The sequence below is a fragment of the Microbacterium sp. LWO14-1.2 genome (assembly GCF_038397715.1).
Classification (GTDB): Bacteria; Actinomycetota; Actinomycetes; order Actinomycetales; family Microbacteriaceae; genus Microbacterium.
This window is the reverse complement of record NZ_CP151633.1, coordinates 1,677,821-1,732,047: the sequence shown is the minus strand read 5'-3', so window position 1 is coordinate 1,732,047 and position 54,227 is coordinate 1,677,821. Positions and strand designations below refer to the sequence as shown.

Below are 54,227 nucleotides of genomic sequence, written 5' to 3'. Positions count from 1 at the left end.
GCATACCGCCGGAGTACGTGCCGACCTTGCGGCTCCCGGCATCCGTCAGTCGGAACGTGGCCAGCAGGTCGTCGGCGACCTTCCCCGGGTCGGGCAGGTGTCGGAGCTTCGCGACGAGGGCGAGATTCTCGCGCCCGGTGAGGATCTCGTCGACGGCGGCGAACTGCCCGGTGAGGCTGATGGACTCGCGCACCCGCAGCGGCTCGCCGGAGACGTCGAATCCCCGCACGGCGGCTGCGCCGGCATCCGCTCGCAGCAGCGTCGACAGAATGCGCACCATCGTGGTCTTGCCGGCGCCGTTCGAGCCGAGGAGGGCGAAGATCGACCCCTTCTCGACCTCGAAGGAGACGCCGCGCAGTACGTGCAGGTCGCGGTACGACTTCTCGATGCCGCGGACGGCGATGGCGGGCGTGGTCATGATCGACTCTCCTTCTTCTTGGCGTCGTCGACGGCCTCGACGAGGCGCGCGCGCTCCTTGTCGACCCACTGCGAGCCGCCGTACGCCTCGGCGTAGCTCTCGGCGTACTCGACGGGGTCGTCTCCGACGATGTCGGCAATGGGGGTTCCGTCGACGGCTGCGCGCTCCCACAGGTCGGCGAGGTCGAGGAAGATCCGCACGAGGGTGTCGCCGTCGGTGATCCCGCCGTAGTACATCGTGTAGCGGTGCTGGGCGTTGGCGACGGTGCGGTAGGGCTCGGGCAGGGCGTCGATGCGCCTCTTCGCATCGCGGTACTGCTTCTTCTGCTCGAGCGATCCGGTGATGAATTCGAGCCACTTGGCGGCCATGTCAGTTCTCCTTGTCGGTGGTGCTGTTCGTCGTATTCGTGCTGTTCGTGCTGCGCGCGGTGGTGCTGTTCAGCTGGTCGATGCGCTGGGCGAGGAAGGTCCAGGTCGACCAGAACTCGTCGAGCTCGTGGGTGCCTGCGGGGTTGAGGGAGTACACCTTGCGAGGCGGTCCCTTCTCGCTCGGCACCTTCTCGACGTCGACGAGCTTCTTCTGCTCGATGCGCACGAGGAGCGCGTAGATCGTGCCCTCGGCGATGTCGGTGAATCCGTGATCGCGCAGTCGTGCGGTGATCTCGTATCCGTAGGCCGGCTGCTCGGCGAGGAGGGCCAGGACGATGCCCTCCAGAGTGCCCTTGAGCATCTCGGTCATCTGCTTGCCCATCGGCTCTCCTTTCTGTGATCCGGTACTCAGTGTTACTGGCTACCGGTACAAAGTAACACTGAGTACCGGTACCTAGCAACACCGAATACCGAAGTTCTTCGGGAGGCGCGCGGGGGCTGGGGAGGCGCGGATGCAGTAGCGTCGCTCCCGTGTCCTACGATCTGAACGTTTACGGTTCGCGCCGTCTATCCGGCGAAGCGCTTGCATCGCTGATCGAGTCGATGTCTGGTCTTCGTCCAGTCGTGGACACATCGAACGGCGACGTCACGGCGGTCTCTGATCGGCTGGGGATCAGGCACTTGTTCACGATCGATGGCCCTTTCGCCGTCGAGCCCGAGGACGTCGCGGGGCTCGCGATAGAGGCCACCCCGTCGACCGTTCTCTACTCGTTCATCGCGATAGGGACCCTGGAGGAGGCCACCACCGCGGCGCAGGGCGTTGCATCGCGGCTTGCGGTCGCGACGGGCGGGGTCGTCGTCGATCCCCAACTCGAGGACTCCCCGATCGCCCGGGCGCCCCGGGAGCGGCCTCCGAAACCACACCTTCACATGAGTTGGTATCGCAGGCGAGACGGATCTCCGGATATGGCGGAGCACTATCTCGCGGCGGCCCGAGAGCATTTTCCTCCGGCCGTTCCGGCTCGGTTCGGAACGCATGAGCCTATGCAGGGCAAGTTCCCGCGCGACGACGATGAGGCCTTCGCTGAGCTGGCGCGCAGGGAGCCGCTCTCCTCGATCATCTTCTCCGGCCCGGGGATGTCGGGCCGCATCTCCGACTGGACCGATGATTTTGTGGCGCGTGTCCAGAAGATCCACCTGCGCATCGATCCCAGCGGGTTGAGCCGCGCGCGCAGTGCGGCGATCACGACGTTCTTCCAGGAGGTGGCGCGCAGAGCCTCCTGCGATTTCGCTGCGGTGAAACTCAGCGTCTCCGGCATCCCCCTCGACGTGATGTCACGAGGATGTTGGGCGGGGATGCCGTCGGAGCCGGTGTGGATGAGCTGGTACTCGACGCAGAACGCCGAACTGATCCGACCGTTCCTCACCGCAGGCGACATCTCCGAGTACCCCGAGGGCATCCTGCATCGGTGGAGCGAGACGCCCACGCTCTCGACAGACCTGCCCTCGCTGATCGGCCGGACCCCGTGGGTCTCCCCTGACCTTCTGGCCACCTGGGATCCCGAGACCGGCGACCTCGTCGACGTGGCTGCGCGGATGCCGGAGTCGCTCCGCCCCCTCGACCCGGAGTCCCCGAAGGCGCACGCGATAGCAGCGCGGATCGCCGCGAACCGCGCAAAGGAGCAACGCGTCTGACCGTGATCGAGACCCATCACGCGCGTCGAAACCCACCCGGAACGACGTCGCTGCGGGTGGGTCTCGACGCGGGAGGTGGGTCTCGGTGCAGAAAGGGAGGGAACAGGAGGGGGATGCGGTCAGAGCCAGCGCTTGTACTTGAAGACCCCGTACAGCCCGACCGCGAAGGCCGCCATCGCGCCGATCGCCATCGGGTACCCGAAGGTCCACTGCAGTTCCGGCATCCCCTCGAAGTTCATCCCGTAGACGGTGCCGACGAGGGTCGGGGCGAAGATGATCGCCGCCCACGACGAGATCTTCTTGATCTCGTCGTTCTGCGCCAGCCCGGCCTCCGACTGCCGTCGCGCGACGAGCGCCGACTGCACGGTGAGCGCGTTCTCGAGGATCGCGCGGAACGAGTCGATCTTCTCCTGCACGCGGATGACGTGGTCGAGCACGTCGCGCAGCGACCGCTGCAGCTCCTCATCGATGCGGTACTTGTCCGATCCTCGACGCAGCCACTGCAGCATCCCGGCCAGCGGGTGCACGGCGCGCTGGAAACCGATGACCTCGCGTGACAGCTCGTAGATGCGGCGGGAGAGGGCGTCGTCGTCGCTGTCGCCGAACAGCTGGTCCTCGATCTCGTCGATGTCGTTCTCGAGTCCGGCGACGATCGGCTCGTACTCGTCGACGACCTCGTCGAGGATCGCGTACAGCACGGCCTCGGGCCCCATCGCGAGCAGCTCGGGGTTCGCCTCCATGCGCCGCCGCACGGCGGCGAGGTTCGGCGACTCGGCGTGCCGGATGGTCACGACGAAGTCGGGTCCGATGAACAGGTGCAGTTCGCCGAACTCGATCGACTCCTCCTTGTCGCGGTATCGGGCCGGACGCAGCACGGCGAACAGGGTGTCGCCGTAGCGCTCGACCTTCGAGCGCTGGTGCCCGGAGAGCGCATCCTCGACCGCGAGCGGATGCAGGTCGAACTCGCGCGCGACCGATTCGACCTCCTGCGGGCTCGGGCGGTACAGCCCGATCCAGGCGATGCCGCCGAGCGCGCCGAGGGTGCGCGACGTGTCGTCGAGGTTGTGCAGGGTCTCCACGCGACGTCCGTGGACGTACACGCCGTTGTCGATGAGGGCCATGATGCGGCCTCCGTTCTCGCAGGCGCTCGCCGCGAAGGGTCGGCGGCGTGCGCAGGAATCGTCAGGGGCGGATGACGCCGCCGACGCTGCGGAGGACGTGCGCGGGCGCGGAGCGGATGCTCAACGCGCGAGCGCAGGGAGTCGCGACGCAGCGGTGGCGGCGTCGTAACTATCACCGGACATCGCCATCACCGCCTTTCGGACTCCTCGGGGGTCGGACGCGAGCGCGTCCGGCGAGCCATGTTACTCCACCTTCCCGACGAGCCGGGCCGCGGGGGCCGGGCCGCGGGGGCCGGGCCGCGGGCGCCGGGCCGATGGGCCCGGCCCCCGCCGGGCGCCGGGCCGATGGGCCCGGCCCCCGCGGGGCCGATCAGCCCAGGGCGACGACCTGCCCACCCGAGGCGGCGGAGGCCTGCGCGGCCTTCACGATCTCGACGGTGCGGATGCCGACGCCGGCGTCGGGCTGCGGCTGCCGCCCCTCGCGCACGGCGGCGACGAACTCGTCGAGCAGCAGCGCGTCGAGATCGGCGCCCACCGGCGTCCACGTCTCGCCGCTCGCATCGTGCCCGGCGACGCCCTTCGCGAACGGGCTCACCGTGACGGTGCCGCGCTCGGCGACGACCTGCAGCGTCACTCCGCCCCACGTCGGCGAGCTCATCGGCCAGCTCCACGAGCAGTCGATCGTCGCGATCACACCGCTCGGGTAGCCGATCGTCACCAGCCCGCCCGTCTCGACCGCGAGGTCGCGCTGCGCGTGCAGGATGCCGTTCGACACGGCCCTGACCGACGACGCCCGCTCGCCGAGCAGCTCGTCGAGCAGGTCGGCGCAGTGCACCACGTGATCGACGAGCGCGCCGCCGCCCGCGAGGTCCGGATCGGTGAACCAGGCGCGGTCTCCCGGCAGCTTGCCGTTGTTGACGCCGGTGACGGAGAGGATGCGGCCCAGTCGTCCCGCGCGCAGCTCGGCGAGGGCGTCGCGCACGACGGGGGAGAACCGCACGGGGTACGCGACCATGAGCATCACACCCGCCTCGTCGCACGCGCGCTGCATCGCGACCGCGTCGTCGACGGTCGTGGCGAGCGGCTTCTCGCACAGCACGTGCGCACCGGCGCTCGCCGCCCGTTCGACGAGTTCACGGTGCCGCGAGTTCTCGGCCGCGATCACGACGGCATCCGGCTTCCACGCGAATGCGGCGTCGTAGTCGTCGACGTAGGAGACACCGAGCTCGGTGGCGAGGTCGGCGCCGCGCAGCGCATCGTCGGGGGCCGTGGCGCCGTCGGGATCGGTGGCGATGAGCTCGATCCCCGGCATCGTCTGCAGCGCGTGCACGTAGCTGAGGGCGTGCGTGTGGGCGAACGAGAGCACGGCGATGCGCAGCGGAGCGGTCAACGGACGACCTCCTCGGACGAGACGACGGCGACCGGGGCGCCGGACGCGATCGACGCCATCGCCGCTTCCGCCACGGCCACCGCGCGGATGCCGTCGGCGGGGTCCACCCGCGCGTCCCTGTGCTCGCGCACGGCGGCGACGAAGTCGGCGATCTCGGCGTAGTACGGGCTCTCCTGCGGCGACATCGGCGGCAGGTAGTCGGTCGCGGTGTCGTCGAGCACGGCATCCGTGCGCTGGGTGCGGTCCTCGGCGCTGTCGTACCGCAGGCGCCCGTCGGACCCGGCGACCTCGACGCTCGTGCGGAACGGCATGCCGGGGAGCCCCCAGCTCGCGTGCACGTGGCTGATCACACCGCTGCGGTGCGTGAGCACGACGTGCGACGACACGGGCACCGGCACCCGATCGTCGACCGTCGGCGGGTTCTGCACCGCGTAGACGGTGTCGACGGGGCCGGCGAACCACAGCGCCTGGTCGAGGTCGTGGATCATGAGGTCGCGGATGACGCCTCCGCCCGCCCGCTCCGAGAAGAACCAGTGCGACTGGGGTGCGGACCCGGTGCGGCTGAACCTCTGCACGGCGATCTCGCCGATGCGGCCGGCGTCGACGGCATCCTTGATCGCCGCGTACTCGGCCATGTACCGCACGACGTGGGCGGGGAACAGCCGCACGCCCGCCTCCTCGGCGGCGGCTGCGACCTGCGCGGCGGCTTCGGCCGTCGCGGCCAGCGGCTTCTCGCAGATCACGTCGCGTCCTCGGGCGATCGCGCGCAGCGCGAAGTCGGCGTGCGTGCTGCTGGGCGTGACGATGTCGACGATGTCGACCAGGTCGATGAGCGCGTCGACGTCGGCGACGACCTCGAAGCCGTATTCGGCGGCGATCTCCTCCGCCCCGTCGAGCGAGGTCACGTATCCGCGGGCGCCGAGGGCCCGCCAGGCGTCGGCGTGGACGCGCGAGATGCCTCCGGCGCCGATGAGTCCGACCGTCAGCGTGCTCACTGCTTCTCCTCTGCGGGGTGGGTCGCCGACTCGGGGGTCAGCGGGGTGATGGGCGGCACCGGCATGTCGTCGATGCCGTAGATGCTCGCGGCGTGACGGCGGAAAGCGTGCACGACGGCGCCGTGAGCGGCGGCTTCGGCGCCCAGCCGCGCTTCGGCCACGGGCACTTGGAACGGGAGTCCGAGATGGCCGGGCAGGGCGGCGCGAAGTGGGTCGAGCAGCTGCTCGTGCGCGGCCGACAGCCCGCCGCCGATCACGATCATGGCCGGATCGACGGTCATGATGAGGGTCGCTATGCCGTGGGCGAGCTCGTCGATGAAGGCGTCCAGCTCGTGCTGCGCGTCGGCGTCGCCCGAGCGGGCGAGGGCGAAGACCTCGGCAGCGGATCCCGCGGTGCGCCACGTGATCTGACCCGTCTCGGTGTTCAGCCCGCGGAACGCGAGGCGCCCGATGTCGCCGGCGGCGTTGTGGATGCCGCGACGCGGCCGACCGCCCAGGATGAGCCCCATCGAGATGCGGTTGCCCACCGACAGGTAGACGACGTCGTCGACGAGCTGGGCGACGCCGAGGTGGTGTTCGGCGACCGCGGCGAGACGCACGCCGTTGTCGACGGATACGGGGCAGCCGAAGGCCTGGTGCAGCTGCGCGCCGATGTCGACGCCCGACCACTCGGGGATCACGACCGACATCACGACGCGGCCCGCGTCGTCGACGAGACCGGGGAGCGAGACTCCGATCGCGCGCACCCGCGATGCCGGCACGGAGGCGGCGGCGAGCGTCCGGCGGACGTCGTCGATCACGGCGGCGAGCTTGGCGGCGCCGTCGCTCTGCGCGGCGACCCCGGCGAAGGCCTGCTGGGCGATCACGCGGCCGGTGAGGTCGGCGAGGATGACGCGCACGCTGGCCACGCCGATGTCGATGCCGACGACCGTGCCGGCTGCCGCGTGGAAGGAGTAGTGGCGCGCGGGGCGTCCGGCACCGGCCGACGGTGCGGCCGAGCCCTCGACGATGAGCCCTGACTCGCTGAGGGTGGCGACCGCGTTCTCGACGGAGGTGCGGGAGACCTCGAGCGAGCGTGCGATCTCGTTCACCGTGGCGGCGCCCGCGTCTCGCAGGTGCTGCGCCGAGCGGGCGACGATCGACAGCGGGGTCGGCACGACCATGTGCGGCCTCCTTCTCGTCGTCGCGGGGTGCGATCAAAATAGCACACCGCATTCTCAAATCAAGATCAGTCGTTTTCCTCCCGGAAACACGCCTGTAACAACAGCTTGAGAAGTTGTACTTGACTAATTATCCCAACCCGATGTCATAATAAACCGTACTCAGCACGGTATGAGCAAAGGAGCACCATGCGCGTCAGCAAGTTCACCGGCGTCGCCGCGGGCATCGCGGCCGCCACCCTGTTGGCCGGATGTTCGGCCGGCGGAGGCACCACCGCAGAGGGCGAGCAGGACATCACTGTCTGGCTGTACCCGGTCATCGCCGACGAGGCGGCTCACAAGGAGTTCTGGGACTCCACGATCGCCGACTTCGAGAAGGAGAACGAGGGGATCAACGTCTCCTACGAGATCTTCCCGTGGGCGAACCGCGACGAGGCGCTGCAGACGGCCATCGCCGCGGGCAAGGGTCCGGACGTCGTCTACCTGATCCCCGATCAGCTCGCCGCGTACCAGAAGTCGATCGCACCGCTGAACGATCTGCTCAGCGAGCAGCGCCAGGACGATCTGCTCCCGAACGTCAAGGACTCCGTCACGATCGACGGCGACATCCTCGGCGCTCCCATCCTCACGAGCGCGCAGCCGCTCATCTGCAACGCCGCCGCGTTCGAGGCGGCCGGCGTCACCGAGTACCCCGAGACGTGGGACGACATCGTCGACATCGCTCCGATGTTCACGGCGGCCGACATGTACGTGCTGAACTACCCCGCCTCGGCCGAGAACACCCTCAACCTCACCTTCTACCCGCTGCTGTGGCAGGCGGGCGGCGCGGTCTACACCGACGAGGGCGAGGTCGGGTTCGACAGCAAGGCGGGCGAGGAGGCACTGACCTTCATCACCGACCTCGCCGAGGCCGGCGCGCTCGACCCCGAGGCGCTCACCACCAACGTCCCGCTCGAGCAGACCGCGATCGCCCAGGGCAAGGTCGCCTGCACCTGGAACAACGGCGTGACCGAGGTCGCACCGTTCTGGGGCGAGGAGAACGTCAAGGTGCTCGCACCGCTCACCGACGAGGAGTCGGTGGCGTACGGAACGGTCGGCTCGCTCTCGGTGCTCAAGGGCTCCAAGGCGCAGGATGCCGCGGCAGCCTTCGCCGAGTACGCGACGAGCGCCGAGGTCGTCGAGCCGTACCTGACAGCGGCCGGCTACTTCTCGGCCCTCAGCACCACGGAGCCGCTGTACGCCGACGACCCGCTGCTCGGCGAGGTCGAGAAGTACGTCCCCGACACGACGGTCGGCGAGCTGAACGCCAGCTCCCGCGCGCTGATGGGCGTGCTCGCGCCCGAGATCCAGGCGGCGCTGCTCGGCCAGAAGTCGCCGGCCGATGCGCTGAAGGATGCCGCGAGCGCGGCCGCCCCGCTCATCAAGTAGCCCCCATCGGGGGTGCGCGGCGATCGCCGTGCACCCCCGTCCCCCTTCCATCACCGAGGTGAGGTCTCCTGATGACGACGGCAACCATCGCGAAGCGACCACCGGGTCGGGTGGCGCGGGTCCTGGCCAGGCGCGAGGCGCGCGTGGCGTTCCTGTTCGTGCTGCCCGCGTTCCTGCTCTTCATCGCGTTCCGTTTCGGTCCGAGCATCGCCGGCGTCGCGTTGAGCTTCTTCGACTACGACATCTCCGGCGAGGTGGCGTGGCGGGGTCTCGATCACTTCCAGCGTCTCGTCGCCGATCCGCTGTTCTGGCGGGCGATGGGCACCACTCTCATCTACACGGTGTTCGCGGTGCCGATCTCGTTGGCGCTGTCGACGATCATGGCGCTCGGCGTGCGGCGCGCGTTCCGCGGCGCACGGTTCTTCCGCTCGATCTTCTTCCTGCCGGTCATCACCTCGCTCGTGCTCGCCGGGAGCATCTTCGTCTGGATCTTCTCGAGCAACGGCCCCTGGTCGCAGCTCATGGCTCCGCTGGGACTCGGCGGTTCGTGGCTCGGCAGCACCGTGCTCGTCATCCCCGCGATCGTCGTCGTGGGCGTCTGGTCGCGGTTCGGCTACGGCATGATGATCGTCATCGCCGCGCTGCAGGACGTGCCCCGGGAACTCGAGGAGGCCGCGCTGGTCGACGGCGCGAACGCGTGGAACCGCTTCCGGTACATCGTGTTCCCGTACCTGCGCCCCACCTTCTTCTTCCTCGCGGTGATCGAGACGACCGCGGCCTTCCAGGTCTTCGACGTCATCTACGTCATGACCCAGGGCGGCCCCGCGAACGCCAGCTACTCGCTCGTCTACCTGCTGTACGACCAGGGCTTCCGGTACTTCGACTACGGCTATGCGGCCGCGGTCGGCGTCGCCCTGTTCATCATGACCCTCGCGGTCGCCCTCATCCAGCGCCTCGTGATCGGAAAGCAGAAATGACCGCCCTGATCCAGCCGCCCACGCAGACGCCGGTCTCGGCGCCTCCGAAGAAGCCGGCCGCCCCGCGCCGCCACCGGTCGTTCCGTGCCCTCGAACCGACCCGCATGGGTGTGGTCGTGCGGTGGATCTGGCTGAGCATCGCCGGCATCCTGAGCTTCTTCCCCTTCTACGCGATGGTCGTGCTGAGCCTCAAGCCGGGGCTGGTCGTCGAGCTCCCCGGCTCGCTGCTGCCGTGGACCGACATCTCGTTCGAGTCGTACGAGCAGGTGCTCGGCGGCCAGAACATCCTCGGCTGGCTGTGGAACACGGTCGTCTACTCCCTCGTGTCGGTCGTGGCCGTGCTCTTCCTCTCGGCGATGGCCGGATACGCCTTCGCCAAGAAGCGGTTCGCCGGCAAGGAGGTGATGTTCTGGTCGTTCCTCGCGATGGTGATGGTGCCGTTCCACGTCACCCTCATCCCGACCTTCATCCTCATGGCGAACCTGGGCGGCATCGACACCTACTGGGGCCTCATCCTGCCGACGCTCGCCAATGCGCAGGCCGTGTTCCTCATGCGGCAGTTCATCCAGGGGCTGCCCGACGAGCTCTTCGAGGCCGCCCGCATCGACGGCGCGGGCGAGTTCCGGATCTTCCTGCGCATCGTGCTGCCGTTGTGCAAGCCGATCCTCGCGACCCTCGGCATCTTCGTGTTCCTCTGGCACTGGAACGACTTCCTGTGGCCGCTCATCATCGCGAAGTCCAACTCGATGTTCACGCTCACCGTCGGCATCTCGTCTCTGCAGCAGCAGAACGTGCCGCTGAGCACCATGCTCGCCGGATCCGTCGTCGCGCTGCTGCCCATCTTCCTCGCCTACCTCATCGCCCAGAGGTACGTGCAGGAGGGCGTCACCGGCACGGGCATCAAGGGCTGAGAAGAAAGGGAATCACCACGTGACTCAGCACGCATTCACCTCGGAGGCGCACCTCGAGGAGGTCCTCTCGACACCCTCCGACGCGCTCATCGCCGATCTGGCCCAGGGCTCGGGCGACCTCGTCATCCTCGGCGCAGGCGGCAAGATGGGTCCGACCCTCGCGATGCTCGCGCGTCGGGGCATGGACGCCGCAGGGCGGGAGAAGGATGCCGTCTACGCGGTGTCGCGGTTCGGCGACGGCGAGATCCGCGACCGCCTCGACGCCGCGGGCGTCACCGTCGTGCCGTTCGACCTCATCGAGAACGACGACTTCAGCGGCCTCCCCGACGCCCCGAACGTCGTGTTCATGGTGGGGGCCAAGTTCGGGGCGGCGACCAATGCGTCGTGGGCGTGGGAGGTCAACGCCGCTCTGCCCGACCGCGTCGCCCGGCGCTACCGCGACAGCGCCATCTCGGTGCTCTCGACCGGCAACGTGTATCCGTTCGTGCCCGCCGCGTCCGGCGGTGCCTCCGAGCAGCTGACGCCGGCGCCGATCGGCGAGTACGCGCAGTCGTGCCTCGGGCGCGAACGCGTCTTCGAGTTCGGCGCGCAGGAGCGCGGCACCCGGGTGGCGATCATCCGACTCAACTACGCGATCGACCTGCGCTACGGGGTGCTCGCCGACATCGGCAGCGCCGTGCATGCGGGTCAGCCCGTGTCTCTCGCGACGGCGAACGTCAACGTGGTGTGGCAGGGGTATGCGAACGAGGTCGTGCTGCGCAGCCTCGTGCACGCCTCGACCGACCCGTTCACCATCAACCTGACCGGTCCCGAGCTGCTGAGCGTCGAGTCGATCGCCCGGCGCTTCGGCGAGCTGTTCGAGCGCGAGGTGACGCTCGTCGACGAGCCGCAGCCGACCGCGCTCCTCAGCGACGCCCGCCGCTGCATGGCGCTGTTCGGCTACCCCTCCGTCGCCGCCGAGACGCTGATCGGTCTGCAGGCCGAGTGGATCACCGCCGGCCTTCCGATGATCGCCAAGCCCACGAAGTGGGCCGTGCGGGACGGCAAGTTCTGATGCGCGGGTACGCTGCGCACACCTCGACCGTGCCGGTGCTCCGCGCGGAGGCCGCCGCGACCCTCGCGCAGGGGGCCGTGATCCCCGCGCATCCGCTCGCCCTGACCGCCGATCGCACGCTCGACGAGCGCCGCCAGCGCGCACTGACCCGGTACTACCTGGATGCGGGCGCCGGCGGCCTCGCGGTGGGCGTGCACACGACCCAGTTCGAGATCCGCGACCCCGAGCATGCCCTGTTCGAGCCGGTGCTCGCGCTCGCGGCGGAGGAGATGGACGCACGGGCCGACGCCGGTGTCGTGCGCATCGCGGGCGTGGCCGGCGATACCGCGCAGGCCGTCGCCGAGGCCGAGCTCGCGCGCTCGCTCGGCTACGACGCCGTGCTGGTGAGCCCGCGGGTCGCCGGCGCCGACGATCGGGCTCTGCTCGACCGGGCGCGCGCGGTGGGCGAGGTGCTGCCGATCGTCGGCTTCTACCTGCAGACCGCGATCGGCGGTCCTGTGCTCGATCGGGAGTTCTGGCGCGAGTTCGCCGCGATCCCCGCGGTCGTGGCGGTCAAGGCCGCGCCGTTCGACCGGTACCGCACGCTGGAGCTGGTGCGCGGCGTCGCCGCCTCCGGCCGCGCCGACGAGATCGCCCTGTACACGGGCAACGACGACGCGATCGTCGCCGACCTGCTGTCGGAGTTCCACGTCGAGTCGCCGGACGGCCCGCGCACGCTGCGTTTCGTCGGCGGGCTGCTGGGGCAGTGGGCCGTGGGCACCAAGGCCGCGGTCGACCTGCTCTCCCGGGCCAGGACGGCCATGGAGGGGGATGCCGTCGCCTACCGCGAACTGGGGCTCGTCGCGTCCGACATGGTCGATGTGAACCAGGCGGTGTTCGATCCGGGCAACGACTTCCATGGCGTGATCGCCGGGGTGCACGAGCTGCTGCGCCAGCAGGGCCTGCTCGAGGGCACCTGGTGCCTCGATCCCGCCGAAGGGCTCTCGCCCGGGCAGGCCGAGGAGATCCGGCGCGTGCGCCTGGCCTACCCCGACCTGAACGACGACGCCTTCATCGCCGAGCATCTCGAGGCCTGGCTGGCATGAGCGCCGCACCGGTCGTCGTCGTCGCCGCTGTGCCGGCACCGCTCTTCGCCGAGCTGTTCTCACGCGACGACGAGCAGCGCCTGCACGCCGCCGCACGCGCGCTCGGCGGCGCCTTCGCGCGGGTCGACGCACTCGACGACCCCCGACTCGGCGACGCCCGACTCGACGGCGCCCGACTCGACGGCGCCCGACTCGACGATGCCCGCGTGGTGCTGACCAGCTGGGGTGCTCCGCCGTTCGACGAGGCGCTGCTCGCGCGGCTCCCGAAGCTGCAGGTCGTCGCGCACATCGGCGCATCGGTGAAGGCCTTCGCGACCGACGCGCTCTTCGACCACGGCGTGGTCGTGACGCAGGCCGGTGCGGCGATGGCCCGACCGGTGGCCGAGGTGGCGCTGGCGTTCACGCTGGCGCTGCTGCACCGCATCCCGAGCATGCACAACGCGCTGCGCGACGCGGCGGGCTGGGACGACGCCGGCGCCGCCGGCGCGCAGCACGAGATCCTCGGCGCGCCGATCGCCGTGATCGGCGCCTCGCGCACGGGTCGTGCGTACCTGGAGCTCGTGCGGCTGCTCGGGGCGGAGCCCCTGCTCGTGGATCCGACCCTCGACGCCGCGCAGGCCGCCGCTCTCGGCGCCGAGCTGCTGCCCCTCGACGAGGCGCTGTGCCGAGCCCGCATCGTCGCGGTGCACGCGCCCACCCTCCCCGAGACCCACCACCTCATCGGGCGACGCGAGCTCGCACTCATGCCGGACGGCGCCGGACTCGTGAACACGGCCCGATCCTGGCTGGTCGACGAGGCGGCGCTGCTCGACGAGGTGCGCAGCGGACGCCTGAGTGCGGCGATCGACGTGTTCGACGAGGAGCCGCTGCCGGCCACCAGCCCCTTCCGCGGACTCCCGCACGTGCTGCTCACCCCGCACCGCGCCGCCGGCACGGTCGAGGGTCGTCTGCGCCAGGGCCGCATCGTGGCCGACGAGATCACCGCGTTCGCGGAGGGCCGGCCGCTGGTCGAAGCCGTCGATCGAGCCCAGCTGGCGTCGATGGCATGACGACGTCGCCGCAGCGCGTGGCCTTCGCCGGTCTCGCGCACTCCCATCCCGACAGCGATGCGACCCACGTCCGCGCACTCGGCGGCGAGGTCGTGGGCGTGTACGACGACGACCACCTCGCGGCGGCGGCTTTCGCGCGGCGGCACGGCACGGCATCCGTCGGCTCACCGGCCGACCTGCTCGCGCTCGGTCCGGATCTCGTGATCGCCACGCCGCGGACGCACGAGGCGGCGGCGCTGATCCGGGTGCTGCAGGACGGCGTGACTCCGGTCTTCGTGAACAAGGTCGTGGCCGCCACCTCGGCGCAGCTCCACGAGTGGTCGGATGCCGCAGACCCCGCGCTCGTCGGAACGAGCTCGGTGCTGCGCTTCGCGCCCGCGCTCGCCGCGCTCCGCGCCGAGGTCGAGCACGCCGAGGTGCTCGCAGTGCGAGTGCGGGCGCAGCACGACGCGGCCGGGTTCCGTACGCCGGAGCGCAACTGGCAGGACGCGCCGGATCTCGGAGGCGGGATCCTGGCGACCGTGGGCGTGCACGCCTGGGAGATGGTCGATGTCGTGCTGCCCGGCGCACGGCTGACCTCGGGCACCGGCTGGACGCGCCGGGCCGCGGGATCGCCGCACTCGGAGGATGCCGCGGGCCTCGATGTCCGCGTCTCCGTCGGTGGGCGCGAGCTGCCCGTGCAGGTATCGCTGTCGGGGATCCCCGGCCCGGATGCCTATGCGATCGACATCGTCACGACCGACGGGCTCCGCTCGTGCGTGCTCGATGTCGAGAACCCCCATGCTGCCCTCGGCTTCGAGGGACTGATCGGCGCTCTGCTCGATGCGAGTGCTGATCGACGCGTCGTCGCCCCGTGGCGTTCGGCGCAGGTCGTCGTCGAGAACACCGTGCGCGCAGCGCAGCTCGCGCGCTCCGGTGACGGCGGGGATTCGTGGTGACGCAGGAGAGGTACCGGATGCCGCGTGCCGACCGGCCGGTCGCACGCCCGACAGCGGCGATGCCGCCGCACGAAGGGACGACAGCATGACGATCACGAACGAGGACAGGACCGAGACCGCCGCGTTCCGCAGCCGGCGGATGCTGCTCGCCGGCTTCGGGGCCGCAGCGCTGGGCGGGGTGGCGGCGGTCGCGAGCCACGCGCCCGCGCAGGCCGTTGGCCCGGTGGCTCCGCTGAGCGCCGCGACGTCGAAGGCCGTCGGCAACGCCGGGACCGCCGCCGACCTCGCCGGGCTCAAGGGCAAGGACGGTGACCTCGTGCGCACCTCCGGGTACGCGGCACCGGGCGACGGCGGGCACGGGCTCTACCGCTTCGTGAAGAAGGACGCGCCGGCCGTGAACGGGGGCACCGTGCTCGCCGCGAAGAAGGAGGGCGCGTGGCTGCTCGTGCACTCCGGCGTCGTGGAGTTCCGTCAGTTCGGGCTGTTCGACGCCTCCGCGCCCGCCGACGACGCCCTCGACGCGATGGTCGGAGACCTCTCGATCCACCGCATCGAGGCGCACACCGACCTGAACTTCGTGCGACGGCACCGCTTCACCCGCTCGAACCTGGCCTTCGACTTCGGCAACAACCTCATGACCACCGTCGGCATCGAGAACGCCCCCAAGGACGACCCGTTCGCCGCAGTCATGTTCTTCCGCGGCGAGGTGACGGATGCCGTGCAGGAGGCGAAGCTCGGAGAGAACGTGCCGGACCTGGCCGACGTCTTCCCGGTCGCCGACTCGTCGTTCTTCGCCGTGGGCAGCTGGTACGCCGCGGAGGTGAACGGCCTGGCCGGTCGGTGGGAGCGCGAGCTGCAGCGGCTCGTGCAGGTGACCCAGATCGTCGACGGCACCCACATCCGCGTCAACTACAAGAACGGCTGGCCGCTCGGCAAGGACCGCGCGATCACGTGGCGGCTCGTGAAACCCGTGCACGACGTGACGGTGTCGAACCTGCGCTTCCTGGGCGGCGGGGCCGACGAGTACACCGGCTCGCACCCGCTCGCCTTCGAGTACGCGGTGCGCTGCGACGTCGACCACATCGACGGGACCGCGACGTTCTGGCCGCTCATCCAGCGCCGCTGGAACACGTACTTCACCACCGAGAGCTGCAACCTCTCGAACCCGACGTCGGTCACATGGGGCGGCGCCGGGTACCTGACGCAGCAGATCTACTGCCTGTACGGCTACGTCGCGAACTGCCACACCTCGAACGCCCGGCACCTCAACGACTTCACCGCCAGCGCCTACTGCCTCGTCGAGAACTGCCACGGCGACGGCGACGATCAGGGACCGTTCGTGACGCACGGCCAGTACGAGCACGACCTCACCTACACCGGGAACTCGGGCCTCATGACGTTCGCGAACTCGGGCGCGGCCTGGGGCTCGGCGGCCAAGCGCATCACGGTGCGCAAGCACGTCTGCTCGTGGTTCGTCGCCAGGGTGCGCATCACCGATCTCACCCTGGAAGACGTGCAGGTGATCGGCAAGCCCTCGCTCTCCGGTTCCGGGATGCTGTGGATCAACGCCGACGGAGCGCAGCTGCGCGGCTGCACGGCATCCGACACCCTGATCATCACGCAGCAGTCGGATGCGTCGGCTCGGCCGAACGTGATCGCCGACTCGCACTTCACGTTCGTCGCCCCCGGCGAGCTCACGAGCGCGGCGGTCACCACACCCGTGACCTTCGTCGACACCGTGCTCAGCGGCGTCGGCGGCATGAAGATCACCGGGCCCGGAGCGGTCACCTTCCGCGGGTCGACGCTCACCGCGGCCGACGACGCGGCGCCGATCACCTCGGCATCCGAGCGCCTGCGCTTCGAGGGGTCCACGCTGCGAAACGCCCGCATCGCTGCCGCCCGCGGCGAGCGTCAGGCCGTCGAGATCGCCGGGTCGGACGTCCTGCTGAAGGGCGGCACCGGGGTGACGCGGACCGGCGCCGGGCCGCTGCACCTGACCCTGAGCGACAGCACCCTGCGCGCGGAGGGGTCGGCGACGCACGTCTCGCTGAAGACCGGGGCCACGCACTACCGCGCGGTCGGCAACCGCTTCGAGGGCGGCGCGCTCGAACTCGCCGACGGCGCCTTCGGAGCGGAATCGACCCTGCTGCACACCGGCAACGTCGAATCAGGCGTCACCCGCACGGCGTTCCCCGCCGAGGGCGACCGCGTCGTCGACACCGCGAACATCGCGGTCTGAGCATCCTGGTCACCCCGTGCTGTGCAGGAGATCTCGCGTAACGAAGGAGCAGATGCCCCATCCGCTCCTTCGTTATGAGAGATCTCCTTCGCAGCCGCGCGGGCGCGCGAGGTCAGGATGCCGGGATGCCGACGAGCTCGGCGCTCTTGTGCCACAGCGCCTCGGCGAGGGCTGGGTCGTCAACCTGCGGATTGACGCGGTTCGAGAGGGTGCGTTCGTCGTAGTAGGCGCCCGAGAACCAGGTCTCGTCGGGGGTGCCCTCGATGAACCAGCGCAGGATGCTGCCGCCCTCCTCGACGCCCGTGAGTATGAGCCGGCCGAGGAAGCTGCGGTAGACGAGGCGCATGAGGCTCGACGAGTCGGCCGCGAAGTTCGTGCGCACGGTGCCGGGGTGGAAGGCGACCGCGCTCAGCCCGTCGGCATGGAATCGCGTGTGCAGGCTCTTCGCGAAGAGGACGTTCGCGAGCTTGGCGTCGCCGTAGGCCTTGTTCGCGCTGAAGCGCCGCTCGTTGTCGAGGTCGTCGACGTCGAGGTCGCCGAACAGGCGGTGACCGACGCTCGACGTGTTGATGACGGCCCCTCGGCTGCGCAGCAGTCGGGGCAGGAGCAGGTTCGTCAGCAGGAACGGTGCGAGATGGTTGACCTGGATGGTCTTCTCGTGGCCGTCCACGGTGGGGGTGCGGTCGCCGAAGATGCCGCCGGCGTTGTTGGCGAGCACGTCGAGGCCGTCGTCGCCGAGGAGGTCGTCGATCCGACCGGCCAGCGCCCGCACGTCGTCGAGTCGCGCGAAGTCAGCGGTCAGCGCCTCGGCGCCGGTGTCGTCGGCCACCGCGCGGGTCTTCTCGGCCGATCGACCGACGAGCAGCAGCCGGTGTCCGGAATCCGCGAGCTGTCGCGCGGCGGCGGCGCCGATGCCGTCGGACGCTCCGGTGATCACGATGGTCTTCGTCATGGGGGTCATGCCTCCGCGTCGGTCGGGGTGATGCGCTGGGCCGCTCTGGTCACGTGCTCGGCGATCACGGCGCGAGCGGTCTCGGGGTCGCGGCCGGCGATCGCGTCCACGATCCGCTGGTGGCTGCGCACGTGCTCCTCCTGCTCGGCGGGGTCGAGAGCGGAGTTCGCCGCGTGCAGGAACCCGGCGACGCGGCCGCGCAGGTGCGAGGTGACCTCGTCGAGGAAGCGGTGGTCGGCGAGCTCCGACAGCGTCTCGTGGAACAGCCGGTCCTGCCGCAGCAGCTCGGCGATGTCGCCCTCGGGTACCGCCGCCATCGCCTCGACCACGGAGCCGAGGCGCACGGCCGCCTCCTCGTCCCACCGCTCCTGCACGCGGATGGCCATGAACTGCTCGAGCACGATCCGCAGGCTCGAGATCTCCTCGAGGTCACGGGCGGTGAGCGCGGCCACGCGGGCTCCGCGGCGCGGTTCGTGCACGACGAGGCGTTCCTGCGCGAGCCTCGTGAGCGCTTCGCGCACGGGGATGTGGCTCACGCCGAGCCGTTCCGCCAGCTTGCGCTCGACGAGTCTCTCGCCGGGAGCGAGTTCCCCGGAATGGATCGCGGAGCGCAGTTCATCGGCGACCTGTTCGGCGATGTTCTGGTCAGACACGCTGCGCACTCGTATGCCCTCCTCGATGCGCGACGCCGTCAGCGGATGCCGGGGCGCTCCGCTCGATGCTATGGCATTCCCTCCCCCTGCACACCCGAAGGAGTCCGCATGACCACCGCCCCGCTCGCGATCGGCGACAGCATCCGCGTCCCGCGCACGTCGGCGCTCGTCGGCGTGGCCAGGCGCGATGTGACGCCGCCGGTCGGCATCCGCGCGAAGAACTGGGGTCCCGCCGACTGGGAGCGGGCGGAGGGCGCTCATCGGCCCTTCGAACTGACCGCGCTCGCGGTGACCGGTGGCGACGGGCGCGCGCGTGTGCTGCTCGCGGTCGACGGCACATGGTGGCGACGGGTGGCCGACGAGATCGGGGTGCGAGGGGCCATCCTCGACGGGCTCGGCCTCGACGCTGATCAGCTCATGCTGTCGCTCTCGCACACGCACGCCGGCGCGGTGCTGTGCGCGGCCGACGCGCACCTCGAGGGCGGCGAGCTCATTCCCGGATACCTCGAGACCCTCGCAGAGCAGGGCATCGCGGCCGGTCGCGAAGCACTCGACTCCGCCCGACCCGGCCTCATCGAGTGGACGACCGGGCGCTGCGACCTCGCCGCCGATCGCGAGCTCGACCTCGACGGCCGGGCCCTCGTCGGCTGGAACCCGGGAGTCGCCGCCGACGACACCGTGACGATCGGACGGGTGAGCGTCGGCGGGGCGGTGCGCGCGACGATCGTGAACTACGCGTGCCACCCCACCACGCTCGCGTGGCAGAACCGCGAGGTGTCCCCCGACTACGTCGGCGCCATGCGCGAGATCGTCGAGACGGCGACCGGAGCGCCGTGCCTGTTCGTGCAGGGAGCGTCGGGCGAGCTCGCGCCGCGCGAGCAGTACACCGGCGATGTCGCCGTGGCCGACCGGCACGGACGATCGCTCGGACACGCGGTGCTCTCGGCCCTCGACGGCCTGCCGCTGCCCGGAGACGAGCTGACCCTCGGCGGGGTCGTCGAGTCCGGCGCACCGCTCGCGATCTGGGAGGGACGCCCGGGGGACGGAGGGGAGGATGCCGCGGGCTCGACGACGACGGTCGACCTGCCGCTCCGCGACCTGCCCACGCTCGATCAGCTCTCCGAGGAGTGGAAGGACATCGATCCGCGCTCGCGCGACGAGCGGCTCGGCCGCGCCCGCAATCTGCGCGAGGGGTACATCGACGGGCCCACCGTCGCGCATCCCGTATGGGCCTGGCGGTGGGGGCACGCGGTGATCGTCGGCCACCCCGGCGAGGCGTACTCGCGGCTGCAGACGACGCTGCGCGCCCGGTTCCCCGGCATCCCGATCGTGGTGATGAACCTCACGAACGGCCCGGGCTTCGTGTACCTGCCGACACGAGAGGCCTACGAGCGCGGCGGGTATCAGGCCTGGCAGACGCCCCTCGCCGCGGGCAGCCTCGAGCTTCTCGAGGAGCATGCCTGCGAGGTCGTCGCTGCCCTCCTCGCTCCCGCCTCCCCCGTGCTCCCGCCTCCCCCTCGCTCCCGCCTCCCCTAGTGCGCCGAAACCCACCACCCCTAGTGCGCCGAAACCCACCACCCCCGTTGAGACCCACCACGAACGACGTATCGGGCGATGGGTCTCGACGCGCGTGATGGGTCTCGACGAAGAATCCGCGCCATCCACGACATCCGCGACATCCACATCATCCGCGCGACCCGCATCCGCCCCGACCAGAGGAGAGAAATGACAGACCATGCCCCCGTCGCCATCGTCACGGGAGGATCCGCCGGCATCGGCTGGGAGATCGGGCGCCGCCTCGTCGCAGACGGCTATCGCGTCGTCGCCGCCGACCGGGTGCCGGGCCTCACGGCATCCGATGCGGGCGCCGGCGTGCTGTGGCGCGAGCTCGACGTCACCGACCACGATGAGACCGACCGGGTCTTCGGGGCCATCGAGGCGGAGCTGGGGCCGATCGAGGTGCTGGTGAACAATGCCGGCATCCAGCGCCATCGCGCGATCGAAGACCTCTCGTGGGACGAGTGGTCGGCCGTGGTCGACGTGAACCTGCACGGCGTGTTCTCGGCGCTGCAGGCAGCCGGACGACGGATGCTGTCGCGCGGCGCCGGCCGGATCGTGAACATCTCGTCGATCTCGTCGCGAGGCTCCGCCGGTCGTGCGCCGTACGCGACGACGAAGGCCGCGGTGATCGGTCTCACCTCGACCGCGGGGGCGGAGTGGGCGGCCCGCGGGGTGCGCGTGAACGCGGTCGCACCGGGTTATGTCGACACGGGCGTCTTCCGCCAGGGTGTCGAGCAGGGCACGCTGAGCCTCGACACGATCCTGTCGCGCATCCCGGCGGGTCGTCTCGCGGAGGCGAGTGAGATCGCGGATGCCGTGAGCTTCCTCGTGTCGGATCAGTCGCGCTACATGAACGGCCAGACGCTCTACGTCGACGGCGGGTTCCTGGTCGACTACGGCGTGCCGCTCGCGAAGAGGCCCGAATGACGGCGGTCGCACGGGTCGACACCGCGACGGCGGTGCTGCCGCTTCCTGCTCCGCTGCACCTCGGTGCCATGACGGTGACCCGTCGCGAGTACAGCGCCGTGCGCGTGACCGACGACGACGGCACGACCGGGGTCGCGTACTGCCTGTCGCGGGAGGCGCCGATGGCCGAGATCGTCGACCGCCTGGTCGCTCCGCACGCGATCGGGGCGGATGCCGACGACCCGTCGGCCGCGTGGGATCGGATGCTGCGGGGCAGCGCGATCGTCGGACGCGTGGGCCTCGTGCGGCGCGCGATCGGCCTCGTCGACATCGCCCTGTGGGACATCGCCGCTCGCCGGGCGGGAGTGCCGCTGTGGCAGCTCCTCGGGACCGGCGACGCCCCTCGTCGCGCGATGCTCGTCGCGGCGTACCCGTCGCCGGAGCGCACTCCTCGCGACGTCGCCGACGAGGTTCTGCGCCAGGCGGCGGGATGGGCGCAGGTCAAGGTGTCGCGCATTCCCGATCCGGCATACATGCGCGAGCTGTTCGTGATCCTCGGTGCGGAGCTGCCGCGGGAGACGGGCCTCGTGGTCGATGTGGGCTTCGGATGGCGCGACGCCGATGAGGCCCTCTCCGAGATCGCGCAGTGGGGAGCGCCCGACCTCGCCTGGCTCGAGGATCCGATCCTGCCCGAGGATGCAGCGGGATGCGCACGGATCCGCGCCGAGAGCGGGCTGCCGCTGTCGGTCGGCGACGAGGTCACCGACCCCGCCGTGCTGCGTGCGCTCGTCGAGCAGGGCGGGGTCGATGTGCTGCGCCTCGACGTTGTCGCGATCGGCGGCATCACTCCCGCGCGCGAGATCGTGTCGTGGGCGGCGGAGCGCAGCATCCGGGTGTCCGGGCACGTGTACCCGGAGGTCACCGCCCACCTCGGGATCGAGGTGGAGACGTTCGCGCGCGGAGTGAATCCGTACGACCCCGCGCCGAGCTTCGTGACGGGCGGGCCGACGTTCGCGGGCGACGTCCGTCCCGCCGGCGGTCCGGGACTCGGCTTCGACCTCGACCCGGCCGTCTTCGCCTTCGACCGAGAGGAGCGACCATGACATCCGCCCCGAGGAGCGCTGTCGTGACCGGCAGCGGCAAGGGCATCGGCCGGGCGATCGCCGAACGGCTGACCGCCGACGGGTGGACGGTGGTGGGGCTCGAGCGGTCCGCCGGGTCGGGCACCATCGAGCAGGGGATCGTCGCCGAGGTCGTGGTGGGGGATGCTGCGGACCGCAGCGCCCACGAGCGTGCCGCCGATGCCGCCCTCGCCTACGCGCCCCTGCGCGGCTGGGTCAACAACGCGGGCATCACCAAGCGCACACCCCTGCACGAGCTCGACGAGACGGTGGTGCGCGAGATCCTCGACATCAACGGCCTCGGGTACGTCTGGGGGTGCTCGGCGGCGGTGTCGTCGTTCCTCGACCAGGGCGTCGCGGGTGCGATCGTCAACGTCGGGTCGATCCACGGCCGCTCCAGCTTCGTCGACCACGCGGCGTACGAGTTCACGAAGGGTGGCATCGACGCGCTCAGCCGCAGTGTGGCCGTGACATATGGCGGACTCGGCATACGCGCGAACACGGTCGCGCCGGGTGGCGTGCGCACGCCGCACCTCGAGGCGCAGATCGCGGCATCCTCCGACCCGGTGGCTGCAGAGCGCGCGCTCGCGGAGGGGCCGCCCATGGGCCGGATCGCCCGAGCCGAGGAGGTCGCGGCTGTCGCGGCGTTCCTGCTCTCCGATGAGGCGCCGTATCTGTCGGGGCAGTCGATCGCCGTGGACGGCGCGTGGACGGCATCCTTCGGCGAGGTCGTCGTCGACCCGGCGCTCCGCGCCCGCTTCGACGGCCGGCTCAGGCCTTGAGCATCGAGGCGCGCGCGATGAGACCGTCGACCACGTCGAAGGTCGCGATGGTCTCGGTGGCGACGCCCGCGTTCACCACCTGCTCCTGGGCCACGACCCACCGTGATCCGAACAGCACGGTGTTCTCGATCACGCACGACAGCTCGGGGTTCTGCAGCCGGGGTTCGTAGAACGCGCGGATCGCCGCCGCCCCGATGATCGGCTCCGGCGCGACGCCGGTGATCACGGCATCCGCCGCGTAGGTCGCGACGAACGCGTCGAGATCGTGCGCGTTGAACGCGTCGAGCTGTGCCTGCACGGTGAGCGCGGCCGAGCGGATGCTGTCAGTCAATGCGCACTCCTCCGTTGACGTCGTACGTGGCGCCGGTGATGAAGCCCGCCCGCTCGGAGGCGAGGGAGGCGATGATCCACGCGACGTCGGCCGGCTGTCCGAAGGCGCCGAGGGGGATGGATGCCGCGAGCCGGTCGCGTCCGTCGCCCTGCAGTCGATCGGTGATGGCGCTCGCGACGGGGCCGGGGCTGACGGCGTTCACCCGGATGCCCTCGGGGGCGAGATGGCGCGCGAAGCTGCGGGTGAGTGCGAGGATCGCTCCCTTGCTCGCGGAGTAGTGGAGTCCGGTTTGCAGCGCGCCGACCTGGCCGGCGATCGACGACAGGTTGACGACGGAGCGGTCGCCGTCGGCGGCGCGCAGCAGGGGGAGCGCGCCGCGGGTGAGGAAGAACATGCCGCGCACGTTCGTCTCGAGCACGAAGTCCCACTCCTCGATGTCGATGTCGTCGTACGGGGTGTAGGGGCAGACGCCGCCGTTGTTGATCAGCACGTGCAGCGATCCCCACTCGGCGGTGATCTCCGCGAGCAGTGCGTCGATCGACGCCTGATCGCGCAGGTCGAGCCGTGAGACGCGCACGTCGGGAGAGCCGGCGGCGCGGCACTCGTCGGCGACGCGGGCGGCTTCGGCCTCGCGCCCGGTGTAGGTGATCCAGAGGGCGTACCCCTCGGTGGCGAGTTCGCGGGCGGCTGCGGTTCCGATGCCCGAGCTCGCGCCGGTGATGAGCGCTCGTCGCTGTGTCATACCTGAACGCTATAGCAAATGTGTGATCACCCGAAACAACCTGGCGGTGGGGATGCTAGATGCTATAGCATCCTATCCATGGCCGAGCCCCTCATCATCGTGACCGACTGCGACCTGCCGGGGTCCGTCATCGAAGACACCCTTCGCGCCGCCGGTCTACGTGCCGAGCGGGCCGCCTCCGACACGGTCGACGACCTCCTCGCAGCCGGCGCCGCCGACGCGGCAGGACTCGTCGTGCAGTGGATGCCGATCACCGCGGACGTCCTCGACCGCCTGCCGAATCTCCGGATCATCAGCCGCGTCGGCATCGGCTACGACATGATCGACGTGGACGCCGCCGGCGAGCGCGGGATCGCGGTCGCCAACACCCCGAGCTACTGCATCGAAGAGGTCGCCGCGCACACCGTCGCCATGATCATGGCTCAGGCGCGCGGCCTCCTCGCGTACGACCGCGCGGTGCGCGCCGGCACGTGGAAGGCCGTCGACGCGCGTCCTCTCGCCGTGCGCCCCTCGCGCACCACCGTCTCGGTGCTCGGTTTCGGGCGCATCGGACGCGTCGTCGCGAGCGGATGCCGTGCGCTCGGGTTCCGTGTTCTCGTCGCCGATCCGTTCGCCGCCGCCGACTCCGTGCGGGCGGCCGGTTGCGAGCCGGTCGCGATCGACGAGGCGATCGCCGCCGCCGACATCCTCACCCTGCACGTGCCGCTCACCGATGAGACCCGGCACCTGATCGACGCCGACGCCTTGGCGACGATGAAGCGGGGAGCGGTCGTGGTGAACACGTGCCGCGGGCCGCTGGTGGATGAGGGGGCGCTCGCCGCATCCCTCCGATCCGGGCACCTCGGCGGTGCGGCGCTGGATGTCTTCGACGGCGAACCGCTCGCGGCGGACTCCCCGCTGCGCGATCTCGACGACGTCCTGCTCACCCCGCACGCCGCGTGGTTCTCACCGGAGGCGCTCGACGACCTGCCCGTGCACGCGGCGGACAACGTCATCCGCTTCCTCGCCGGCGAGTCCGTCCCGCTCATCACTCCTGCCCCCGCCCACGCCGGCTGATCGCGAGGCGACCATGGAACTGCTGCGTCTCGGATCGCTCGGCTCGGAGAAGCCCTTCGTGCGACACGACGGTGCCGTCTACGATCTGTCCTCGCTCACGCCCGACATCGACGGGGCGTTCCTCGCGGATGGCGGCATCACCGGCGTCCGGGCGGCACTTGCCGCAGGCGCGCTGCCGGCGGCCGACATCAGCGGTCTGCGCATCGGCGCGCCGGTCGCGCGCCCCGGAGCCGTGATCTGCATCGGCATGAACTACGCCGCGCACGCCGCCGAATCGGGGTCGCTCCCTCCCGAGCATCCGGTGGTCTTCTTCAAGCATCCGAACACCGTCGTCGGGCCCGACGACGTGGTGCTGCTGCCGCCGGACGCCGAGAAGGTCGACTGGGAGGTGGAGCTCGCCGTCGTGATCGGTCGCACGGCGCGCTACCTCCCCTCGGCCGAGGCGGCGCGCGACGTGATCGCCGGGTACGCGGTGTCGAACGACGTGTCCGAGCGCGCCTTCCAGATCGAGGTGTCGGGCGGCCAGTGGTCGAAGGGCAAGTGCGCCGAGACCTTCAATCCGCTCGGGCCTGCGCTGGTGCCTGCCGACGAGGTCGACCCGCAGGCACTGCGCCTCCGGTCGTCGGTGAACGGCGCTGCCCGACAGGACTCGTCGACAGCCGACATGGTGTTCCCGGTGCTCGAGCTCGTCCGCGACCTCAGCCAGTACATGGTGCTGGAGCCCGGCGACGTGGTGAACACCGGAACACCGGAGGGTGTGGCGCTGTCGGGGCGGTTCCCGTATCTCGCGGAGGGCGACGAGATGGTGATCGAGATCGAGGGACTCGGTCGCCAGCGGCAGCGGGTGGAGCGCGCCCGGGTGCGCTGATCCCGCGGACCCGGCGCCTTGCGCCCGCGACACGGTTCATCCGGCTGAGTGCAGCCGTGTCGCGGGCGGAGGGCGTCGGGACCCCCGCCACCGCCCGACGGTGCCCGGTTCAGCCGGCGAAGGGGACGACCGGCAGACCGCGCACGCCGGGGCGCACCGCGAACAGCGATCCGGCTTCGGTGCCGTGGTCGCGGTCGAGTCCCTGCGCCGACGTGGTGATGAACAGCGTGCCGAGGTCGTCGCCGCCGAACGCGCACGCGCTGACCTGCGGGACCGGCAGCGGGATGCGGGCGATCAGCGCGCCCTCGGGCGAGTACCCGTGCACGGCCCAGCCGTTCCACAGTGCGACCCACACCGAGCCGTCCGCCGCGACGGTGAGGCCGTCCGGCATCCCCTGGTCGTCCGGGATGCCGACGAAGCGGCGTCGTCCGGTCAGCTCGCCGTCGATCACATCGAACACGTCGACGCCGCCGGTCGTCGTATCGACGTAATAGGCCAGGTCGCCGTCGGGGGCGAAGCCGATCCCGTTCGAGACCTCGACGCCCGAGAGCACCTCGCGCTGCTCGAGCTCGGCGGTGAGGCGGATGACGCGGCCGACCGCTCCGGCGTCGTCTGTCGCCATCGACCCGGCGAGCAGGCGCCCCTGGGGGTCGACCGTGCCGTCGTTGAACCGGGCGCTGCCCAGGTCGAATCGGAGCGCCGGGGCGGCGGGGCCGTCGGCCGAGTCGGACAGGTGCAGCGTGCGGGTGCCGAACGCCGCGAAGCCACCGCTCGCGCGCGGACGCACGAAGGCCGCGTAGTCGTCGTCGAGGTGCAGGCGATGGATGCCGTCGTCCCGCAGCGTCACGAGGTCGGCGGCCTCGCCGTCGACCCACCTCACACCGCCCCACGACGGCGACCACACGGGGGCCTCGGCGTGCACGCACACGGGACCGGTGAGGTTCTCGGGCGTCATGAGGCGTCGTCGCGGCGCAGCGGCATCCGCTCCGGCTCGGGCGTCCCTTCGGGTGGCGCCGATGCTTCCGGGGTCTGCGGAGCCGCGGCCGCGGCCGCGGCCGGCTGCGCGGGGAGCTCTCTCGCGACCTGCTTCTCGAGCACCTGCACGGCCTCGTCGCTGAGCAGGATCAGACCGTCGAGCTCGTCGCGCACCCTCTTGTAGGCGATGTTCCGCTCGGCCTGCGTCGCCGACTCGTCGACCGCGACCTTGAGCAGCTGCTGCGCACGGTCGAGGCGCTTGCGCTCCGGCTCGGTGAACGTCGAGTCGCGCAGCCGTCTGGCATCCTTCTCGGCCACCTCGAACGCCACGGCGTACGCGCCGACCGCATCGAGGTACTCCGACACCTGCTGCTCGGTCACCGAGGCGTCGGCGGATGCCGGTCGCAGTGCGTCAGCCGTCCGCTTCGCCCGCAGGAACGCGGCGACGAGAGGCTGGCGGCCGTCGCTCATCGCGGGGAAGGCGATGAGTTTCGCGACGTCGAGCTCGTAGTCGAGCCATCGCGCGGTGATCTCGTCATGCTCGGAGAAGAGCCGCTCGAGAAGGGTGTTCGATGCGACCGGTGGCGCCGTGGTGTCGACGACCGACGGTCCGATCCGCTTTGCGCCGCGGGCTTCGAGCTGGGCCGCCTTCAGCTCGGCTTTGACCCGCAGCGTCTCCAGACGTCGCTCATGCCGGCGCTTCGCGCTGCGCTCCCAGGCCTTCGCGGCGCCGCCGGCCATGCCCATGACGGGGAAGATGAGCCACCAGTAGTTGCCGGCGAAGGCCCAGAAACCGCGGATGAACTCGTCCATGATGCCCTCAGCCTACTTCCGGTCGCGTTCCGGAGTACCGCGGATTCCCGCTGAGGCACGTGTTCAGCCGGGAGCCTGTCGCCGCCGGGTCGTCGCGCGGGCGCTCGGCCGCCGCATCCCGTCCGTGCGGAAGATCGCACGCCATGTCGCCCGTCCGGAATCGGTGGTCGTCGCCGCCCGCCAGGCGCGCAGGGCGAGGATGAACAGCGACAGGACCGCGCCGACGATCGCGCCGACGGCGATCACTGCGTCGACTCCCGTCGCTGCGCCTTCCGCCAGACGCACGGGGAGCAGCACCACCGAGACGGGAGGGATGACACTGGCGACTGCGATCCATGTCGCGCTCGGATCGAGCAGCGCGACGATGAGGACGCCGAACGCACCGAACCCGACCAGCTGGATCACGATGCCGAGCGCGGCGGTGCCCCCGCCGCGGAAAAGCAGCACCAGCACCATGGATGCGGTGACGAGCAAAGCGATGCCAGCGGCGGTCCACAGGGCGAGTGGCGCCGCGAGCACGAGGACGCGCGTGGCCGTGTCCGACTCGCCGGCGACGACGAGCGTGAGGGCTGCGACGGCGGCGAGGACGAGCATCTGCACGACGCCCGCGGTGACCGCGGCGAGGGCACGACCGCCCAGCAGGCCCACCGCCGAGGAACGGGCGAGCACACCGTCGAACAGGCCCAGGGTGAGGTCGCGGCCGAGGGCGCCGAAGGTCCAGGCGGCGCGGCCCGTGAGGATCGAGAACGTCAGGAGAGTCGCCACGAGCGTGATGATGCGCGAGAGCACGGCCTCCCCGTCGTCGACGGCGAACGCATGCGATATCGACGGCGGAGGGGTTCCGGCCGAGACGGCGAGCACGGCCGTCGACACCGCCTCACCGACGAGCAGCGCGGAAGCGGCCTGAGACGCCTTGGCCGTGGTCACAGTGACCTCACCGTCGTCCACCGCGACGAAGAACCCGTCGCCGAGGTCGTCCGGTGCCGTCTCCGCCGCCGTGACCGTCCAGGACGGCTGCAACCCTTCGACGGCGGCGACGACGTCGTCCGGTGCCGAGACATGCACAGTCGGCGCGGAGGGCCCGCCCGAGCCGACGATTTTCGGGGCGATCACGACGAGTACGACGACCACGAGCATCAGGGCGAAGAGCGTGAGCTGGGCGGCGGTCAGGAGCTGTCGGCGCAGATCCCGGAAGAACACCGTCGCGAACGCGCGGCGCGGGCTCGCGCCGCTCATCGGTCCGCCTCCAGGATGTCGCGGAGCGAGGGCTGCACGACCTCGACCGAAGCAAGGGGCCCGGCGGCGGCCGCAGCGGCCACCAGGTCGCCGTCGATGTCGTGGCCGGCGGGGAGGGCCACCTCGACGATCAGGGCTCCGGCGCGCCGCCGGGGGCGCCCTCCGCTGCGTGCGACGAAGGCCTGCACATCGGCGGTGGACAGTCCCTCATGACGGAACATGAGTCGCAGGACGCGCGCGGTGGCGCTCAGGACGTCACTGAGTTCGCCTTCAACCACGGCCCGACCGTCGGAGATCACGGCGACGCGCTCGGAGATCGCTGCGACGACCTCCAGCTGATGGCTAGACACGAGGATCCCCACCCCGTCGGACGCCAGGCTCCGGACGAGGTCCGACACCTGACGCAGCCCCTCGACGTCCAGGCCGGAGAAAGGCTCGTCGAGGAGCAGGAAATCGGGGGATCCGAGCACGGCGAGCGCGAGCTGCGCCCGCTGTCGGTTGCCCAGGCTGAGCGCGCCGAAGGCGCGGTCGGCGATCTCCGCGACGCCGATCCGTTCGAGGATCTCCTCGACGTGCGAGCGCGTGCGGCGCGACGGTATGCCGATCAGGGTCGCGAAGTAGTGGAGCTGCGTGCGCAGCGGTTCGTCGGGATACAGCCCGCGCTCCTCGGGCATGTGCCCGATGCGACCGCGGTCCCCGGTGTCCAGCGCGCGCCCGGAGAGCAGCACGTCACCGCGGTCGGGGGTGCGCAGGCCTCCGAGCAGCCGCATCGCGGTGGACTTTCCTGCGCCGTTCGCGCCGACGAATGCGGTGACCCGCCCCGCGGGGACCTGCAGCGAATAGTCCGCGAGCGCACGAGTCGACCCGTAGCTCTTCTCGACGGCGACGAGTTCGAGGGTCGTCAAGCGGCGGCCCGCGCGGCAGCTCGACGGAGCGTCACGGCGTACATCGGCGTGGAGGCTTCGACGTACTCGGCTCCCGCGAGCGACGCGGTCAGGGCGACGACCTCGAGCCCCGCTGCCGCTGCCAGGTCCGCGAGCGTGTGCGGAGGCGTGAGCAGACTCGTCTCGAGCACGGTGGTGCTCTCCTCCCCGTCGACCCACACCTGCCGCATCCGCCAGATCCCGTCATCGACCGAGGAGAAGCAGACGAGCCCGGTCTCGTGACGCGGATAGGGGATGAACATCGCCGTGGGGTCGACGCCGATCACCTCGCGGACGAAGGACGGCGAGTGCGTCTCGACCACGGCCACGCCGTCGCGCGCGAGCATCGCGGCGATGTTGCGGAGGGTGGCGCCCTGGCTCTCGCGGTCGGGGAGCATCGAGAAGGACGCGCAGACGCACAGAACGAGATCCGCCGACCCCGCTTCCACGACGTCGAGCACCGCGTCGCTGCTGAAATCCGCTTCGGCGAGCCGGAGATCGAGGTCCGGGTACCGCGTGCTCGACCGGGCGAGGAGCTCGGGCGACCCGTCGATCCCGATGAGCCGGAGCCCCGCCTCGTCTTGCAGGGCGCGTCCGAGCGCACCGAGCACGCGCCCCGTGCCGATCCCGAGCTCGACGATCGTCCGTACGACATCCGACGGCGGCACGAGATTCCGCAGCGCGATGATCTCGGGCGAGGACGCTTCCAGCTCGCCGTAGATGTCGTCGTAGATCGTCGCGATCGCCGTACCGTACTCCTCCGAGACCGCTTTCGCGCGGCCGGGTGCGAGGACCGTCATCTCTCGCCGTCCGCCCCGAAGAGGCGCTTGAGGTAGTCACGGGTCGCCGGGGTCCGCCACACCGCCCAGGCTGCGGCGACGAGACAGGCGCCTCCGCCGACGATGAGAATGATGAGAGATGTCATGGGATCTACTCCTTCGCTCTGGACGGAACGGCCTCGCGCATCGCGGTGCCGGGGTGGGACTCGAAGGCGGGCGACAGCAGCACGACCTCGGGAGTCACGGACTCGTCGGATCCCGCATGCTTGATGATCGCGAACTGATGCGCAGGAACGGGCCGGAGTTCTCCGACGCGCCGTCGCACCGTGGCCGCGACCACGAGGTACGACGAGGAGAGGACGAGCTCGGTCGGATCAGCCGTCGCCGCGAGTTGCGCGAGTTCGGACGCGTGGTCGAACACGCCCTTGTCGGCTCGTCGTCCGGGGAACCACACGAGGTGCGCGAGACGCCGGGGCATGGGTGGGGAGGTGCGCTGCCAGTCCTGCCACGTGCCGTCCTCGCCGCGGATACGGTGGAAGACTTCGTGGTCGTCGATGGCGGGGATCGGCGCGAAGAACTTCCAGTTCGGGATGAGTCCGAAGAAGTCCTTCCGGCGGATGCGGTCGAACGAGTTCCCCGGCATCTGCGAGAAGGCGGTGACGGCGAGGCCGGTGCCGAACAGGCCCAGTCCGAGCAGACGCGCGGCGTCGCGGACGATGCTCATGCCGCTGCCTCCACGCGTCGCACGAACCCGATCAGGTGGTCGGCGACCTCTCCGGCCGTGAGCGGGTCCGTCAGCAGGGTGTCGTGCGTGCCGGCGACGACCACCGGTTCGCCCTGGTCGCTGCCGAACGTGACGGCGAGGTCGCGCTGGAAACGTGCGGCGTCGGCATCCGTCATCGTCCGAGAGGCGGAGAGCACGAGTCCTTCGACGCCCGAGATGCGGCTCGGCGCGGGCGGATGCGGGATGTCGAGCTCCTCTTCGACGGCGCGGAGCTCGCGTCGACCGGCCCGCCACATGCGCCCGTCGCGATACTGCAGCTCCGCGTTCGCGCGGAACGGCGGCGGCAGGTGGGTGACCCAGGTCGGCCGATCCAGGAGTGCGCCGAAACCGGCGCGCACGAGCGCGCCCATCTGCCCCTGGGCGTCGCGCACGAGCCGCAGTCCGTCGCGTTGCGTCGTCGACTGGGAGAACTGCTCGGGGTGGGTGGCGTCGACGAACACGAGTCCCGCGATGCGCTCGGCTGACAGGCGCTCCGCGGCGCGTCGGATGATCTCCCCGCCGTAGGAGTGCCCGGCGAGCACCACCCTCTGGTCGGGGGCGGCAAGGTTCTCGATCAGGTCTACCAGATCGTCGACGGCGTCGTCGATGCGGAACGCATCCCCCGGCGCCTCGCGCGAGGCCCCGTAGCCTGCACGGTCGTAGGTGATGAAGTCGATGTCGTCGGCGCGGTCGAGGTGCGCGGTGATCCACCCGAAGTGGTCCTGCGTCGAGAACAGCGCGTTGACGAGGAACACCATCGTGGTGTTGCCGCGCTGCTTGCCTCCGTAGGCGATCTCGCTGCCTCGACCGGTGCGGAGCCGCGAGAGATAGGCCGGTCCGTCGAGGACGCGGAGCCTCCGCCGCGTGGCGGTGACTGCGGTGGCCGCGAGTCCGACGGCGACGGCCGCGCCCGCCACGGCGGGGAGGATATCGGATCGGCCGCGTTCGCGCGTCGTCCGGTCGCTCGTGTAGGCGATGGCCGGATGAAACGATGCGAACCCCCAGATGAAGCGGCCGAGCCCCATGACGACCCCGTTCGCGACATGGAATCCCATCGCGACGGCCGTGTAGGCGGCGTTCACGAGGGGACCGGCGATGTACACGACGGGGTACGAGGACTCGAAGAGCAGCATCGCCCGGGTCGCGGCCTTCTCGAGCCCCGGGCGCGACTGGAAGAACCGCCACACACCCTCGTGCCCGTAGGTGTGCGTGCGCATGACGCCGGATACCGCTGTACCCTCGCGCCAGGGACGGCCGAGCAGTTTGATCCAGCCGGAGACGGCGTACGAGAGCACTCCTTGCATCGAGAGGTACCAGAGCCCGGCGTCGATCGAGCGGGCGTCGCCGCCCAGGCGTGCGATCGTGGCAGCGGTGTGCACCTGCAGAGCGGCCTGGTCGGACCCGTCGCCGCCGTACCGGGATCGGGCCTGGTTGATCATGCCGAGGACGCTGAGCCCGGCGTTGGCGCCGAGGCGGAGGCCGTCGAAGACCTTCCCCCGGCCGGGCACCAGCACGGCCACGCCGAGCGCGCACCGGACGGCGTGGAAGACGCGGTCGGCCCTCGGCCCGTCGAGTCGATCGAGGACCCGAGCGATCACCGGGGCGTCGGCGGTGAAGCCGCGGCGGAGCACCGTCCAGTCGTTGAGCTCTCCGGACGCGGTGTCGCGTCGTGTCGACAGCGCCTCGAGGCTCGCCAGGGTCGCGGTCACGGCGGCGAACGACTCACTCGCCCGCAGCGCACGCTCGCGCGACCCCGACGCGCGTCGGAGAGCGGTGCGCACCCGGGTGAGCAGGGTCATGACGCTGTTCCTCTCCTCGTGAAGTCGACCGGCTGATTCGTCGGTCAGCCCCCGCGGACCGCGCGACCCGCTTCGAAAGCCGCGACCATCGCGGAGCCCCAGGCCACTCCGCCGGCGAACGCGCCGGCGAGCGCGACGGGCGTGGCGAGGACCGGTGCGTCGAAGGTCGTAACCAGGATGCCGTCGGCGCCGGTGTCCGTCGAGAACGTCGCGAGCACGTCGCCGACCCGTGTCTCCAGGGCGCTCATGGTCACCACGACCCCACGGCGCGGCCGGCGAAGTACGCGCCGACGACGGTCGCGGCGCCGCCGACCGCGCCCGCGGCCAGCTTCCACGTCGCGACGGCAGCGGCGGGGGCTGCGACCGCCGCGGGCGTGCCGAGCACGGGCGGGGTGACGGTCGCATGGGTCATGTCGCCGGAGGCGACCTTGTTGATGGCGTCGCCCACTCGTCGCGAGAGCACGGCATCCCTGGAATGCATGGTCACAGTCATCTGAGTCACCTTTCGTCAGTCCACTCGGATGACCAGCATCATTCGGTGCCCGAGGCGGACTCAACCGAATCCCGGGGAATCCCGCCGAAAGTATGGAGGCCATCTGCGACTTTCGGGGGAGAGACTGCCTGGTGCGGCGGAAGGCTCACTCGGCCGGGAACACGGCCTCCACACGCCAGGTGCGACCGTGCGGGCCTGCCGTCACGGTGCCGCTCAACAGCTCGGCCCTCTCCCTCATACGCATGAGTCCGTAGCCGCTGCCTGAACGGTCGCGCGGAGCGGACGGGGCGTGCACGCCGTTCGTGATGGACAGGCGGATCTCGCCGGGAGCGCGGCGCAGGGCGACAGCGACCGGCTGCTCGTCGGCGGCGTGCTTGAGGATGTTGGTACCGGCCTCGCGGACGATCCGGGCCAGCGCCCCGCTGGTCAACCGGTCGAGGTCGCCCTCGTCGTCGACCTCGGTGTCGGTCTCGACGCGGAAGCCGGCGCCGCGGAGCTCGTCCTGCAGCAGCGACATCGCGGCGACGATCCCTCGCTGATCCCGCGGGGGCTCCGCTGAGTTCGCGGTGTCGCCCACGAGCATCACGACGCGGCGCAGGTCGCCCAGCGCCTGCCGGGCCGCGTCGATGATGGCGCGTTCGCTGTGCCGACGCTCGTCCTCGTCTTCGGCTCGTTCGAGGAGGCGGGCGTGCATCGAGATCACGACGAGGTCATGGGCGACGATGTCGTGCAGGTCGTCGGCGACGCGACGGCGCTCTTCGAGCACGACCTCGGCACGGGCCTGTTCGGCGCGGAGAAGCTGGCGTCGCACCCGGATCTCCCGCGTCACCACGGCGCGCAGCACGACGCCGACGATGCTCGCGCAGACGGCGACGATGAGGGCGGCGATGAAACTCGAGACTGGTTCCGCCAAGGGGAACGCGAGGTGCACCCAGACGGCGAATCCGACGAATCCCGCGAGGTAGAGCGCACGGATCGCCGTGCTGCACGTGCGCATGACGATCCCGGCGGCGATCGCGAGCGCGAGGATGGCCTCCTGCTGCGCCTCGACGGCGAGGGAGGAGACCGCGAGCAGGATCACGACGCCGGCGAAGACCGGCGGGCTCCACACAGCCACCGCGAAAACGAGCGTCGTGAGCCCTTGGAACAAGACATCGGCCGTGTCGGTGCCCGATACGGCGCTCACGATGAGGTGGGCGGCGAACGCGACTCCGACGACCCCGAGCAGCGCCCACCGCTCGGGACGTGTCAGCGGCGACACGGCGCGTATCGATGCTCCCAGCGCTCGCAGAGGCGGGAGGGCCGCCTCTGGGTGCTCGGCGCTCGGCTCCATCAGTCCATTATGCAAAGGCGCTGGGGCGAACCTTTCAGTTGCAGATGCCGAAGAGCTGGCACAGAGCGGTCCAGAGTCCCCCTGATGCGTTGAGCATGGCTTCTCCTCTCGTCACCTCCAGCCTGTCTCTCTTCCCCACCGACTGCCTCCCTCGCAAGGCGGAGACGCCTGCCACTTTCGTCGGAGGCGGCGGCGGTCCGTCCCTATCCTGGGGGAATGGGTCATCCTGGGAGCATGAGTCGCCTCCGAGTGGTCATCGCGGACGATGAGTCGTTGCTGCGCCGGGCGCTCACGGTGTTCGTCAGCGAGGCGGACGACATCGAGGTCGTCGGCCAGGCGGCGAACGGCGCGGAAGTCGTCGATCTCGTACGGAGGTTGGCCCCGGATGTCGTGATGATGGACGCGCAGATGCCCGTACTCAACGGCGCCTCGGCCACGCGAGCCATCACGAGCGACCATCCATCGACCGCGGTGCTCGCGCTCACGACCTTCGGCTCGCTCGACACGATCGTGCCGATGCTGCAGGCCGGAGCCGGCGGATATCTGCTCAAGGACTCGGACCCTGACGACATCATCGCTGCGATCCGCGATGTGCACCGTGGGCTCCGGGTGCTGTCGCCGGCCGTCGCGGCCATGCTCGTATCGTCCTTGTCTCCGGCGACGGATGCACGGGTGACGCGGTTGACCGAGACAGAGCGCCTGACTCCGCGCGAGAGCGCGGTGGTCGCGCTCCTGGCCCACGGTCTGTCCAACGCCGAGATCGCGCGCACGCAAAGCATCAGCGAGGCGACGGTGAAGTCGCATTTGAGCAACGTCATGGCGAAATGGGATGTGCGCGACCGCGTTCAGGTCCTGATCCGCGCGGTGCGCGCCGGGATCATCAGCTTCGACTGATCGACGCCCGGGGCTGGCGGATCTCGTCGTCATTGATATAGTCAACGCTATTGACTTGCAGTTCCGACGGTTGGACGACGATGACCACACCTCCCGCTCCCGTGTCGATCGCGGCGGAGTGCGACGGCATCCGGATCGCGGCGCAGATGCGCGGTTCCGGACCCGCCGTCCTGCTGCTGCACGGCTACCCCGAGACCAAGGCGATGTGGGATGCCGTCGCGGGCGCCCTCGCCGCGGACCACACGGTCGTCGCCGCCGACCTGCGCGGCTACGGCGACTCCGACAAGCCGCGTGACGCGTCGTACGCCAAGCGCGACATGGCGCGCGACCAGGTCGCGCTCATGCGCGGTCTCGGTCACGACCGTTTCGCCGTCATCGGCCACGACCGCGGCGGTCGTGTCGGGCACCGACTGGCGCTCGACCACCCGGAGGCCGTGACGGCGCTCGCCGTGCTCGACATCGTGCCGACGCTGCACATGTTCGAGAACGTCGACCGTGCGATGGCCACCGCGTACTTCCACTGGTTCTTCCTCGCGCGCGCAGACGGGATGCCCGAGGCGCTGATCGGCGCGGACCGCGAGACGTGGCTCCGCAGCCGCTTCACCGGTCGACGCCACGACGGCGATGCCCTGCCCGATGCGTTCGATGAGTATCTGCGCTGCTTCGACCTCGACACCGTGTACGCCTCGGGCGCGGACTACCGCGCCGCGGCATCCGTCGATCTCGACCACGACCGCGTCGACCGCTCGGCGGGGCGAGTCGTCACCGCGCCGACCCTCGCCCTCTGGGGCGCGCACAGCTACGTCGGCCGCAACTTCGACGTGCTGTCGACCTGGGAGCCTTACGCCCCCGGTATCGCGGGACGAGCGATCGACGCCGACCACTACCTCGCCGAGGAGGCGCCGGAGCCCACGGCATCCGCACTCCGCTCCTTCCTCGCGGAGGTGGGCGCATGACCGCGCGGGAGGTCGACCGGCTCGCCGAGCTGGTGACGATCGAGACGCCGACGGGGGATGCCGCGGGCTTGGCCGCCGCGCAGCAGCTCATCCGCTCGTGGATCAGCCCCGTCGTGGGCGACGACGGCGAGCTCGAGACCGTCGACGGCGTCACGCATCTGCGGTGGTCGGGTGGGGAGGATCCGAGCGTGCTGCTGATCGGCCACGTCGACACGGTCTTCCCGACCGGCACGATCGCCGAGCGCCCGTTCCAGGTCGAGGGCGACCGCGCCACCGGACCAGGTGTCTTCGACATGAAGGCGGGCATCGTCATCATGGCCGCCGCCCTCGAACGGGTCGCTCGCCCCGAACGCGTCGCGATCCTGCTCACGAGCGACGAAGAGGTCGGCTCGATCACGTCCCGTGTGCTGATCGAACGCGAGGCCGCCCGGGTGGGCACGGTGCTCGTGCTCGAGCCGAGCCTCGACGGGGCGCTCAAGATCGCTCGGCGCGGCGGCAGCATCTACCGTCTCGCCTTCACGGGACGCGCCGCGCACGCCGGACTCGAACCGGCGAAGGGGCGCAGTGCGCTCGCCGAGCTCGCCCACCACGTGCTGGCGCTGCCGCACCTCGCCGACGACGACCGTGGCACGACGGTGAGCCCGACCGTCGCGCAGGCGGGCACCGTCACCAATGTCATCCCCGAGCACGCCGAGCTGCGCATCGACGTGCGCGCGTGGACGCTCGACGAGCTCGAACGGGTCGACGGACGGATGCAGTCGCTCGGCGCTCACACGCCCGATGTGCGGGTCGACGTGCACGGCGGGATCAACCGGCCGCCCATGGAGCAGTCCGTGTCGGAGGAGCTGCTCGCGTGTGCGCGCCGTGTCGCCGAACGGCTGGGGCACGCCGAGGTCGAGGCGGTATCGGCGGGAGGAGCGTCGGACGGCAACTTCACCGCCGCGGTCGGCGCGAGGACCCTCGACGGGCTCGGCCCGCGCGGATCCGGTGCCCACGCCGACCACGAGTGGGTGTCGATCGCGTCGCTGCACGAGCGGATCGACCTGCTCGCCGGCATGATCGAGGACCTCGACGCCGCCGCACGCGCCGGTCGTTGAGCGGCGGACTCACAGGTCGTCGAGCGGCGGACTCACGGGGCGTTGAGCGAGCGGCGGACTCACGGGTCGTCGAGCGGCGGACTCACGGGTCGTTGAGCGAGCGGAGCGAGACGAAACGCGGTTCCGCCCGCGCGACGCCGCACTGCGCTCCTCACCGCGTTTCGTCTCCCGCTGCGCTCCTCGCTCAACGACCCGAAGGTCCCGAGTCAGACCCCGGGGGCGTGACGTTCGATGCTCTCCAGGAGCAGGTCGAGGGCCGTCTCCCAGGCGCGGGGGTCGCGGATGCCGGGCAGGGCCTCGCCCGCCCAGGCGATCTCCGGGTACTCCTCCGGGTCGAGGCGGCGGCGGTCCATCTGCCACGTCAGCTCATCGGCATCCTGCACCTCGGCGGGGATCGCGGTGAGTGCCGCCTGGATACTCGACGCCGAGCGGATCAGCTGTCCGAGCGCTCGCGCATACAGCGCGGCCTGTTCGCGGTCGTAGCCGCCGCGGCGCAGCGCTCCGATGGAGAACTCCATGGAGGAGAAGTCGGTGGGCCGGCGCAGCGCCATCTGTAGCGCGAACTCGGGGTAGCGCATGTAGTGGTCGTGGATGAGGTGCGCCTGGGCGCGCAGGTCGGCGAGCCAGTCGTCGGTCGCGACCATGCCGCCGCTGTAGGAGCGGGCTCGCAGCGTGTCGATGAGCGCGAGCAGCAGTTCGTCCTTGTCGCGGAAGTGCCGGTAGATCGATGTGGGGTGTGCGCCGAGCTCTTCGCCGATCGATTGGAATGTGAGACGGTCGAGGCCCTCGCGCTCGACGACGCGGTCGGCGGCGGCGACGATGATCTCGCGGCTGAGCGAGTCGCGGGCTCGGCGCGGGCGACCGGTCGCCTTGGTCGCCTTCGCGGCGGATGTCGCTGCCGGCTTCTTCGCCGGATCCGCGGCCTTCCGTGTCGCCATCGAGTACTCCGTTCGCAGATCGCGGCCGTCGGGGCCCGCGCGGATTCACGGTACCCCATGCCTGTCAGCCGTGCTGTCAGTGCCGTCGACAATGGTCGAAGTCTAGCCTCCGGTCGTTAGCCACTGTTATAGTCAACGCCATTGGCAAGCTCCCGGATGCGAAGGGAGCACGACACGAAGGAGCAAGGATGCTCGAGGTCCCTGCAGTCCCGTCCGACGAGGCGCTCGATGCGCGCTTCGCGGTGCCGTATCTGCTGACGGTGCGGCCGGTGCCCGGCCCGGACGACCTCGCCCTCCTCGTCGAGAACCACCCCCACGGCGCACGCGGCCGCATCTGGCGTGCGCCCGCTGCGCCGAGTGACCTCCTTCCGTTCCCGGTCGGCGTCGGCGCGATCCTCACGGCGGATGCCCGCTGGGTGGTCGACCTCGACGACGGCGGCGGGTCGGAGGTCGGCGGCCTCGTCGCGTTCGCGGTCGACGGCTCCGAGCGCGTCGAGCTCACACCCGGCCGTGCCCCGTACGTCCTGCGCGGCCTCGAGTCGTCGTTCGACGGCCGCTCGGTCGTCGCGACGGTGGTCGACGAGGACGGCTTCCACGTGCTCGTGATCCCCGCAGCTCCGTGGGGCGAGCCCCGGGTCGTCTACTCGAACCCCGCGGAGGCCTGGTACGGGCAGATCTCCCCTGACGGCGCGCTCGTCTCCGTCGACACGACGGCGCACAATCCCGGCATCCGGCGTCCGCTGCTCACGGTCGTCGACGGTCGTACCGGCGAGGTCGTCGCGACTCTCGACGACCTCCCCGCCGGGCCCGTGCGCGGAGTGCGCTTCGCGTCGGATGCCGGTGACGACCGTCTCCTGCTGAACACCGAGCGCAGCGGGTTCTCGCGCCCCGCGATCTGGAGCGTCCGCACGGGGGAGCGCGTCGACTTCGACCTGCCCGATCTCGCCGGTGAGGTCGTCCCGGTCGACTGGCACTCCCCGAGCGGCCGGATCCTCGCCGTGCACGTCGACGACGGCATCCACCGCCTGGTCGAGATCGATGAGGCCTCCGGCGACGCGCGTGTGGTGGCGGAGGGCGGCAGCGTCTTCGACCCCGACGTCGCCGATCTGCATCCGTTCCAATGGGCGTCGTACTTCGCACCGACCGGCGCGGTGCGTGCCGTGCGCTCGACCTGGGACGTGCCGCTGCATGTCGAGGAGATCGCCGCCGACGGCACCGCGGTGACGCTGGTCGAGCCCGCGCCGGTGCCGCCGGGGCGTCCGCTCGCGTCCGCCATGGTGCCGAGCACCGACGGCACCCGAGTGCAGCTCTGGTGGGGGAGGCCGGAGGGCGATGAGCCGCTCGGCACGGTGCTGACCATCCACGGCGGGCCGAACCTCGTGACGGTCGACAGCTACGACCCCTCGGCGCAGGCCTGGCTGGATGCCGGGTTCGCCGTCGCCTCGCTCAACTACCGCGGGTCGGTCACCTTCGGCCGCGCGTTCCGGGAGGGCTTCTGGGGCGTCGGCGGCGATCGGGAGATCGAAGACGTCGCGGCGGCGATCGGCTTCCTGCGCGAGCAGGGCCTCGCCGATCCCGCGACGACGTTCATCACGGGGGCGTCCTACGGGGGCCACATGACCCTGCTGAGCGTCGGACGGCTGCCCGATCTGTTCGCGGGCGGCCTCGCGCACGTCGCGGTGGCGGAGTGGTCGGCGGCGATCGACGCGATGAACCCTGCGGTGCGCAGCGTGTGGAGCTCGTGGGTGCCGCCGGAGATGGTCGAGCCCTTCTCGGCCATCACCTACCTCGACGACGTGACGGCCTCCGTGTGGATCAACCAGGGCGACGTCGACACCCGCACTCCGATCGTCGGCGTGCAGCGGTACGTCGACGAACTGAGCGCGCGCGGCGGCGACGTCGTACTGGACGTCTTCGAGGGCGGGCACGAGCCCACCGGCCTGGATGCCGCGGCAGTCGACCAGCGCCGGATGCACGAGCTCGCCCGCCGCACCCGTGCGGGAGAGCGCTGGGACGGCTGACCCGACGCGGCGCGCCCCGCTGGTCGCGCCTCATGGTCGCCGAGGATGTGAGGAGCGTCCTACCCGTCGATGATGTCGAACCACTGCCGGCAGAGACCCGATTCGCCCATGTTCGGCGCTTCGGCGCTCTGGAGGTTCAGAATCGAGGTGTCCCAGGCGCTGAGTCCTGGCGCATCCGCGTCAACGGCTTGTTCGAGGACCGAGAAGAGCGATGCGGCTCGGGCATCATCGCCTTCGGAGGCGGCGTCCCACGCGGCGTTCAACAGCGAGCAGCCCCACCAGTGGTATGCGACGACCGCGCCGGAGTCGGTCGCTTTCACGTTGGCCGGGTAATCGTAGGCAGGGACCGTTGTGGGAAACGAGGCGCCCGTGGGCAATGCGTACGGGAACTGCGAGAGAGCCGCGCGATACTCCTCTTCTCGGTGGGGATTGGGGGTCGGAGGGTCCTCACGGACGGGAAGTGTGCGAACCGGGACCGGAGCCGCGTTCGTCGGCACCGGTGGTACTGGCTGAGGGTCGGTGCACCCGGTGAGCATCATGCTCGCTCCCGCGAGCGCCGCGGAGCCGGCGACCAGGAGAGCACGCTTCATGACCATCGCCAGATCGTCTCACGTCCCGGGCAATGTCCGGCGCGACATCGCTGACGTCGAGAAGAATCCGCCACCGCGATAGCGTCGGGGGATGAGCCGCCGACGCAAGACCACGATCGCCTGGACTGCCGCGACCCTGCTCGTGATCGCGGGACTGGCGGCGACGGTCGTCGGTCTGATGACCCCCGTCTCGTTCGGGTGGTTCGCGTATCAGCCGCTCTCCTCGGCGACGTTCGTGGGAGACGGCAGCGGCTTCTTCGTGTCGCGCACGACAGCTATCGGGTTCGTTCTGCTGGCGCTGGGGTTCGTCGCCCTCGCCTTCCTCGCCGGGTTGCGTCTCGGTGGGCGGCGGCCTGACGCAGCCGCGCCGGACGCCTGATTCCGGGCGACTCTCCGACCCGTCGCGCCGGCGAACAGGGTGCCTGTCCGTCGCATAGTCACGAACATTGACTAAAGTGCTTGCTATCTCGCCTCGACCGCCTTAGAGTCAGACCACTACCCGCACGACAGCACGTTCGCACCGTCCCTCAGTCGCACGATCACTGGAGATCCGGCAATGTCGAAATCACGCCTCCGCACCGCTGTACCCGCTTCGCGCCGCGCTGTCATCGCGGCCCTGACCGCCGCCGCCCTCGTCGGCTCGCTCGCCGCCTGCACCTCGTCGGCGACGACGCCCGAGCCGAGCGACGTCGCCGTCGTCGACGGCGGAGAGATCGTCATCGGCGCCGAGCAGGAGCCCGACTGCACCGACTGGATCGCGACCTGCGCCGGCTCGATCTGGGGCACGTACGTGATGCAGATCCCGACCATGCCGAGCGTGTTCCAGACCCGACTCGTCGACGACGAGTGGCAGCCCACCCCGTCCGACCTCGTCACGGGCGAGCCGGAGGTCGTCGTCGGCGACGACGGCACCCAGACCATCACGTACTCGATCAACCCCGACGCCGTGTGGTCGGACGGAGAGCCGATCACCTCGGCCGACTTCGCGTACACCGCGCTGCAGATCCGCGACGGCGACGACATCTTCGACAAGACGGGCTACGACCGCATCACCGCGGTCGACTCGTCCGACCCGGCGACCGCGGTGGTGACTCTGAGCTCCGCCTACGCCGGATGGCGCACTCTCTTCAGCGTCTACGGCGTGATGCCCTCCCACCTGCTCGAGGGGCAGGACCGCGCAGCCATCATGGCCGACGGGTACGACTTCAGCGGCGGCCCGTGGAAGATCGAGAAGTGGACGCGCGGCACCTCGGTCACGCTGGTTCCGAACGAGAACTACTGGGGTGAGAAGCCGCACCTCGACAAGGTCACGTTCCTCTTCCTGCCCGACACCACCGCGGCGTTCCAGGCGCTCAAGAGCGGCCAGGTCAGCGTCCTCGCTCCGACCCCGCAGCTCGATGCGCTGAACCAGATCGAGGCGGGGCTGCCCGGCATCCGTTCGCAGGTCGATGCGCGCAGCGGCAACCTCGAGGCGATCTGGCTGAACAACGCCGTCGCGCCCTTCGACTCGGTCGCGGTGCGTCAGGCTCTCGCGTACTCGATCGACCGCGACGCGATCGTCAAGCGACTGTTCGGCAGCCTCGGCATCGACGAGGCGCAGCAGAGCTTCAACTCCCCTATGGTCGCGCCGTTCGCCGCCGACGACTTCTCGCAGTACTCGCTCGACCTCGACAAGGTCGACGAGCTCATGCAGGGTGACGGCTGGTCGAAGAACGGCGACGGCGTCTGGGCCAAGGGCGGCGAGACCGCGACCTTCTCGATCAAGACGCTCGCCGGCAACAAGCGCCGCGACCTCACGGTGCAGGTGCTGCAGTCGCAGCTGGCGGATGCGGGATTCGAGATGACCATCGACCAGGTCACCCCCGCCGACCTGTTCGGCACGATCGCGCCCGAGGGCGACTTCCAGGCCGGCATCTGGGCGCTGGTCGACACGTTCCCCGACCCCACGCTGTCGTCGACCTTCTCGTCGGTGAACATCCCCAGCGACGCGAACGGCTTCTCGGGCATCAACTTCTACCGCACCGACATCGAGGGGCTGGACGACCTGCTCGCGCAGGTCGACACCGAGGTGGATCAGGATGCCCGGGTCGCGGCGTCGCAGGAAGCCGACGCGCTCATCGCCGAGAACGTGCCATCGCTGCCGCTCGACGTCGTGCCGAACGTGCTCCTGTGGAGCGAGAAGGTCGGCGGCCCGCTGCAGATCAACCCGATCGAGGGTCCGTTCTGGAACCTCGCCGAGTGGGGCCTGGCCGGCTGAGCCGCGCTCCGGCACAGCAGGACAGGAACGAGGCGACGACGTGCTCACATTCATCACCCGACGGGTTCTCTACTCGATCCCGGTGATCGTCGTCGCCTCGTTCATCCTCTTCTGGGCCGTGCGCTCGACGTTCGATCCGCTGGCGAAGCTCCGTCTGGCGCACGACCCCTCGGTGATCGCACGCGAGATCGAGCGGCTCGGCCTCGACCGCAGCATCCCCGAGCAGTACTTCCTGTGGCTGCGATCGATGGTCGTCGGGGACTGGGGTCTCAGCACCCGCACCGGCACGCCGGTGCTGCCGCTCATCGGCGAGGCGCTGTGGCCGACGCTGCAGCTCGCGTTCTGGGGACTCCTGGTCGCCGTGCTGATCGCCGGCGCAGTGAGCGTGTACTCGGCCGTTCGGCAGTACTCGCTGGGCGACAACCTGCTGACGGGCGCCTCGTACATCGGCATCGCCATGCCCGCGTTCTGGTTCGGCCTCATCCTCATCCAGACCTTCGCGGTGTGGCCCAAGGAGCAGTTCGGCCTCAGCGAGCCGCCGCTGTTCTTCATCGGGCTGAACTCTCCGGGGCAGAGCGATCCGCTCGACTATCTCCGTCACCTCGTCCTCCCGGTGGCGGCGCTGATGATCGCGCTCGTCGCGTCGTGGAGCCGGTTCGGGCGCGCGGCCATGCTCGACGCGCTGTCCAGCGACTACGTCCGCACCGCGAGGGCGAAGGGCGTGCCGCGCCGCCAGGTCATCTGGCGGCACGCGGTGCGCAACTCCCTCGCCCCCTTCGTGACGGTCGTGGCCCTCGATGCGGCGATCCTCATCGGCGGACTCGTCGTGACCGAGCAGATCTTCGCGATCCCCGGCATGGGCCGCCTGTTCCTGCAGTCGCTCGTCGCGGGTGACGTGTACGTGCTGCTGCCCTGGATGATCGTGGTCGCCGTCGCGGTCGTCGTCTGCAACCTGATCGCCGACATCGCGTACGCGGTGCTCGACCCGAGAGTGAGGCTGTCATGAGCGGTGCAGGCATCGCCGGCCGGGAGGAGCTGCTCGCCGAGCAGGATCCGCAGAAGGCGCCGACCCGTCAGCTGCTGAAGGGGTTCCTGCGGCACCGGCTCGGTGTCGTGAGTCTCGTCGTCCTCGTCATCCTGCTCGTGGTCTGCTTCGGTGCTGCGTGGATCGCGCCGTACCCGCAGGGACAGCAGGACCTCCTGACCGGACCCACGCCGCCGTCGGGCGCGCACTGGCTCGGCACGGACGAGCTGGGGCGCGACTACCTCAGCGAGATCCTGTTCGCCGGGCAGATCTCCCTCGCGATCGGTCTCGCCGTCGCCCTCCTCGCCACCGTCGTCGGGACAGCGCTGGGTGCGATCGCCGGCTACCTCGGCGGATGGATCGGCGAGCTCATCATGCGCATCACCGACCTGTTCCTCATCGTCCCGGCGATCGCACTGCTCGCCGTCATCCTGCAGGGGCTCGGATCGTCGCCCACGACGATCGTGTTCGCCCTCACCGCGCTCGGCTGGACGTACATCGCCCGGGTCGTGCGGGCGCAGGTGCTGTCGCTGCGCGAGAAGGACTTCATCGACGCGGCGCGCGGCATCGGCGCATCCGGGTTCCGCATCGTCGTGTCGCATCTGCTGCCGAACCTCGCCGGGGTGATCGCGGTCGCGATGAGCCTCGCGGTGGCCTCGTCGATCATCGCCGAGTCGACCCTGAGCTTCCTCGGGTTCGGCGTGCAGCCGCCGCAGACGAGCTGGGGATCGATGCTCAGCCAGGCCGCGGGATACGTCGGCACGCCGCAGGTGTACCTGCTGTACTTCCCCGGCCTGTTCATCCTCGTCACCGTGCTCTGCGTCAACTTCATCGGAGACGGTCTCCGCGACGCCCTCGACCCGCAGGGGAAGAACCTATGACCAGCCCCTCTGTCGGCGGACGCGGCGAGATCCTGCTCCAGGTCGAGGACGTCGCGATCAGCTTCCCCACCGATCACGGGCTCGCTCGCGCCGTCGAAGGGGTCTCGTTCACCCTGCGCACGGGCGAGACCGTCGGCATCGTCGGCGAGTCCGGATCGGGCAAGTCGATGACCGCGATGGCGATCATGGGACTGCTGCCGAAGAAGGCCGTCGTCACCGGGTCGATCAGACTGCGTGGCCGCGAGCTCGTCGGGCTCTCCGACGACGAGCTGCGTGAGATCCGCGGCAAGGACGTCGCGATCGTGTTCCAGGATGCTCTGACCGCGCTGAACCCGGTGATGCGCGTCGGCGAGCAGTTGATCGAGGCCGTGCGCGTGCACCGCCCCGAGAGCACGGCCGCCGAGCGGAGGGCCAGGGCCGTCGAACTGCTCGACCTCGTCGGCATCCCCTCTCCCGAACTGCGCGTCGACCGCTACCCGCACGAGTTCTCCGGCGGCATGCGCCAACGCGTGATGATCGCCATGAGCATCGCGAACGAACCGGACCTCCTGATCGCCGACGAGCCGACCACCGCCCTCGACGTGACCGTGCAGGCGCAGGTGCTCGAGGTGCTGCGCGAGGTGCAGCGCCGCACCGGCACGACCGTGCTGCTCATCACGCACGACCTCGGCGTCGTCGCGGGCACCGCCGACCGTGTGCTGGTCATGTACGCGGGGGGACTCGTCGAGGCCGCCGACGTCGACCCGCTCTTCTACGAGACCGCGCATCCGTACACCGCCGGGCTGCTCGCCTCGCTGCCGCGGCTCGACAGGCGCTCGTCACGCGAGGAACGTCTGTACCAGATCGCCGGACAGCCGCCGGTGGCGACGGAATGGCCGCAGGGATGCCGCTTCGCACCGCGCTGCGCCCACGCCGTCGCGGGGCTCTGCGACGCGGTGGTGCCGCCGCCGGTCGAGGTCGGCATCGGGCACACCGCAGCGTGCCTGCGGGTCGACGAATGGCAGAAGGAGGCGGTGTCATGAGCGCGTCGCAGGTGGGGGAACGCACCGGCAGCACCGGTCTGACGGTCGACGGACTCGTCAAGGAGTACCGCGTCGGCGGAGGCCTGTTCGGCCGAGGCCGCGACGTCGTGCAGGCGGTGTCGGATGTGAGCCTGTCGATCGAGGGCGGGCAGACCTTCGGGCTCGTGGGCGAGTCGGGATGCGGCAAGTCGTCGCTCGGACGCAGCATCGCCCGCCTGCAGCCCAGCGAAGCCGGTTCGATCCGGCTCGGCGACGACGACATCACCGCCGTGTCGGGGGAGCGCCTGCGCCTGCTGCGACGGCGGGTGCAGTTCGTGTTCCAGGATCCGTACGCCTCGCTCAACCCGCGCAAGTCGGTGCGGGCGACGCTCACCGAGCCGCTCATCATCCACGGGCTGCACCGCGGCGACCGCGATCGACGCGTCGAGGAGCTGCTCGCGCAGGTCGGGCTGAACCCCGCTCACGCCGACCGCTTCCCGCACGAGTTCTCCGGCGGCCAACGGCAGCGCATCGGCATCGCCAGGGCGCTCGCCGTCGAGCCGGAGGTCATCGTGCTCGACGAGCCGGTCAGCGCGCTCGACGTCAGCGTGCAGGCCGGCGTCCTCAACCTGCTCGACGACCTGCAGCGCGACCTGGGCCTCACCTACCTGTTCATCGCCCATGACCTGTCGGTCGTGCGGCATCTCAGCGACCGCGTGGGCGTCATGTACCTCGGCAAGCTCGTCGAGGAGGCCCCGGTCGACGAGCTCTACGAGCGTCCGCTGCACCCGTACACGCAGGCGCTGCTGTCGGCGATCCCCGTTCCCGACCCGCGGGCGGAGCGGGCCCGCGAGCGCATCGTGCTCACGGGAGACGTGCCGAGCCCGGTGGCCCCGCCGAGCGGATGCCGGTTCCGCACCCGCTGCTGGAAGGCCACCGAGATCTGCGCCGAGGTCGTGCCAGAGCTCGCCGAACCCGAGCTCGTCACGCCGGGTGGCACGCACCGCGTCGCGTGCCACCACCCTGCCGAGCGCGACGTGCTCTGACCTGCCCGAGCTTTCGAATCGCCTGATGTGCGACTTTCCACCTCGGGATTCTGCACATCAAGCGATTCGAAAGCCCCCACCCTTCCGGAAGGACACCCATGACCACCACGCACCGCATCGCCGTGATCGCCGGCGACGGCATCGGCACCGAGGTGATGCCCGAGGGGCTGCGCGTTCTGCGGGCCGCGGCATCCCGCTTCGACATCGCCCTGGAGTTCGAGGAGTTCGACTTCGCGAGCGCCGGGTACTGGCAGCAGCACGGCGCGATGCTGCCCGACGACTGGTTCGAGACGCTCCGCGGATTCGACGCCATCTACTTCGGCGCCGTCGGCTGGCCCGAGGTCGTGCCCGACCACGTGAGCCTGTGGGGGAGCCTCATCCAGTTCCGCCGAGCGTTCGACCAGTACGTCAATCTGCGGCCGTGCCGGCTCATGCCCGGCGTCGTCTCTCCGCTCGCCGGTCGGGAGCCCGGCGACATCGACTTCTACGTGGTGCGCGAGAACACCGAGGGCGAGTACTCGTCGATCGGCGGCCGCATGTTCGAGGGCACCGAGCGGGAGTTCGTGTTGCAGGAGACGGTGATGACCCGCACCGGCGTCGACCGGGTGCTGCGCTACGCCTACGACCTCGCCGCACGCCGAAGCGGGCACCTCACGTCGGCGACCAAGAGCAACGGCATCTCGATCTCGATGCCGTACTGGGACGAGCGGGTCGCCGCGGTCGGCGCCGACTACCCCGACGTGACGCGGGACCAGTTCCACATCGACATCCTCACCGCGAACTTCGTGCTGCACCCCGACTGGTTCGACGTGGTCGTGGCGAGCAACCTGTTCGGCGACATCCTGTCCGACCTCGGCCCCGCCTGCACCGGCACGATCGGCATCGCACCGAGCGCGAACATCAATCCCGAGGGGGTGTTCCCGAGCCTGTTCGAGCCCGTGCACGGATCCGCGCCCGACATCGCCGGACGCGGCATCGCCAACCCGATCGGTCAGATCTGGTGCGGCGCCATGATGCTCGAACACCTCGGCCACGCGGAGGCCGGCGCCGCCGTGCTCGCCGGCATCGAGGAGGTACTCGCTCGGGGAGCGGATGCTGCGCCCTTCACCCCCGACCTCGGCGGCACCGCCACGACGGTCGACCTCGGCCGCGCGATCGCCGAGGCCGTCGCTTCCGGTCGTTGAGCGGCCGGGACCCCGTCCGCTCCGGTCGTCGAGCGGCCGGGACCTCGTCCGCTCCGGTCGTCGAGCGGCCGGGACCCGCCCCTTCCGGTCGTTGAGCGGCCGGAACCCGCCCCTTCCGGTCGTTGAGCGAGCGGAGCGAGACGAAACGCGGTCCCCTCCGCGGAACCTCTCAGCCGCCGAGCTTCTCGGCGCAGGCGACGCAGTGCGTGGCGAAGGGGCGCACCTCGAGTCGGCCGGCGGGTATGGGGCGGCCGCAGTTCGCGCAGATGCCGTACGTCCCGGCATCCAGTCGTTCGATCGCTTCGTCGACCTGCCGGAGCTCGGATGCCGCGGCCTCGGCGAGTCCGGTCAGTCTCGACCACTCTGACGACAGCGTGACGCCTTCCGGATCGTGCTCGTCGTCGTCGTTCGACCCCTCGCGGTCGTGTGTGAGCTGGTCGAGCGTGGCCCGTGTGGTCGCCACCCGAGCGAGCGCGTCGGCGCGCAGCCGGTCGAGCGCGTCACGGGCATCGGTCATCCGCACACCCTACGCCGCCCCACCGACACGGATACCGCCGCGGCATCCATCCCGCCAGAATCCGCCACCCGGTCTACTCCAGCCACTCCGTGACGAACCGATCGTTCGCGTGGATGTGCGTCGCGTTGTACGTCCCGCCGTCGAGCACCTCGAAACGGTGGGCGACGAGCGCCGGCGCGGCGATCACCTGCCCGCCTTCGACCACGACCTGCTCGTCGCCGAGCGTGAAGAGCGCCCGCCCCGAGTGCACGAGGAACGTCTCGACGTACGGATGCCGGTGCAGCCGAGGCCCCGACCCCGGCACCGCCGTGAACTCGCGGATCAGGCTCACGGGCGACCCGATCAGGTACCCCTCGATGTTCTCGTCGGGGCCGATGTCCGTGGGGTGGATCGTCATGGTGCCTCCTCGCACGCCGAGGCTACCGTGCCGTGACTCGCGCCGCGCGCACGCAGCGAAGGAGATCTCCCGCTGCGGAGGAGCGATCCGGGGGTCGGCTCCTTCGTTGCGGGAGATCTCCTTCGCAACGGCGTCGGGCGTCAGCCCCGTTCGCGCCGCGCCCGCCGAGTCCCGGGAGCCGCCTCCGCCTCGGGCTCCGCGACCGACACCGTGTCGGTGTGCACCGAGGGGTGGTCGCGCTCGAGCGCGGCGCCCTCCATGTCGACGTTGGGAAGGATGCGGTCGAGCCACCGCGGCAGCCACCATGCCGAGCGCCCGAGGAGGTGCATGAGCGCGGGCATGAGCAGCATCCGCACGACGAACGCGTCGAGCAGCACCCCGAAAGCGAGGCCGAATCCGATCGAGCGGATGATGGTCGACTCCGAGAAGATGAACCCGCCGAACACCGAGACCATGATGAGCGCGGCGGCGATGACGACCGAGCGGCCGGCGCGGAAGCCCTGCGCCACGGCATCCCGGGCCGACGCCCCGTGCACGTACGCCTCGCGCATGCCGGAGGCGAGGAACAGCTGGTAGTCCATCGCGAGCCCGAACAGGATGCCGACGAGGATCACCGGCAGGAAGCTGAGGATCGGTCCTGTGCTGTGCAGCCCGATCAGCTCGGCTCCCCAGCCGAACTGGAACACCGCGACGATGAGGCCGTAGGTCGCGAACAGCGACAGCACGAAGCCGCCGGTGGCGATGAGCGGCACGAGCAGCGATCGGAACACGACGATCATGATGAGCAGCGAGAGCCCGACGACGACCACGAGGTAGATCGGCAGCACGCCGGCCAGCGCCTCGGAGATGTCGATGTTGATCGCCGCCTGTCCTGCGACGCCGAGCGTGATGCCGTCGCTCGCGGGCAGGGCGCGGATGTCCTGCACGAGCTTCTCGGTGGAGCTGCTGTTGGGGCCTTCGGCGGGCAGCACCTGGAACGCGAGCAGGGTGTTGTCGTCGGATGCCGCGACGGGCGCGACCGCGACCACGTCGTCCTGGTCGGCGATCTTCTGCGCGACCTCGACCTGGGTGGCGAGCAGATCGTCGTCGCTGACCGCCTCGTCGAGGGTCGCCGTGACGAGCAGCGGTCCGTTCGCGCCCTCGCCGAACTGCTCGTCGACGGCCTGGAAGGCGCGGTAGCTCGTGGAGTCGGCGGGTTCGCTCGATCCGTCAGGCAGCCCGAGGCGCATCGACAGGGAGGGGATCGCGACCACGAGCAGCGCGATCACGCTGACGAGCACGGTCACGATGGCGCGCAGCGTCGACATGCGCGTGACCGGCTTGCCCGCGGCGTGCGGCTGACCGATCGTGGCGCGGGCCCTGCGACCCAGCAGGCGCATACCGGCGAGCCCGAGCAGCGCGGGGGTGAGCGTGATCGCGACGAGCACGGCGACCGCCACGCAGACGGCGCCGACGGTTCCCATGAGGCCGAGGAACGGCACACCGGTGACGTTGAGCGCGAGCAGCGCGACGATGACGGTGGAGCCCGCGAACACGACCGCCGTGCCGGAGGTGCCGGTCGCGAGGCCGATCGACTCCTGCACGGGGGAGCCGGCGAGCAGCTGCTTGCGGTGCCTGTTGACGATGAACAGCGAGTAGTCGATGCCGACGGCGAGTCCGAGCATGACGCCGAGCACGGGGGTCACGGATGCCATGTCGACGACGCCGGAGAACGCGAGGGATGCCGTGACGCCGACGCCCACGCCGATGATCGCCGTGATGATCGGGAAGGATGCCGCGAGCAGCGACCCGAGCATGACGATGAGCACGATGGCGGCGATCGCGAGGCCGACCGCCTCGCCGATGCCGAAGATCTCGGGGACGCCCTGGGCGATGTCGGTGCCGAAGTCGACCTCGACCCCGTCGATCGGGGACGACTCGAAGTGCTCGATCGTGCCCTGCTTGATCTCCTCGGAGAGTTCGAGGCGGGGGTCTTCGAACGAGACGTTCACGATGGCGGTCGAGCCGTCCTCCGACACGACGCCGATTCCGTCGGCGAGGTCGAGGAGGGTCGAGCCGAGGGCGACCTGCTTCTCGTTGGTCTCGAGCGTGGTGCGCGATTCGTCGAGCGTCTTCGCCTGGGCCTCGATCTCGGCGAGCTGGGCGTTGAGCCCGGCGAGCTGCGCATCGAGGGCGGCGAGCTGTGCGGACGGGGCGCCGGCTGCCTCGGCCTGTGCGCGGGCGGCGGTGAGCTGCTGCAGGCCGGCGTCGAGCTGGGCGCGGCCTTCGTCGAGCTGCGTCTGCCCGGCGTCGAGCTGCGCGCGACCGTCGGCGATCTGCTTCTCGCCGTCGGCGAGCTGTGCGGCCTGATTGGCCTGCTGCTGCTGGGCATCGAACGGATCGATGACGGAGGCGACCCCGTCGAGGTCCTCTGCGCTCGCCGCGAGCTCGGAGATCGCCTTCTTCTGCTCGTCGGTGAACGCGGAGCCGTCGGTCGTGCGATAGACGACCGTGCCGGTGCCTCCGGCGGTGTCGGGAAGCTTCTCGGCGAGCTGGTCGGTCACCGCGCCGGAGGCCGTGCCGGGGATGTCGAAGCTGTTGCTGAGCGTGCCGCCCAGACCGAGGAACGCGCCCACCCCGATGCCGAGGATCACGAGCCAGGAGATCACCACCGCCCAGGCGCGGCGTGCGGCGAACGAACCCAGACGGAACAGCAGTGAAGCCAACGCGATCTCCTTCAGTCGTTTAGATCATACGGTGCGTATCGTCTAGCGTTCTGTGGTTATCCTGAACACGTGGTGAACGAGCATCGGAGCGGGCCCGTGCGCAGCACGGCTGCCCGCGAGGCGATCCTCGACGCGACCGCCCGGCTGTTCCACAACAGGGGCTACGACCGGCTCACGATCGAGGGCATCGCGAAGGAAGCCGGCGTCGGCAAGCAGACGATCTACCGCTGGTGGCCGTCGCGTGGCGCGCTGATCGGCGAATGCCTCGCCGAGGGTCGGCTGATCCCGGTCGACTTCGTCGTGCCGGACACCGGTGACCTCGCGGCCGACGTCGAGACGTGGCTGCGGAGCGTGCTGTCGATCCTCGATGCCCCCGAGGGTGGCGCGCTGCTGCGGTCGCTGGTCGCGGCGGCGACGGAGGATGCCGGGGTCGGCGCCCACCTGGGCGAGAGCCTGGGGGTGGAGAAGTACCTCGCGGAGCGGCTGCGCGGCGGCATCCGCGACGGACAGCTCGCCGCCGATGCTCCGGTCGAGCAGATCGGGCGCGCGATCCTCGGGGCGATCGTCGTGGAGGCGCTCGCCCGGGAGGCGCACGACACCGCCTCGGTGGTGCAATTGACGCGCTTCCTCTTCTCGCGCTGAATTGAATTCCGGTGGTCCGGGATATTGACCGCCGGTCAGGAATTCGTGCAGGTGCATGCATCTCGGCAGTCGCCCCGCAGCGCGTGAGAACGTCTCGGCGGTCGAATTCGGGCGGTATTCCGAAATGGAGTGGGTGCGCCTGCCCCGGGGCGTCACACGCCCGCGCTGCGGCCCTCGGACGTGTCCCCATCTGAGGGCGGCCGCCGCGGAAATCCGGGCCTGGGCAGAGGTGAGGCGCGATATCCCGGGATATCGCGCCTCTTCCTTCACCCCTACGGAAGGCTGCTGACAACGATTCCCCCGAATCGTCCCCCTGATGTGTCAGCACTGGGACGATATCACCGGCTCGTTAACACAATTCAACCCATAAAGTTAACGCGAAATGCGGTTGAACAATGCGCACCGGTCGTGCATTATCGAGGGGCGTCACCGGGGCATTCGTCCCACGACACTCCTTCTTTCTCGGCTGGGGCCGACTTCTGCATTGGGGACACATGTTCAAGGGATTCCGCGACTTCATCGCGCAGGGCAACGTCATCGACCTCGCGGTCGCCGTCGTGATCGGCAGCGCGTTCACCGCGATCGTCAACGCCGTCGTGGCCAGCGTCATCACCCCGCTCGTCGGACTCTTCTTCGAGGCCGACGCGACCGGCGAGTTCGGGCCGAAACTGACGAACATCTACGGCCACGAGGTCACGTTCCCGCTCGGCGACCTCCTGTCGGCGGTCATCGCCTTCCTCGCGGTCGCGCTCGTCGTCTACTTCGTCTTCGTCCTGCCGATGAACAAGTGGAAGGAGCGCCAGGCGGCTCGTCAGCCGGCGGTCGTCGAGGTCATCGCACCGACCGAGACCGAGCTGCTCGTCGAGATCCGCGACCTGCTCCGCGAGAACTCGTCGGCGCGCTGACATCAGGACCAGGGACTCCCGTGGTCCCGCTGATCGTCGAGGTGCGGTCCCGTTACCGCATCCCGACCGTCGGCCCCGCTCCCCGTAGGGCGCGGTCGACAAGAGGCTCAGTACGGGATTGAGCCTATGCCGGTGACGAGACCTCCCCTCGGAACCGGAGAGGGGTGGCCGCTCGGGCGGTCACCCCTCACTTCCGTCTCGGGAACGGTCGAATCTGTGCGCGTCGCCGCTCCGGCGTCGCTCAGCCGAGGATCAGCGT

The 54,227-nt window shown here is 70.3% G+C and carries 56 protein-coding genes (2 of these 56 running past the window's edge); 28 read left to right on the top strand and 28 right to left on the bottom strand.

The window, feature by feature from the left end; all coding sequences use genetic code 11:
- The 3 genes in view from MRBLWO14_RS08370 to MRBLWO14_RS08360 are tightly spaced (at most 1 nt apart) and all read right to left on the bottom strand, a layout consistent with a single transcriptional unit that may run on beyond the window.
- Positions 1 to 418: the 5' portion of an ATP-binding cassette domain-containing protein gene (locus MRBLWO14_RS08370; RefSeq protein ID WP_341935995.1), read on the bottom strand. 365 nt of this gene lie to the left of the window's left edge; the window shows 418 of its 783 coding nt (coding positions 1-418); its start codon is at positions 416 to 418; its stop codon lies beyond the left edge, outside the window.
- On the bottom strand, positions 415 to 786 hold the full coding sequence (locus MRBLWO14_RS08365; protein ID WP_341935994.1) for a DUF1048 domain-containing protein: 372 nt from the start codon (positions 784 to 786) through the stop codon (positions 415 to 417). The genes MRBLWO14_RS08370 and MRBLWO14_RS08365 overlap by 4 nt, the downstream gene beginning before the upstream one ends.
- Position 787: 1 nt before the next feature.
- Positions 788 to 1,168: a PadR family transcriptional regulator gene (locus MRBLWO14_RS08360; RefSeq protein ID WP_341935993.1), complete on the bottom strand. Its 381-nt coding sequence runs from the start codon at positions 1,166 to 1,168 to the stop codon at positions 788 to 790.
- 149 nt (positions 1,169 to 1,317) lie between these two features.
- On the opposite strand from MRBLWO14_RS08360, the gene MRBLWO14_RS08355 reads away from it, so the two are divergent.
- Positions 1,318 to 2,481, top strand: a complete 1,164-nt coding sequence (locus MRBLWO14_RS08355) for a hypothetical protein (protein WP_341935992.1) — start codon at positions 1,318 to 1,320, stop codon at positions 2,479 to 2,481.
- Positions 2,482 to 2,600: 119 nt separating this feature from the next.
- Here MRBLWO14_RS08355 and MRBLWO14_RS08350 read toward each other — a convergent pair whose 3' ends face one another.
- The 4 genes from MRBLWO14_RS08350 to MRBLWO14_RS08335 all read right to left on the bottom strand — a co-directional run bounded on the left by MRBLWO14_RS08350 (position 2,601) and on the right by MRBLWO14_RS08335 (position 7,150).
- A complete protein-coding gene (locus MRBLWO14_RS08350; RefSeq protein ID WP_096714022.1) occupies positions 2,601 to 3,602 on the bottom strand; it encodes a magnesium and cobalt transport protein CorA in 1,002 nt (333 codons plus the stop codon).
- Between the two features lie 370 nt (positions 3,603 to 3,972).
- Entirely contained in the window at positions 3,973 to 4,992 is a 1,020-nt protein-coding gene (locus MRBLWO14_RS08345) for a Gfo/Idh/MocA family oxidoreductase (RefSeq protein ID WP_341935991.1), read from the bottom strand.
- Entirely contained in the window at positions 4,989 to 5,987 is a 999-nt protein-coding gene (locus tag MRBLWO14_RS08340; RefSeq protein ID WP_341935990.1) for a Gfo/Idh/MocA family oxidoreductase, read from the bottom strand. Before MRBLWO14_RS08340 ends, MRBLWO14_RS08345 begins: the two co-directional genes overlap by 4 nt.
- A complete protein-coding gene (locus MRBLWO14_RS08335; RefSeq protein WP_341935989.1) occupies positions 5,984 to 7,150 on the bottom strand; it encodes an ROK family transcriptional regulator in 1,167 nt (388 codons plus the stop codon). Before MRBLWO14_RS08335 ends, MRBLWO14_RS08340 begins: the two co-directional genes overlap by 4 nt.
- Before the next feature lie 186 nt (positions 7,151 to 7,336).
- Here MRBLWO14_RS08335 and MRBLWO14_RS08330 point away from each other — a divergent pair, with 186 nt between their 5' ends.
- The 8 genes from MRBLWO14_RS08330 (at position 7,337) to MRBLWO14_RS08295 (ending at position 16,828) form a co-directional block, all read left to right on the top strand.
- Positions 7,337 to 8,575, top strand: a complete 1,239-nt coding sequence (locus MRBLWO14_RS08330) for an extracellular solute-binding protein (RefSeq protein ID WP_341935988.1) — start codon at positions 7,337 to 7,339, stop codon at positions 8,573 to 8,575.
- A 71-nt stretch (positions 8,576 to 8,646) separates the two neighbouring features.
- Positions 8,647 to 9,552 carry a sugar ABC transporter permease gene (locus MRBLWO14_RS08325; RefSeq protein ID WP_341935987.1) on the top strand — a complete coding sequence of 302 codons (906 nt, stop codon included), beginning with the start codon at positions 8,647 to 8,649 and terminating at the stop codon, positions 9,550 to 9,552.
- Positions 9,549 to 10,463 (top strand): carbohydrate ABC transporter permease, encoded by a 915-nt coding sequence (locus MRBLWO14_RS08320; RefSeq protein ID WP_341935986.1) that lies wholly within the window; start codon positions 9,549 to 9,551, stop codon positions 10,461 to 10,463. Before MRBLWO14_RS08325 ends, MRBLWO14_RS08320 begins: the two co-directional genes overlap by 4 nt.
- 19 nt (positions 10,464 to 10,482) lie before the next feature.
- Positions 10,483 to 11,517 carry an epimerase gene (locus tag MRBLWO14_RS08315; RefSeq protein WP_341935985.1) on the top strand — a complete coding sequence of 345 codons (1,035 nt, stop codon included), beginning with the start codon at positions 10,483 to 10,485 and terminating at the stop codon, positions 11,515 to 11,517.
- Entirely contained in the window at positions 11,517 to 12,602 is a 1,086-nt protein-coding gene (locus MRBLWO14_RS08310) for a dihydrodipicolinate synthase family protein (RefSeq protein WP_341935984.1), read from the top strand. The genes MRBLWO14_RS08315 and MRBLWO14_RS08310 overlap by 1 nt, the downstream gene beginning before the upstream one ends.
- A complete protein-coding gene (locus MRBLWO14_RS08305) occupies positions 12,599 to 13,651 on the top strand; it encodes a hydroxyacid dehydrogenase (RefSeq protein WP_341935983.1) in 1,053 nt (350 codons plus the stop codon). The genes MRBLWO14_RS08310 and MRBLWO14_RS08305 overlap by 4 nt, the downstream gene beginning before the upstream one ends.
- Positions 13,648 to 14,589: a hypothetical protein gene (locus tag MRBLWO14_RS08300; protein WP_341935982.1), complete on the top strand. Its 942-nt coding sequence runs from the start codon at positions 13,648 to 13,650 to the stop codon at positions 14,587 to 14,589. The genes MRBLWO14_RS08305 and MRBLWO14_RS08300 overlap by 4 nt, the downstream gene beginning before the upstream one ends.
- An 85-nt stretch (positions 14,590 to 14,674) precedes the next feature.
- Positions 14,675 to 16,828 carry a peptidase C14 gene (locus MRBLWO14_RS08295; RefSeq protein WP_341935981.1) on the top strand — a complete coding sequence of 718 codons (2,154 nt, stop codon included), beginning with the start codon at positions 14,675 to 14,677 and terminating at the stop codon, positions 16,826 to 16,828.
- 112 nt (positions 16,829 to 16,940) lie between these two features.
- On the opposite strand, the gene MRBLWO14_RS08290 is transcribed toward MRBLWO14_RS08295, so the two are convergent.
- Both MRBLWO14_RS08290 and MRBLWO14_RS08285 read right to left on the bottom strand, forming a co-directional pair.
- Positions 16,941 to 17,780, bottom strand: a complete 840-nt coding sequence (locus MRBLWO14_RS08290) for an SDR family NAD(P)-dependent oxidoreductase (protein ID WP_341935980.1) — start codon at positions 17,778 to 17,780, stop codon at positions 16,941 to 16,943.
- Positions 17,781 to 17,785: 5 nt separating this feature from the next.
- Positions 17,786 to 18,433, bottom strand: coding sequence for a GntR family transcriptional regulator (locus MRBLWO14_RS08285; protein ID WP_341935979.1), 648 nt, complete (start codon positions 18,431 to 18,433; stop codon positions 17,786 to 17,788).
- Between the two features lie 108 nt (positions 18,434 to 18,541).
- Between MRBLWO14_RS08285 and MRBLWO14_RS08280 the strand changes: the two genes are divergently transcribed.
- The 4 genes from MRBLWO14_RS08280 (at position 18,542) to MRBLWO14_RS08265 (ending at position 22,802) form a co-directional block, all read left to right on the top strand.
- Positions 18,542 to 19,969 carry a hypothetical protein gene (locus MRBLWO14_RS08280; RefSeq protein WP_341935978.1) on the top strand — a complete coding sequence of 476 codons (1,428 nt, stop codon included), beginning with the start codon at positions 18,542 to 18,544 and terminating at the stop codon, positions 19,967 to 19,969.
- A 189-nt stretch (positions 19,970 to 20,158) separates the two neighbouring features.
- Complete coding sequence (locus MRBLWO14_RS08275; protein ID WP_341935977.1) at positions 20,159 to 20,920, top strand: SDR family oxidoreductase; 762 nt, start codon at positions 20,159 to 20,161, stop codon at positions 20,918 to 20,920.
- Positions 20,917 to 22,002, top strand: a complete 1,086-nt coding sequence (locus tag MRBLWO14_RS08270; RefSeq protein WP_341935976.1) for a mandelate racemase/muconate lactonizing enzyme family protein — start codon at positions 20,917 to 20,919, stop codon at positions 22,000 to 22,002. The genes MRBLWO14_RS08275 and MRBLWO14_RS08270 overlap by 4 nt, the downstream gene beginning before the upstream one ends.
- Positions 21,999 to 22,802: an SDR family oxidoreductase gene (locus tag MRBLWO14_RS08265; RefSeq protein WP_341935975.1), complete on the top strand. Its 804-nt coding sequence runs from the start codon at positions 21,999 to 22,001 to the stop codon at positions 22,800 to 22,802. Before MRBLWO14_RS08270 ends, MRBLWO14_RS08265 begins: the two co-directional genes overlap by 4 nt.
- Here the strand turns inward: MRBLWO14_RS08265 and MRBLWO14_RS08260 are convergent.
- Both MRBLWO14_RS08260 and MRBLWO14_RS08255 read right to left on the bottom strand, forming a co-directional pair.
- Positions 22,792 to 23,133, bottom strand: a complete 342-nt coding sequence (locus MRBLWO14_RS08260) for a nuclear transport factor 2 family protein (RefSeq protein WP_341935974.1) — start codon at positions 23,131 to 23,133, stop codon at positions 22,792 to 22,794. The two genes, MRBLWO14_RS08265 and MRBLWO14_RS08260, sit on opposite strands and share 11 nt — an antisense overlap.
- Complete coding sequence (locus MRBLWO14_RS08255) at positions 23,126 to 23,875, bottom strand: SDR family oxidoreductase (RefSeq protein ID WP_341935973.1); 750 nt, start codon at positions 23,873 to 23,875, stop codon at positions 23,126 to 23,128. Before MRBLWO14_RS08255 ends, MRBLWO14_RS08260 begins: the two co-directional genes overlap by 8 nt.
- Before the next feature lie 78 nt (positions 23,876 to 23,953).
- Between MRBLWO14_RS08255 and MRBLWO14_RS08250 the strand changes: the two genes are divergently transcribed.
- Both MRBLWO14_RS08250 and MRBLWO14_RS08245 read left to right on the top strand, forming a co-directional pair.
- Positions 23,954 to 24,931, top strand: a complete 978-nt coding sequence (locus MRBLWO14_RS08250; RefSeq protein WP_341935972.1) for a C-terminal binding protein — start codon at positions 23,954 to 23,956, stop codon at positions 24,929 to 24,931.
- Between the two features lie 13 nt (positions 24,932 to 24,944).
- The gene (locus MRBLWO14_RS08245; protein WP_341935971.1) at positions 24,945 to 25,799 is read left to right on the top strand and encodes a fumarylacetoacetate hydrolase family protein; all 855 of its coding nucleotides are present in this window, start codon (positions 24,945 to 24,947) and stop codon (positions 25,797 to 25,799) included.
- A 109-nt stretch (positions 25,800 to 25,908) separates the two neighbouring features.
- Here MRBLWO14_RS08245 and MRBLWO14_RS08240 read toward each other — a convergent pair whose 3' ends face one another.
- From MRBLWO14_RS08240 to MRBLWO14_RS08190, 11 genes are all read right to left on the bottom strand, one after another.
- Complete coding sequence (locus MRBLWO14_RS08240) at positions 25,909 to 26,754, bottom strand: SMP-30/gluconolactonase/LRE family protein (RefSeq protein WP_341935970.1); 846 nt, start codon at positions 26,752 to 26,754, stop codon at positions 25,909 to 25,911.
- The gene (locus MRBLWO14_RS08235) at positions 26,751 to 27,587 is read right to left on the bottom strand and encodes a hypothetical protein (RefSeq protein ID WP_341935969.1); all 837 of its coding nucleotides are present in this window, start codon (positions 27,585 to 27,587) and stop codon (positions 26,751 to 26,753) included. Before MRBLWO14_RS08235 ends, MRBLWO14_RS08240 begins: the two co-directional genes overlap by 4 nt.
- A gap of 63 nt (positions 27,588 to 27,650) precedes the next feature.
- Positions 27,651 to 28,823: a hypothetical protein gene (locus MRBLWO14_RS08230; RefSeq protein WP_341935968.1), complete on the bottom strand. Its 1,173-nt coding sequence runs from the start codon at positions 28,821 to 28,823 to the stop codon at positions 27,651 to 27,653.
- Positions 28,820 to 29,728 (bottom strand): ATP-binding cassette domain-containing protein, encoded by a 909-nt coding sequence (locus tag MRBLWO14_RS08225; protein WP_341935967.1) that lies wholly within the window; start codon positions 29,726 to 29,728, stop codon positions 28,820 to 28,822. The genes MRBLWO14_RS08230 and MRBLWO14_RS08225 overlap by 4 nt, the downstream gene beginning before the upstream one ends.
- A complete protein-coding gene (locus MRBLWO14_RS08220) occupies positions 29,725 to 30,546 on the bottom strand; it encodes a class I SAM-dependent methyltransferase (protein ID WP_341935966.1) in 822 nt (273 codons plus the stop codon). Before MRBLWO14_RS08220 ends, MRBLWO14_RS08225 begins: the two co-directional genes overlap by 4 nt.
- Positions 30,543 to 30,671, bottom strand: a complete 129-nt coding sequence (locus MRBLWO14_RS08215) for a hypothetical protein (RefSeq protein WP_341935965.1) — start codon at positions 30,669 to 30,671, stop codon at positions 30,543 to 30,545. Before MRBLWO14_RS08215 ends, MRBLWO14_RS08220 begins: the two co-directional genes overlap by 4 nt.
- 5 nt (positions 30,672 to 30,676) lie before the next feature.
- Complete coding sequence (locus MRBLWO14_RS08210) at positions 30,677 to 31,249, bottom strand: hypothetical protein (protein ID WP_341935964.1); 573 nt, start codon at positions 31,247 to 31,249, stop codon at positions 30,677 to 30,679.
- Entirely contained in the window at positions 31,246 to 33,087 is a 1,842-nt protein-coding gene (locus MRBLWO14_RS08205) for an alpha/beta fold hydrolase (protein WP_341935963.1), read from the bottom strand. Before MRBLWO14_RS08205 ends, MRBLWO14_RS08210 begins: the two co-directional genes overlap by 4 nt.
- A 44-nt stretch (positions 33,088 to 33,131) precedes the next feature.
- The gene (locus tag MRBLWO14_RS08200) at positions 33,132 to 33,341 is read right to left on the bottom strand and encodes a hypothetical protein (RefSeq protein ID WP_341935962.1); all 210 of its coding nucleotides are present in this window, start codon (positions 33,339 to 33,341) and stop codon (positions 33,132 to 33,134) included.
- Positions 33,338 to 33,580 (bottom strand): hypothetical protein, encoded by a 243-nt coding sequence (locus MRBLWO14_RS08195; RefSeq protein WP_341935961.1) that lies wholly within the window; start codon positions 33,578 to 33,580, stop codon positions 33,338 to 33,340. The genes MRBLWO14_RS08200 and MRBLWO14_RS08195 overlap by 4 nt, the downstream gene beginning before the upstream one ends.
- 145 nt (positions 33,581 to 33,725) lie before the next feature.
- Positions 33,726 to 34,913, bottom strand: a complete 1,188-nt coding sequence (locus tag MRBLWO14_RS08190) for a histidine kinase (RefSeq protein ID WP_341935960.1) — start codon at positions 34,911 to 34,913, stop codon at positions 33,726 to 33,728.
- 234 nt (positions 34,914 to 35,147) lie between these two features.
- On the opposite strand from MRBLWO14_RS08190, the gene MRBLWO14_RS08185 reads away from it, so the two are divergent.
- The 3 genes from MRBLWO14_RS08185 (at position 35,148) to MRBLWO14_RS08175 (ending at position 37,860) form a co-directional block, all read left to right on the top strand.
- Positions 35,148 to 35,807, top strand: a complete 660-nt coding sequence (locus MRBLWO14_RS08185) for a response regulator transcription factor (protein WP_341935959.1) — start codon at positions 35,148 to 35,150, stop codon at positions 35,805 to 35,807.
- Positions 35,808 to 35,887: 80 nt separating this feature from the next.
- A complete protein-coding gene (locus MRBLWO14_RS08180) occupies positions 35,888 to 36,763 on the top strand; it encodes an alpha/beta hydrolase (protein WP_341935958.1) in 876 nt (291 codons plus the stop codon).
- Positions 36,760 to 37,860: a M20 family metallopeptidase gene (locus MRBLWO14_RS08175; RefSeq protein ID WP_341935957.1), complete on the top strand. Its 1,101-nt coding sequence runs from the start codon at positions 36,760 to 36,762 to the stop codon at positions 37,858 to 37,860. The genes MRBLWO14_RS08180 and MRBLWO14_RS08175 overlap by 4 nt, the downstream gene beginning before the upstream one ends.
- Positions 37,861 to 38,066: 206 nt before the next feature.
- On the opposite strand, the gene MRBLWO14_RS08170 is transcribed toward MRBLWO14_RS08175, so the two are convergent.
- The gene (locus MRBLWO14_RS08170; RefSeq protein WP_341935956.1) at positions 38,067 to 38,798 is read right to left on the bottom strand and encodes a helix-turn-helix domain-containing protein; all 732 of its coding nucleotides are present in this window, start codon (positions 38,796 to 38,798) and stop codon (positions 38,067 to 38,069) included.
- A 188-nt stretch (positions 38,799 to 38,986) separates the two neighbouring features.
- Here MRBLWO14_RS08170 and MRBLWO14_RS08165 point away from each other — a divergent pair, with 188 nt between their 5' ends.
- The gene (locus tag MRBLWO14_RS08165; RefSeq protein WP_341935955.1) at positions 38,987 to 40,819 is read left to right on the top strand and encodes a prolyl oligopeptidase family serine peptidase; all 1,833 of its coding nucleotides are present in this window, start codon (positions 38,987 to 38,989) and stop codon (positions 40,817 to 40,819) included.
- Positions 40,820 to 40,878: 59 nt separating this feature from the next.
- On the opposite strand, the gene MRBLWO14_RS08160 is transcribed toward MRBLWO14_RS08165, so the two are convergent.
- Positions 40,879 to 41,415, bottom strand: coding sequence for a hypothetical protein (locus tag MRBLWO14_RS08160; RefSeq protein ID WP_341935954.1), 537 nt, complete (start codon positions 41,413 to 41,415; stop codon positions 40,879 to 40,881).
- 85 nt (positions 41,416 to 41,500) lie between these two features.
- On the opposite strand from MRBLWO14_RS08160, the gene MRBLWO14_RS08155 reads away from it, so the two are divergent.
- From MRBLWO14_RS08155 to MRBLWO14_RS08125, 7 genes are all read left to right on the top strand, one after another.
- On the top strand, positions 41,501 to 41,788 hold the full coding sequence (locus tag MRBLWO14_RS08155; RefSeq protein ID WP_341935953.1) for a hypothetical protein: 288 nt from the start codon (positions 41,501 to 41,503) through the stop codon (positions 41,786 to 41,788).
- 177 nt (positions 41,789 to 41,965) lie between these two features.
- Complete coding sequence (locus MRBLWO14_RS08150; RefSeq protein WP_341935952.1) at positions 41,966 to 43,666, top strand: ABC transporter substrate-binding protein; 1,701 nt, start codon at positions 41,966 to 41,968, stop codon at positions 43,664 to 43,666.
- A gap of 40 nt (positions 43,667 to 43,706) precedes the next feature.
- On the top strand, positions 43,707 to 44,672 hold the full coding sequence (locus MRBLWO14_RS08145) for an ABC transporter permease (RefSeq protein WP_341935951.1): 966 nt from the start codon (positions 43,707 to 43,709) through the stop codon (positions 44,670 to 44,672).
- The gene (locus MRBLWO14_RS08140; RefSeq protein ID WP_341935950.1) at positions 44,669 to 45,571 is read left to right on the top strand and encodes an ABC transporter permease; all 903 of its coding nucleotides are present in this window, start codon (positions 44,669 to 44,671) and stop codon (positions 45,569 to 45,571) included. The genes MRBLWO14_RS08145 and MRBLWO14_RS08140 overlap by 4 nt, the downstream gene beginning before the upstream one ends.
- Positions 45,568 to 46,593 (top strand): ABC transporter ATP-binding protein, encoded by a 1,026-nt coding sequence (locus MRBLWO14_RS08135; protein ID WP_341935949.1) that lies wholly within the window; start codon positions 45,568 to 45,570, stop codon positions 46,591 to 46,593. The genes MRBLWO14_RS08140 and MRBLWO14_RS08135 overlap by 4 nt, the downstream gene beginning before the upstream one ends.
- Positions 46,590 to 47,618 (top strand): oligopeptide/dipeptide ABC transporter ATP-binding protein, encoded by a 1,029-nt coding sequence (locus MRBLWO14_RS08130; protein WP_341935948.1) that lies wholly within the window; start codon positions 46,590 to 46,592, stop codon positions 47,616 to 47,618. Before MRBLWO14_RS08135 ends, MRBLWO14_RS08130 begins: the two co-directional genes overlap by 4 nt.
- A 98-nt stretch (positions 47,619 to 47,716) precedes the next feature.
- Complete coding sequence (locus MRBLWO14_RS08125) at positions 47,717 to 48,802, top strand: tartrate dehydrogenase (RefSeq protein ID WP_341935947.1); 1,086 nt, start codon at positions 47,717 to 47,719, stop codon at positions 48,800 to 48,802.
- A gap of 169 nt (positions 48,803 to 48,971) precedes the next feature.
- Here the strand turns inward: MRBLWO14_RS08125 and MRBLWO14_RS08120 are convergent, their stop codons facing one another.
- From MRBLWO14_RS08120 to MRBLWO14_RS08110, 3 genes are all read right to left on the bottom strand, one after another.
- A complete protein-coding gene (locus tag MRBLWO14_RS08120) occupies positions 48,972 to 49,319 on the bottom strand; it encodes a TraR/DksA C4-type zinc finger protein (protein ID WP_341935946.1) in 348 nt (115 codons plus the stop codon).
- Between the two features lie 73 nt (positions 49,320 to 49,392).
- Positions 49,393 to 49,716, bottom strand: a complete 324-nt coding sequence (locus MRBLWO14_RS08115; protein ID WP_341935945.1) for a cupin domain-containing protein — start codon at positions 49,714 to 49,716, stop codon at positions 49,393 to 49,395.
- Positions 49,717 to 49,856: 140 nt separating this feature from the next.
- Positions 49,857 to 52,421, bottom strand: a complete 2,565-nt coding sequence (locus MRBLWO14_RS08110) for an MMPL family transporter (RefSeq protein ID WP_341935944.1) — start codon at positions 52,419 to 52,421, stop codon at positions 49,857 to 49,859.
- Between the two features lie 69 nt (positions 52,422 to 52,490).
- On the opposite strand from MRBLWO14_RS08110, the gene MRBLWO14_RS08105 reads away from it, so the two are divergent.
- Complete coding sequence (locus MRBLWO14_RS08105) at positions 52,491 to 53,063, top strand: TetR/AcrR family transcriptional regulator (RefSeq protein WP_341935943.1); 573 nt, start codon at positions 52,491 to 52,493, stop codon at positions 53,061 to 53,063.
- Positions 53,064 to 53,557: 494 nt separating this feature from the next.
- The gene (gene mscL / locus MRBLWO14_RS08100; protein WP_341935942.1) at positions 53,558 to 53,968 is read left to right on the top strand and encodes a large conductance mechanosensitive channel protein MscL; all 411 of its coding nucleotides are present in this window, start codon (positions 53,558 to 53,560) and stop codon (positions 53,966 to 53,968) included.
- A 241-nt stretch (positions 53,969 to 54,209) separates the two neighbouring features.
- Here mscL and MRBLWO14_RS08095 read toward each other — a convergent pair whose 3' ends face one another.
- On the bottom strand, positions 54,210 to 54,227 hold the end of the coding sequence (locus MRBLWO14_RS08095; protein WP_341935941.1) for a hypothetical protein. The gene runs 129 nt beyond the window's last position; 18 of the gene's 147 nt are visible here — the last part of the coding sequence; its start codon lies off the right edge, out of view — the gene reads right to left on this strand; its stop codon occupies positions 54,210 to 54,212.

What these genes read in the sequence shown, in the direction of transcription:
- MRBLWO14_RS08365 (WP_341935994.1), bottom strand. Translation starts at nt 786, where the DNA reads ATGGCCGCCAAGTGGCTCGAATTCATCACCGGATCGCTCGAGCAGAAG.
- MRBLWO14_RS08360 (WP_341935993.1), bottom strand. Translation starts at nt 1,168, where the DNA reads ATGGGCAAGCAGATGACCGAGATGCTCAAGGGCACTCTGGAGGGCATC.
- MRBLWO14_RS08350 (WP_096714022.1), bottom strand. Translation starts at nt 3,602, where the DNA reads ATGGCCCTCATCGACAACGGCGTGTACGTCCACGGACGTCGCGTGGAG.
- MRBLWO14_RS08335 (WP_341935989.1), bottom strand. Translation starts at nt 7,150, where the DNA reads ATGGTCGTGCCGACCCCGCTGTCGATCGTCGCCCGCTCGGCGCAGCAC.
- MRBLWO14_RS08330 (WP_341935988.1), top strand. Translation starts at nt 7,337, where the DNA reads ATGCGCGTCAGCAAGTTCACCGGCGTCGCCGCGGGCATCGCGGCCGCC.
- MRBLWO14_RS08325 (WP_341935987.1), top strand. Translation starts at nt 8,647, where the DNA reads ATGACGACGGCAACCATCGCGAAGCGACCACCGGGTCGGGTGGCGCGG.
- MRBLWO14_RS08320 (WP_341935986.1), top strand. Translation starts at nt 9,549, where the DNA reads ATGACCGCCCTGATCCAGCCGCCCACGCAGACGCCGGTCTCGGCGCCT.
- MRBLWO14_RS08310 (WP_341935984.1), top strand. Translation starts at nt 11,517, where the DNA reads ATGCGCGGGTACGCTGCGCACACCTCGACCGTGCCGGTGCTCCGCGCG.
- MRBLWO14_RS08305 (WP_341935983.1), top strand. Translation starts at nt 12,599, where the DNA reads ATGAGCGCCGCACCGGTCGTCGTCGTCGCCGCTGTGCCGGCACCGCTC.
- MRBLWO14_RS08300 (WP_341935982.1), top strand. Translation starts at nt 13,648, where the DNA reads ATGACGACGTCGCCGCAGCGCGTGGCCTTCGCCGGTCTCGCGCACTCC.
- MRBLWO14_RS08295 (WP_341935981.1), top strand. Translation starts at nt 14,675, where the DNA reads ATGACGATCACGAACGAGGACAGGACCGAGACCGCCGCGTTCCGCAGC.
- MRBLWO14_RS08290 (WP_341935980.1), bottom strand. Translation starts at nt 17,780, where the DNA reads ATGACGAAGACCATCGTGATCACCGGAGCGTCCGACGGCATCGGCGCC.
- MRBLWO14_RS08280 (WP_341935978.1), top strand. Translation starts at nt 18,542, where the DNA reads ATGACCACCGCCCCGCTCGCGATCGGCGACAGCATCCGCGTCCCGCGC.
- MRBLWO14_RS08275 (WP_341935977.1), top strand. Translation starts at nt 20,159, where the DNA reads ATGACAGACCATGCCCCCGTCGCCATCGTCACGGGAGGATCCGCCGGC.
- MRBLWO14_RS08270 (WP_341935976.1), top strand. Translation starts at nt 20,917, where the DNA reads ATGACGGCGGTCGCACGGGTCGACACCGCGACGGCGGTGCTGCCGCTT.
- MRBLWO14_RS08265 (WP_341935975.1), top strand. Translation starts at nt 21,999, where the DNA reads ATGACATCCGCCCCGAGGAGCGCTGTCGTGACCGGCAGCGGCAAGGGC.
- MRBLWO14_RS08255 (WP_341935973.1), bottom strand. Translation starts at nt 23,875, where the DNA reads ATGACACAGCGACGAGCGCTCATCACCGGCGCGAGCTCGGGCATCGGA.
- MRBLWO14_RS08250 (WP_341935972.1), top strand. Translation starts at nt 23,954, where the DNA reads ATGGCCGAGCCCCTCATCATCGTGACCGACTGCGACCTGCCGGGGTCC.
- MRBLWO14_RS08245 (WP_341935971.1), top strand. Translation starts at nt 24,945, where the DNA reads ATGGAACTGCTGCGTCTCGGATCGCTCGGCTCGGAGAAGCCCTTCGTG.
- MRBLWO14_RS08240 (WP_341935970.1), bottom strand. Translation starts at nt 26,754, where the DNA reads ATGACGCCCGAGAACCTCACCGGTCCCGTGTGCGTGCACGCCGAGGCC.
- MRBLWO14_RS08235 (WP_341935969.1), bottom strand. Translation starts at nt 27,587, where the DNA reads ATGGACGAGTTCATCCGCGGTTTCTGGGCCTTCGCCGGCAACTACTGG.
- MRBLWO14_RS08230 (WP_341935968.1), bottom strand. Translation starts at nt 28,823, where the DNA reads ATGAGCGGCGCGAGCCCGCGCCGCGCGTTCGCGACGGTGTTCTTCCGG.
- MRBLWO14_RS08220 (WP_341935966.1), bottom strand. Translation starts at nt 30,546, where the DNA reads ATGACGGTCCTCGCACCCGGCCGCGCGAAAGCGGTCTCGGAGGAGTAC.
- MRBLWO14_RS08215 (WP_341935965.1), bottom strand. Translation starts at nt 30,671, where the DNA reads ATGACATCTCTCATCATTCTCATCGTCGGCGGAGGCGCCTGTCTCGTC.
- MRBLWO14_RS08210 (WP_341935964.1), bottom strand. Translation starts at nt 31,249, where the DNA reads ATGAGCATCGTCCGCGACGCCGCGCGTCTGCTCGGACTGGGCCTGTTC.
- MRBLWO14_RS08205 (WP_341935963.1), bottom strand. Translation starts at nt 33,087, where the DNA reads ATGACCCTGCTCACCCGGGTGCGCACCGCTCTCCGACGCGCGTCGGGG.
- MRBLWO14_RS08195 (WP_341935961.1), bottom strand. Translation starts at nt 33,580, where the DNA reads ATGACTGTGACCATGCATTCCAGGGATGCCGTGCTCTCGCGACGAGTG.
- MRBLWO14_RS08190 (WP_341935960.1), bottom strand. Translation starts at nt 34,913, where the DNA reads ATGGAGCCGAGCGCCGAGCACCCAGAGGCGGCCCTCCCGCCTCTGCGA.
- MRBLWO14_RS08185 (WP_341935959.1), top strand. Translation starts at nt 35,148, where the DNA reads ATGAGTCGCCTCCGAGTGGTCATCGCGGACGATGAGTCGTTGCTGCGC.
- MRBLWO14_RS08180 (WP_341935958.1), top strand. Translation starts at nt 35,888, where the DNA reads ATGACCACACCTCCCGCTCCCGTGTCGATCGCGGCGGAGTGCGACGGC.
- MRBLWO14_RS08175 (WP_341935957.1), top strand. Translation starts at nt 36,760, where the DNA reads ATGACCGCGCGGGAGGTCGACCGGCTCGCCGAGCTGGTGACGATCGAG.
- MRBLWO14_RS08170 (WP_341935956.1), bottom strand. Translation starts at nt 38,798, where the DNA reads ATGGCGACACGGAAGGCCGCGGATCCGGCGAAGAAGCCGGCAGCGACA.
- MRBLWO14_RS08165 (WP_341935955.1), top strand. Translation starts at nt 38,987, where the DNA reads ATGCTCGAGGTCCCTGCAGTCCCGTCCGACGAGGCGCTCGATGCGCGC.
- MRBLWO14_RS08160 (WP_341935954.1), bottom strand. Translation starts at nt 41,415, where the DNA reads ATGGTCATGAAGCGTGCTCTCCTGGTCGCCGGCTCCGCGGCGCTCGCG.
- MRBLWO14_RS08155 (WP_341935953.1), top strand. Translation starts at nt 41,501, where the DNA reads ATGAGCCGCCGACGCAAGACCACGATCGCCTGGACTGCCGCGACCCTG.
- MRBLWO14_RS08150 (WP_341935952.1), top strand. Translation starts at nt 41,966, where the DNA reads ATGTCGAAATCACGCCTCCGCACCGCTGTACCCGCTTCGCGCCGCGCT.
- MRBLWO14_RS08140 (WP_341935950.1), top strand. Translation starts at nt 44,669, where the DNA reads ATGAGCGGTGCAGGCATCGCCGGCCGGGAGGAGCTGCTCGCCGAGCAG.
- MRBLWO14_RS08135 (WP_341935949.1), top strand. Translation starts at nt 45,568, where the DNA reads ATGACCAGCCCCTCTGTCGGCGGACGCGGCGAGATCCTGCTCCAGGTC.
- MRBLWO14_RS08130 (WP_341935948.1), top strand. Translation starts at nt 46,590, where the DNA reads ATGAGCGCGTCGCAGGTGGGGGAACGCACCGGCAGCACCGGTCTGACG.
- MRBLWO14_RS08125 (WP_341935947.1), top strand. Translation starts at nt 47,717, where the DNA reads ATGACCACCACGCACCGCATCGCCGTGATCGCCGGCGACGGCATCGGC.
- MRBLWO14_RS08120 (WP_341935946.1), bottom strand. Translation starts at nt 49,319, where the DNA reads ATGACCGATGCCCGTGACGCGCTCGACCGGCTGCGCGCCGACGCGCTC.
- MRBLWO14_RS08115 (WP_341935945.1), bottom strand. Translation starts at nt 49,716, where the DNA reads ATGACGATCCACCCCACGGACATCGGCCCCGACGAGAACATCGAGGGG.
- mscL (WP_341935942.1), top strand. Translation starts at nt 53,558, where the DNA reads ATGTTCAAGGGATTCCGCGACTTCATCGCGCAGGGCAACGTCATCGAC.